This is a genomic window from Mycobacterium interjectum (genome assembly GCF_900078675.2).
Classification (GTDB): domain Bacteria; phylum Actinomycetota; class Actinomycetes; order Mycobacteriales; family Mycobacteriaceae; genus Mycobacterium; species Mycobacterium interjectum.
On the sequence record NZ_LT546237.1, the window covers coordinates 1600373 to 1656756 of the forward strand.

Genomic DNA, 56384 nt, shown 5'->3' on the forward strand with positions numbered 1-56384 from the left:
ATTGCGCAGCTCGATCGGCGGGTGCATGACCTCGAGACCCGCCTGTCGCGCGAGGCCCTGGATTTCCTCGTTCATCATCACAAAGCAACACTTGCCACCGGGACCTTTACCCCCGATGAAGTCGAGCGTTTCTGGATCGGACAGCAGGTGGCTGCACACCTCGTCCATCGAGTCAAAATCGCGGCGGTCGCGGCGGCGGGGCACGAACACGCGCGAGTGGGTGCCCTCGAACGAGTCAAAGTAGGTCAGGTAGAAGAAGTTTCGAATCCAGCGGTCGACGCCTAGCAGGTTGAACGGGGTAGGCGAGATGAAGTACAGCGGCACCTTGTTCGTGTGAAAGAACGCGCGTATGTCCGACAGGCCGTTCAGGCGGCGCGGCTCGGATCCGCCGGTGGGCGTACTCATGCTGGCCGCGCTGACGTCGGCGCTGTGGTTGGTGCGACGGTGATCCGATCACGCAGCTGCATTGCACAATTGTGCGCCCCGCCCATGGCCGATGTCTGTGTGGGGATGAAAATTCCCCGCTGGATCCGCGCGTCGCCAGGGTCTGCGACGGGGCGCGTGAGAGCACCGGGCCGAAGGCGTCCGGAATGTCGTCGAGTGGACCGGCCACCCGGATATTGCGGAGCGCGTGCAATCGCGATACAAGGCACCGCGCGCAATCACCTGTAATATCGGTCGCTGATCTTGGTGCTGCTTTGCATTGGATTCGCGGCAGTATTCTCAGGACGGTCGAGGAGGCGTCTCTAGAGGTGGCTTCGCTGCCCGAGTCCAGAAGTTTCGCGGTGTTTCGCCGTCTTGCTGGTGAATGGTGGAATTCGCCCGTCGACTACGCCGCACAGGTGCAGTACTTCGCCAAGCGGTCCATGGCTGAGGCTATCCGAGTACTGATCGGGGTGGGTAATGGTCTGACGGTCGTGACTTCCCTGGCGATTCTTCTTCCCTGGGCCGGACCGGACCGTCTCGTATCTCGGATAGTCGTGGCATCGTTTGCCGTCGTCGTGATGTTTTGGGTGATCCGGTGGTGTTTTCGACCATGGCCCTCACTGCCAATGTCGCGCGCGTTCGTCATCTCGTGCGACATCGGGATCGCGACATTGGCGTTGTACGAACCAACTTGGCTCTCGGGTCTGTACGGGTTCAACGCGTTTACGCAACTCTCGGTGTATCTGCTGTTCTTCGACGGACCGAGATTCCTTGCACTGCACACCCTCTGGATCTTCGCATCGACGGCCGTGTTTGCCATGCGGGCAGCTGCAGAGGCACACTTTGACGGCGTAGTCTTCGCCGTCAGCATCCTGGTCGCGACGACACCGGTCCTCGCCGCACCCGTAGGGATTCAGTTCGGGATCCGGACGCTGCGCAACGACGCCAACGAGTCGGTCACCGATCCGCTGACCGGTCTACTCAACCGGCGGGGCCTGCATCTTCACTTCGCCGAGTTGTTGAGCGATCGTCATCCCTCGGGCAGGTACCTAGCCTTGATGGTCGCTGACCTCGACCGCTTTAAAGACATCAACGACACCTTCGGCCACCCGATCGGCGATGACGTATTGATCCGCACCGCGCGGCGGATCGAATCCGCGGTGCGCGCCAACGCATTAGTAGCCCGAATCGGCGGAGAAGAATTTGTCGTCATCGATGTCACGGAGCCTGACCACACACAACGAACTGCCGAACGAGTCAGGTGCGCGATCGCCGCGTCGGCAGATCATGCTCCAGTCACCGCCAGCATCGGCGTCACTCATGTCGAGCTCGCCATCTTCACCGCGCCCGAGGCTGACCCGATGGCCCTCCTCGACACCAGCCTCAGTCGAGCCGACCAGGCGATGCTCGATGCGAAACGCAAGGGCGGCAATACCACAGTCCACGTCACGCCCATTGATCAAGACCTTGAGTCGTCGGACCGCTACGCGGCACAAAGGCGGACGCCCGATCAATGAGGGGATGGCCGGCGGATCAGGACGCGATGAACGCGAGCAGATCCGGGTTGAGAACATCCGCGTGCGTGGTCAGCATGCCGTGCGGGTAGCCGGCATAGGTCTTCAACGCGCCGTTCTGCAGTAGGTCGAGAGCTCGGGGCACCGAGCTGGTGAACGGAACGATCTGATCGTCATCGCCGTGCATCACCAGGACCGGAACGGTGATCGCGCGCAGATCCTCGGTGTAGTCCTGCAGCCAGGAATCCACCGTCTCATAGTGCGCGTGGGCGCTGCCGGACATGCCCTGTCGCCACCAGTTCGCGATGACCGCCTCGGACGGCTCCACCCCAGATCGGTTGAATCCGTAGAAGGGGCCCTCCGCCACCGCGCGGAAGAATTCCGATCGATTTCCCAAGACACCCGCCCGCACCGCGTCAAACCACTCCTGGGGCTGACCACCGGGATTGTCCTCGCTCTGCGCCATGTTCGGTGTCGGGGAAGACACCAGTACCGCCTTAGCGACCCGCTCCTGGTGGCGCGCCACATAGCGCGCCACCTCAGGGCCACCGGTGGAGTGCCCAATATGGACGGCCTCGCGCAGGTCGAGCTGCTCGGTCAGCGCGGCCAGGTCGGCCACCCAGTGGTCCACGTCATTGCCGGTCCCCACCTGATCGGATCGGCCATGCCCGCGGCGGTCGTGAGCGATCACCCGATAACCGTGGTGCAGGAAGAACATCATCTGCGCGTCCCAGTCGTCGGCTGTCAGTGGCCAGCCGTGACTGAAGACGATCGGCTGGCCAGAGCCCCAGTCCTTGTAGAAGATCTCGACACCGTCCGACGTGGTGATGGTAGGCACCGTCGTTCCTCCCGCAGTCGCCTCTCACGGGCGCTCCCCGCGATCGACTGACAGTCAACCGCAATCCGCAAGTTTTTCCTGCGACCGGCCCGACTCATGAAACCCTGACGACGCAAAGGCTACTCGTGGATGGCGGTGGCGGCCTGGGTCGCCTGCAGGATCGGGGCCGGGGGCTCAAATAGATCTCAAGGGAGGACGGGCGGGTTATCGAAGGTGACCCGCCAGAGACACTCGTTTTCGACGACGACTGAAGAATGAGTCCATTGTTCCGCTTCATCCCGCTTCCTCCGAGGTGGGATCATTTGCTGATGGTCCAGGAAGAGCCCGAGCAATACATCGCCGAGGTTGAACATCAACAAGCGGGGCAGCAGCCTGTTACGGATCTCCCACCGGCAGGCCCAGACCGCACCGCTGAGTCGCGCCGTTTCGTGGCAACCAGCACGCGAATGCAGACGTGGCTCTTCATCTGCACTTTCGGGTTCTTTGCAGCGTTGGTGGCGGTGTTCGCGGTGATGTTCGTGTTTCCTTCTGCGTTTATCACCGGCTGGGTGGTCCTCGGTCTCATAACGGTCGGGCTAATCCTGTTTGGTGTCGTGGCCGTTCGGAGGTGGGGCTGGAGCAGAAAGATTCCCGTTTGCATCACGAGCGATGGCCTGACTGTCGAAGGCAGGCCGGGTGAGGTCTTTCCTTTCGACGATGCACAGCTGGGCCTGTTCAGTTTCGGGCAGGAGGCCACGATGTCGGGTACGGCGCTTCACCTGCGCTGCGGCTCCCGCCGCTTTGTTCTCGGCGGGCGAGATCATCGCCTCGGCACCGCAACGCCGCTCCAAGCGCCGCCCACCGGGCGCGTCGACGGGTGGTTGCAGGCCGCAGAGTTCGATGTGGTGCTGTCCATGGTCGCCCGCCGCTCTGGGTTGGAGGTACGCGGTCCTGCACCGGGTGAACCGCTTCGCTGTCTGCTGTACCCGCCTCCCAAAACATTGGGGCCATTCGCACCGTTCACATCCGGGCGCAGACACCAACCCCCGCAACCACGCCTGGCCATCGAAGGGCTTGCTGACGCGATCCGGGTGGTCGACCCGAACACCAACGCGGTCATCGCCTCGGCTTCGCGCACGCAGGTAACCGCGACGCCCGCGAATTACCGGCACGTCGATCCTGAGCAGTCGTACAACGTACCGGTCCTGGTCGTGCACGTTCCTGGTATGCAACCACTGATCATTCAATGTCATCGCGACTGGCGCGGCGACGTGCCTAAGCAGAAGACGAAACCCGAATTTAGGGTCTCAGCCGCTGATTCGCGGGCGCTCGTCGAGGAATTCGGGTTGGCCGCGAACTTGAAACCCTAGCCGGCGACAAGGTCGAATTCGTTGCCTTCGGGATCGGTGAAGCTGATCCATCGGCAGTTGTTGTCGCTCGGTGACCGCACTTGTTTGGCTCCCAACTTGGTGGGCGATCGGCTTCGGTGTGGACGTCGGCGGCTTTGAGGTCGAGGTGGACGCGGGTTTTAACCGTCTTTCCCTCAGGAACGCGGTGGAACATCAGTAGCGGTCCCGTGGGCGGGGCCATCGTCAGCGGTGATGGAAGCGAACTGGTCGGTGGCTCCTTCGGTGACGTTGCGCTGCAACGCTTTTGCCCAGAATGCGGCGAGTTGGCGGGGATCGTGGGCGTCTAAGCTGATGCCGAGGAGGTCAATGCTCATCGTCGTTCCTTCTTTGGGCGTGGGTCGCGTTGGTGGGAGCGCCCAATTATCTGTGGAGTCGATTGTTCGTTGCTGTGGAGTGCTGTGGTGAGGAACGCGGTGACTGCGGCGCGAGCCTCCGCCGCGATGGATGGGTCGTGATCCATCTGCGCGCTGAGGATGGCGCCGTCGTAGATGAGGTGCAGTTGGCGTCCCAGTGTCCGGGGATCGGCGGCACCGGTGTCTGCGGCGAGGCTGGTGAACAGTTCCCGTAGCTCGGCGCGGTAGGCGTCGACGGCGTGTTCGATCATTCCGCCGGGCGGCGCCTCGGCGCTAGCCGAGATGAACGCGCAACCACGGAAGGTGGGCTGGGCCAGGATTTCGGCTTGGGCGTCGAAGACCGCATACACCCGCGCAACCGGGTCACTGTGCTGTTGCATCGCGGCCCGCAGACGGGCGATAGTGCGCGCGTGCCGTCCATCGAGATAGGCCTGCACCAATTCGTCCTTGCTGCCGAACGCGTTGTACAGCGACGCCTTGGCCACTCCAGCGTGTTCGATAACACGGTCGATGCCCACGGTATGGACGCCTTCGTCATAAAACAATTCGTCGGCGGCATCGAGCAGCCGTTGGCGAGCCGAGCGCCTCGGCGCTGGTGCACTCGTGCCGGTGGTCGCCCGTGTCGCGGTGGCCATCAGCTCTCCCCGGGCACTTGGTCGACATCCGTTGCGCCGTCGTACTGTTCGACCGGTTCGAGCAGCATCACCGGAATGTCGCGATCGCCGGCCTTGGCGCGGTATTCGGGGAAGTGCGGCCAGAAGCGTTCGGCGACCTCCCACCATTGCGCTTTCTCGGCACCGTGGGCTTCCCGGCCCCGCAGGTGATGGACGGTGGCGCCGTCCTGCAACGTCACCTGTGGGTGGGCAATGAGATTGCGGTACCACGCCGGATGAGTGGGGGCGCCGGCGGCCGAGGCGACGGCAACGTAGGTGTCGCCCTGCTTGATGCGCATGACCGGGTTTTTCCGGACGCTGCCGGTTTTGGCGCCGATCGTGGTCAAGATGACCACCGGTCGGCCCTCCAGGGTGCCACCCTCGACTCCGCCGGTGGCTTCGTAGAGTGCGACCTGCTCACGTACGCGATCACTGGGGCTGGGCACATAGCTGCTGGCCATGTTCTACACCGCCGTCCGGCCGCCGTCGACGGGGATGACCGCGCCGGTGATGTAGCTGGCCTTGTCGGAGGCGAGGAAGGCAACGACCTCGGAAATCTCCTCAGGTTGCGCGCCCCGATTCAGTAGCGTGGTGCCGGCCAGATTCTCGATCAGGTCGCGCTTGGACTCGGCGGTGAACACCGGCCCAGGCGCCACCGTGTTCACCCGCACTCCCGACGGGCTGAACTCGGCTGCCCACGCCCGTGACATCGCGGTCAGCGCCGCTTTGGTCGCCCCGTAGGCGGCTCCGCCGGCCAAGCCGACGTGCCCGGCCATGCTGTCAATGCTGACGATGCTGCCGTGCCCACGCTTGGCCATCCCCGGCGCCAGTGCAGCGACCAGCTGGTAGGCCGCGCGCACGTTGCTGTCGAACAAGTGATCAAAGGTCTCGGTGGCCAGCTCCGCGCTGGGACCGAACCAGGAGATCCCACCGTTGTTGACCAGCACCTCAACCTCACCAACCTCGGCCGCCAACGCCGTCACTGCGTCGGCGTCGGCTAAGTCCGCCGCGACGAACCGCGCCCGACCGCCGTTGGCGGCGATCTCATCGACCGTGGCCGCGCCGCGTCCGGCGTCGCGGCCATGCACGATCACCTCGAAACCGTCACGCGCCAAGTTCAATGCGACTGCCCGGCCGATGCCCGAGGTCGCCCCGGTCACCAAGGCCACCGGCTGCCGACTGTTCGATTGTTCCGTCACGATGACTCCCGACTGAGTAGACCTGTCTGTCTAATTTTGCGGACGCCAGTTCAAACAGAAGCCCTCGCCCGATCATTCCCGACACAGCCGAGACACGATCTGAGCACGCTCGTTGCTCTAGATGCGGGACTCCACGACTCCGCGACTGCACGGCCGCGGGCGGTCACGAAAAGTCAGTCCGTGCTCGATTGAGGACTCTCCTGTGGACCAATTCACGGTTCCAGTCGCCCGTCTGATGCTTTCCGGATTGCGAGGGCACCGCGATGAGGAACTCGCCGGACGCACGGGAGACAAAACGCCCGTGGTCACGTGCTTGCAGTGCCTACCGTGACAGCGGAGCGCGGCTCTGAGCTGGTCAGCGCCGCGGCCACGTCTGAATTAAGTTGGTTTAGCGGTGCCAGTGTGTTCGTTGTCGAGGTGTCAATCGAATCTGCAGGCGTGAGTGGTCGAGCGCCAAGGGCAGCGGATTGTGTGGGTTGAGTTTGACACCGGTAGCCGCCGGGCTGCGTTCGCTAAGTAATGCTGTCAGTACGACGGCGCCGAGTTGCAGCGCAAGGCCGGCTCCGGGACATCCTTGCGGGCCGTGACTGAAGAAGTTGAATGACCAACAGGATTCGGCGGATCCTTCGGTCCAGGCGGTCGGATTGAAGTGGTCGGCCTCGGGGAGCCGGCTGGTGTCGCGGTGGTTGAAGGTGTTGACGATCATGACTTGTGTTCCTTCGGGAACTGTCGCGCCATCCCATTCAGTGGCCCGAGTTAGGATTCGCGCCAGTACGGGTGTGCTGGGCCATAGGCGCATCGCTTCGGATAGGCAGCCGACGAGGTAGTCGTGGCTATTTTGTTCGTCAATTTCGTTCTGCGCCTTCGCAAGAATGGCAGGGTGAGTGGCAAGCAGCGCCAGGCAGCGCCAGAGGTTGATGGCCAGGGTGTCACCCATCGCGAACATCCAGTGAATGACCTGATGGGTCGGATGGGTTACGTCGCTGGTGGGGGCCGCGACGAATTGCCCGACCAGACTGTTGGCTTCTGCGGCTTGTATGTAGCGGTCCAGTGCGGCCAGGAATGTGTTGAAGAGCTGGGGATCTCCCTTGCCTGGTGGGTTGGCTTTGGTCATGAGCGTCGCCAGTTGTGCCGAGATTTGTTCGTCGTCGGTGGCTTTGTCGCCGAGGATGATCCGTCGCGAAATGCGTTGTATTGCAGTGTGAAACCGTGGCCAGTCAAGGTTGTCGGGGATAGACAGGGCTTCCTCGTGAGCGACGGTGTCGCATCGGTTCGCGATGGCGCCGCTGCCCGTGGCGTGTGCTAGGACGGCGTCGGTGAATTGGCGTCGGTCGGACCAATGGCTGCCTCGGGATATGGTCAGGGCGTGCGGCTGGAATTTGTTCATCCCTGAGAGCTTGGGTTCGGGGTCGGATGCGAATGGCTCTGGCGCGTGGGAGAGAACGAAGCGGATCTGGTCGGGGCCAAAGACGAGCAGTGTGTGCTTGCCTGCCACGTTCACCCAAATAGGTCCGTCGCCGTAGCGACGATGCAGTGCGGTTAGGAGTCGGTGGGCGCGGCGGGCGACACCGATTCGGTCGAGCGCAGCGGTCACGGTGGGCCGGCGGCTGAACAGGCCTTCGGCCAGATTGGGCAACGCCACCAGCGTTGTGAAGCGCAAGCTCTCGGCTGTGGAGGTGTGCGGGAAGGCGATTGTGCGGCTCATCGAGGTTTCCTACTGGAGATGATGGCGGCGGTCGTCGTCGTGCCGTGGTGCGTTGACGGTGGCGTGGATGTGGCTGAGCAGTGTATGTCGTGCAGGCTTGGCTTCAGGGACTGGTAGCAGTGGGTAGACGTGAATTGCTCCGGGGTCCTCGTGGTAGGTGATGCGGTCGTTGCCGATACAGTCGCGGAGTTGACGGCAGTCGGCGAGGAAGATGTCGCGGTCGCCGACGTAGAGGTCGATCGGTGGAAGGTTGTGCAGTTCACCGTGGATGGGGCTGACTCGGTTGTCGTCCGCCGGTAGGTGTCTGGCCCACACACGGCCGCACTCGCGCAGCCCGGGAACCGCGAGCCATGGATCGCGTTTTGCGATGGTGGCGATGGCGGGATTGGTGAGTGCGATGTCGAGCCAGGGACTGATCAGGGTCAGTCCAAGGGGCGGGGTGGCTCCGGCGATGATCACCGTTTGGGTAGCTGCCAGGGCCAGTCCCGCTCCGGAGGAGTCGCCAGCGATGTAGATAGGGCCTTGTTGTGCCGCTCTGCCCATCACTGTCCCCAGCAAGTCGATCGCTTCTTCGGCGCAGTGTTGTGGCGCGAGACCATAGAGAGGCACGTGTACGGGGCGCCGGGTCGCGTCGGCGATCGCGCAGACGAGTTTCCAGTGCGCGCGCTCGATTTGGTTGACGTAGGCACCGCCGTGGACGTAGACAACCGACGACCGGTCGGCAGCAATGGTCTCGCTGCCGCTGGATTGCACTGTGTAGCAGTCGAACCCGTCGATAGTGTCGCGGGTCAGCTGGTAACGAGCTGACTTGGCCAGTTGCGAGGGTGGTCCGCCGGCACTCTTGGGCCGACTGAGGTAGGCGCGCGCGCTCTGGGGTGTTGCGTAGGTGCGGGGTCGACGTACGAGGCGCCCGTAGGTAGCGATGGCGTGCATCTGCCACGACATCCGTCCGCCCTATTGCAGTTGCGGTGTCATCGGGCGACCGCAATTTTGAAGACAGCGCTGCTGATCGTTCCGAATGCATTGTGGCCGCCGATGAATAGGCGTTTGGTGTCGTAGCCGGCGACGTCTTTCATGTTCTGCCCGCCGAAGCGGGCCACGGCGGCGCCGTCGGGCAGCACGACCTCTACGCCGAGCAACCCGTGGCGCACCGCTCGGCGTTCGTCGCCCGTTGCGTAGGCGAGCAGTTCGCCGACGGTGCGTTCGGTTTTCTCGGTTGGGATGGCGGGGCATGTCACGCCTTCCTCGTCGAGTTTCTTCGATAGCTCGTCGACGGTGACTGCGGCGCCGACCACCAAGTTCAAGTTGCCGGTGTTCACCTCGACCGTGGTGTCGCCACCATCGGCTTGCGCAGCGCAACGTGGACGGCGGTTGAGCGCAGCGCGCACCGCGGCCTCGAAAGCGGGCAGCCCGGGTTCCTCCGGTGACACTTCGGGCAGCATGATGCCCGGATTGAAGCGCTGCGCGGGATCGAAGACCTGCTTGAGGACACGCTGGGCCGCGATCTCCACCGGGGTGAAGCGTTTGGTCATGAATTGGATCTTCTCGGTACCGACACCGTGCTCGCCGGTGATGGTGCCACCCAACTGCAATGCCGCTTCGATGATCTGGTTATTCGCGGCCTCCAGCGCAGCGGCGGCGTCGGGGTTCTCCTTGTCGTAGAACGTGGTCGGGTGCAGGTCACCGTCGCCGGCGTGTCCGGTCACAGCGATAAACAGCAGTGCGTCGGAGTGTCGCTTGGCGGCATCCTGAATTGCCTGCTGCATCTCCGGGATGTGCTGGCGGGGAACGGTGACGTCGCCGATGAAAAACCCCTTGCCGCTGCGGACGACGGCGTCCGGGGCGTGCAGGCGCCCGTACCACAGTTTGGCGCGGGCGTCATCGTCGTCGGCGCGGCGCACCTCGACGGCGCGTTGCCGCAGCACTGCCTCCACGATCTCGGCGTCGCGGTCGACCTCGTCGGCGGTGCCGTCGACGTCGATGAGCACGATCGCATCGGCATCGGCTGGATAGCCCGTGTCGGTGAACTGCTGCAGTCCGGCGATACCGACGCGGTCGAGCCATTCGACCGCCGCGGGCACAGTCCCCGTCTGAATGATCGCGGAGATGGTTTCGGCCGCCTCACGGGCTGTGTTGAAGCTGCCCATCAGGCTGCGGGTGACCGGCGGGATGGGCCGCAGCGCCACGGTAGCCTCGGTCAGGATGGACAGGGTGCCTTCTGACCCGATGAGCACGCCCAGCAGGTCAGGTCCGTCGTCATCGGCACTGAATTGCACTACCGAGCCGTCGGCGAGCACCGCCTCCACGGCCACCACGTGGTTGTATGTGACGCCGTATTTGAGAGCGTGTGGGCCACCGGCGTTTTCGATGATATTGCCGCCGACCGTCGCCAGGTGTGCCGACACGGGGTCCGGTGAGAACACCAGCTTGTGCGGGGCTAACCGCTCCTGCAGATCGGAATTGATGACGCCGGGCTGGACGCGGGCGGTGCGAGCTGCCGGGTCGATGTCGAGAACCCGATTCATCTTCGTCAGGTCGATTATCACGCGGTCCGAACCGGCCATGACTCCGGCACTGCAGTTCGACGCTCCGCCGCGGGTGACCAACGCGACATCGTGTTCAGCCGCGACTTTCACGATTGCGACGACCTCGTCGCGAGTGTGCGGGCGTAGCACCAGAGCGGGTTGTTGACCGAAACCCCAATAGTCTTTTGCATTTTCGGCCAGGGTGGTGGCGTCAGTGGCCACTGCGTCGGGGCCGCTCAGGACCGCGGCAAACGCCGATACGATCGTGTCATCCATTGGCATCCTCCTAGCTGCCGAATCCGCCCGTGACGGGTGTGGTGCGCGCGTTGATCAGGGTGGGTCGGTCGCGGTCGGCGATGCCCGCCTTGACCAACTCGAATACCTCATCGGAGCTGTGTGCTTCGTGGGCGTCGACGCCATAGCTGGCCGCGGTTCTCACGATGTCGAGGCCGGGGATGTCCAGCCCGGGGACGTTCGGGGTCTTTTCCCAGACGCCGAATTCTTTGACCACGCCGTACTCGGCGTTGGAAGCCACGACAACGGTTACCGGGACCCTGTATCGCGCCGCGCTCCACAGCGCGGTGATCGCGTAGTGCATCGAGCCGTCGCCCATGAGCGCGACCACGGGCCGATCCGGTGCCGCGATTTGGGCGCCAACCGATGCGGGTAGGCCCCACCCGAGTCCGCCGCCGGCCGCGGACAGATGCGACAGCGGTTTGCCCGGACGGATGCTTTCGGTCATGGGGATCTCGTTGCTGCCGGCTTCGCTGACCCACAGCGTGTCATCGGGTGCGGCGTGGCCGACGGCCGTCCACAGGTCCGCGGGCTTCAGCGGCACCTGCGCCGACACCCGTTCGGGGACGCCCGCGCGCGGAGTGGGGGTGGGCCGTTGGGTGGGTTTCACCGTCGTAGCCAGAGCCTGGGCCGCTTTGCGGACGTCGGCGACGATCGCATCCCCGACGGGGGCGCGGGCGGCCTCGTCGGGATCGTTGGTGATTTGGATCAAGCTTGCGCCCTCGGGTAGGTAAGGCCCGGGCACCAATGGGTAGTAGCGGAACACCGCAGTCCCGATCGTGAGGATGAGGTCGTGGCCGGCGAGAATCTGCGAGATCCAGCCCGCGCCCGGTGGCAGCGCGCCGTGATAGAGCCGGTGATTCTCCGGGAATCCGCTCCAGCCGGTCAATGGGGCGGTGAACACCGGCGATTCGGTGCGCTCGGCCAGTTCGATCACCGCGTCGTACGCGTCGTAGCGGTCGATGTCGCCGCCGACGACGATCGCCGGTGATGTGGCGGCGTCTAATCGTGCAGCGACCTGCTCGGCCAACTCGGTCGGGAAACCCGTCGCGTGGGTCACGGTGCGGTCGCGCACCACCTTGATATCGGCGAGCTGTTCGTCGGTCAGTTCGATAGGCATGTCGTCCATCGGGAGCGAGACGAATACCGGTCCCATCGGCGGGGTGGTCGCCAGGTGGATCGCGCGGGCAAGCACGGCGGGGGATTCGCTCGCGATCGCCGGCTCGGCGGCCCATTTCACGAAAGGCTTGGGCGTGGTGGTGGGTTCGTGATTAGTCAGCAGGCAGTACTGGTTTTGCATGTTGCGGCGCTGGTTGCCTGCCGTGATGATCAGGGGCGTCTTGTTGACGTAGGCGTTGTAGATCTGGCCTTGCGCGTTACCCATTCCGGGCGCGGTGTGCAGGTTAACCACGGCGGGGCGCCGGGTGACTTGTGCGTAGGCGTCGGCCATCCCGACCGGGATCATCTCCTGCAGGCCGAGGAAGTATCGGAAGTCGTCGGGAAAGTCTTGCAGCAGGGCCAATTCGGAAGAACCGGGGTTGCCGAACCAGGTGGTCAGATTGTGTGATCGGAACAGGTCAAGGATGGCGTCGCGCACTGTGGACACTGGTGGTCATCGCTTTCATGGGAAGTTACCGAAGGGGTCAGTCGAGTTCCCCGCGCACGGGGTTGAGCGCCCAGTTCAAGGCGAAGTCGGCGACTTCTTCCCATCCTGGTGCGCCGCAGGTGAAGTGGTCTCGCTGGGGGAACAGCTTGTAGGCGGTGATCGCGGTCGAGTGTTCGACGTTTTTCCTGTAGTTCTCGTGCTGCACCGCCGGCGGCAGGATGTGGTCGCGTCCGCCGGCGATGAACAGCAGCGGCGCGCGATCGTCGTTGGCGAAGTTGTATGTGGTGGCAGCGTTGTGAGCGAAATTGGCCAGTCCGCCCTGGAACAGGATCCGCCCCGGAACCGGGACGGCGTAACGGTCATAGGCGATCATAGATTCAGATTCGCCGAGCGTGTTGGTGAACGCGTAATGAAATTGTGCGGCCGTGATGGGCACCGCGCGGTGCACATTGGCGGGATTTTTCAGTACCGGGAACGTAGCCCGGATTTCTGAGAATGGCAGTGCTTTGATGCCCTTGACGGCAGCACCATCGATGGACACCCCGGCTTGCCCGTAGCCGGCGTCCAGGAGCAGCTGCACAAAGGTGCCCCCGAACGAGTGGCCCATCAATATCGGCGGTTCGGCAAGTCCATCGATGAGCTCGGCAAGGTGATCGAAGACCTCCCGCACCCCAAGTTGCGCCAAGGGTGTGGCGTCTTTGCGCAGAGCTGCGACACCGGCCGCGCCCGGGGCGACACCGGGGTAGCCCGGTGTCAAGACGTCATAACCACGGGCGCGGTAACGCGCCACCCAGTCCTCCCAAGCCAACGGCGTCATCCACAGCCCGTGGATGAGAACGATCGTCTGCTCAGAAGCGGCTTTCATGGCAGCAAGCATGCGGAATCGAGGCGGGCGCCGGCAATGAACCGCAGCCTAAAACGACCCCGGCGAACGTTGTGCCAGGGCACAATATCGCGCGGCGCTTTAAGATCCGGTACGTGCCGCAGCAACGAACACGGACAGTTCTCACCGATCGCGTCCGCGCACAGTCGGAGGCGATCGTGGCCAAGGTCCTCACTGTGCTGAGCAGTGAAGTTCCTGACTACGTCCTCACCCGTGACGATAGAGGCAACACAGTTCAGGACAATATCGCCAGTTACCTCGCCGAGATGCTGGAGTGGATCGACCTCGGCGCCGAGCCCGGCCACCAGAGTTTCGACTCCGCTATTCGTCACCGCGCCAGCCAGGGCCTGACACTATCCAGCTTGCTGCACGCCTACAGGCTTGGCGCGGCAACCATTTGGGACGAGCTGGCACGGCTGGCGGACACAGACGAAATCGAAAAAGAGGCGCTGATCGCGGCAACGCCATCCATCTTTGCCTGGATGAACACCAATTCGCTTCGCGCTCACTCGGTTTTCCGTGAGATCGAGATCCGGGATGCGCGGCGCAACGAACAGGTACGAGCCGCGCGGCTGGATACGATTCTGTTCAACGACTCCAGCATCGGAGCGGCGTTCTGGGACGCCGTCGCCGCACTCGGTCTCCCACGGGCGGGCCAACTGACGGTCATCGCGGCCACCAGCGCCAAGCAAACATCGATGGGGGACTCGCCTCCCGACATCGAGACGCTCATCTCTGCGCACCCCGCTGTTCAAGACTCGTGGTTCCGCCTCACGTCTCATTCGCAATTAGGGGTCGTATCGCTTCGACGGGATCGCGCCGAAGCGCTGGACAGCATCGCCGGCACCATCTGCTCGGACATCCCGATCATGATCGGTCTCAGCAGCCCCTTCACCGAAATCGCTGACTGTTCGAAGGCCCGCGCCCAAGCGCAAGTCGCCATGTCAGCCTCCTCGAGCGGTCGCCCGACTACTCGCTACAACCGCGATGTCATAGCGGTGTTGCTCGCCAGTTCGCCAGACGCCGCCGCATCCATAGTGACGACCACACTGGGACCAGTCCTCGAGTTGCCAGCCGAACGCTGCGAACCACTACTCACTACGGTCTACACATGGCTACGGCTCGGCCAGTCCGTCTCGGCCACCGCCGACGAACTGCACTGTCACCGCAACACCGTCAACTACCGATTGCGTCGATTCGCCGAACTCACCGGACGACCACTGGCCGACAATTTGTGGCTGGCGCAAGTCGCACTTGCGCTCGAGGCCCCACGCACTCAGAAGTGAGCCACCAAGCCGATCAACCACAGTCAAGCCCGTTGAAGCGCGGCCTTCCAATTGGGCGGTGCGCCAGTCGAGGGCTACCCCTCACCGGGGCAGGTATCGGCGTAGATCGCGCTATGAAAGACGTTGGCGCACAGCATGATAATCGGAGTACTTTGCCGGTAAAGCCGCACGTTCGATTTCCGCACTTTCACCGAGACTGGTGTCGAACAGCCGCCAGACCACCGGGCGGCAGTCTCGTCGGGCTCGATCCAGCTGGTGTAGTCGCCGCCCCTCCGGTTTACCCGTTTTTCGACGCTGCGAGATCTGCGGCATCACTCACCGGGCTCACGTGGACTCGTTGCTGTGTCGCGGTCGTGTGGGCCTTCCACAGGTTGGCGGCCCACGACCGCGAGAAGGCGCAACTTGTCCATGCTCGATGTCCCAGCGGGCGGTGTGAGGATTACTAACTGCTGGCCGTCCATGGTTGCAAGCACTTCGCAGTCCAAAGGGATGGGACCGACTTGTGTGAGGAAGGTTTTGCGCTGGCTGCGCCGTACGGCCACGTCGTGACGCCTCCACAACTCGCCGAATTCGGGGCTTTGCTCAAGCAGGCCATCAACCAGTTCGCGCATATCGGGATCGTTGGGCCGGCGCCCCCACGCCGCCCGCAGATCCGCGACCCGGATGCGGGTGTGGTGAGTGTGTTCATCTTGCGGGATCGTGTCACGCGAGCGTGGGTCGGTGAACCAGCGCCAGCACATGCTGGCGTTAAGCCCGGCATCGCCGTTGGCCACCTCGCCCATCAACAGCTTAGCCAAATCGTTTTGGGCGAGCACGATCTCGGTATCTGAGCATACGAAGGCCGCCGCGTCGCGCAATTGATCGAGCAGGAACAGCAGGGCCGGCCGCACATGCAGGGTCTGCCATGGGCGGTCGGGGACAGCGTGACCGGCCAGTCGGTAGAGGTGGTCGGTTTCGTCCTCGGTCAAGCGCAATGCGCGGACGAGTGAGCGAACTATCTGCGGGGACGGCTGCGTGCTGCGGGCCTGCTCGAGGCGGCTGTAGTAGTCGACCGACATGCCGGCCAACTGGGCCACTTCTTCCCGCCGTAAGCCCGGCGTGCGGCGGCGCACGCCCGGCGACAAGCCCACTTCTGCGGGACTGATCACCTCGCGTCGGCGCCGCAGGAACGCCGCCAGCGCGTCACGATCCATTCGTCCATTGTCGTCACTGCATCCTCGCTTAGCCAGGGACTCCCGGTCCTCGGTTGAACGCGTCCTAGTTGGTCCGGCCGATTCGACGCAGACTGACCGCATGCGGACGAAGAACCCGGGATACCTCGCCGGCGCGGCTCAATGTAACGGCCATGTACGCCGTGTACGACAGGGGCGGCGGCTGGCGCTGATTTGAGGGGTTTGCCGACCGACCGGGAGGGCGCGACCTAAGGCCGTCATTCTCGATCTCAACGGGCGACGTGAACGGCGGCGTGCCGCAAAATCGTCAGTTGGCCGAAGCCACCGCACAACAACAAGATACGACGAGCCAGATATGACTAACGAGGAGAATCACACATGCGGTACCGCACACTCGGCCGGACCGGCATCAGGGTCAGTCCGTACGCGTTGGGCGCCATGATGTTCGGCGCGATGGGCAACCCCGACCACGAAGAGTCGATCCGCATTGTCCATCAGGCCCTGGATGCCGGGATCAACATCATCGACACCGCTCCGGCGTATTCTGACGGCGAGTCCGAAGAGATCGTCGGCAAGGCGCTCAAGGGTCGACGTGACAACGTGGTTCTGGCGACCAAAGTCCGTCGTGTGATGGCAGATACGTCTGTCCAGTGCGGGAATTCCAGGCGTTGGATCACGGAATCGGTCGACAAGTCGCTGCGCCGCTTGCAGACCGATTACATCGACCTCTACCAAATCCACCGGCCCGACCCCGACACCGACATCGAGGAGACGCTGTCGGTGCTATCGGATCTAGTACGCAACGGCAAGATCCGCGCCATCGGCTCCTCGACAATGCCCGCGTCAGACATGGTCGAGGCCCAGTGGGTCGCCGACAGGCGCGGACTGCAACGGTTTCGGTGCGAACAGCCCCCGTACTCGATCCTCAACCGCGGCATCGAGACTGAGGTTCTGCCGGTGGCGCAGCGCTACGGGATGGGCATCTTGGTATGGAGCCCACTGGCACAGGGGCTGCTCACCGGCCGTGCCCGCAAGGGCGGGCAGACCGACCTGCGCCGCGCAGCATTCTTCAAGCATCTCAGTGACGAACGCCGGCTTGACACTGTCGAACAGTTGACCATGCTGGCCGAGGAATCCGGGCTGGGGCTGCGCCACATGGCGATCGCGTTCGCCATCGCTCACCCCGGTGTGAGCAGCGCCATCATCGGCCCACGCACCATGGACCACCTCGAGGACCTACTCGCGGGCGCCGACGTCACCCTTGCCGACGACATCCTCGATCGGATCGACGACATCGTTGCCCCCGGTACTGACATCGGCACCCTCGACATGGCCTACCGACCCCCAGCGCTGCTAGAGCCGACCCTGCGCCGGCGGCCCCGCTCATCCGCGGCGTCCTAATCGAGATCGATCAACCGGCGCACACCAGTCTGGGGTGGAAGAAAAACTTACGCAAAGTGTTGCTCGCGCAGGGCCGGTTTTCGGGCTGCCTTGGGACCTGACTCCAGGCCACTGTTAGGCGGATTCGTCAGGCGGGCATTGTTTGGTCGCCGACTTTGTCGATGATTTCTTGTTCGGATTCGGTGGGAACGCGTGTGCTGACGAGGAATCGGTTGAACATGTTGTACCAGCAGATGACGGCGATGTAGCGGCGGGTGACGTCGTCACCGAAGCGTTCTTTGAGTGCGGCAAGCGTGGTGTCTTGTAGGCCTGCGTTGTTGGTGATCTGGTCGGTGGCGAGCATGACGACGGTGGCGTCGTCGTCGAGTCCGGTGACCGGTCCGTCGTTTTGGATGCCTTGTTTCTCTGCATCGGACGCGCGCAGGTTGTCGAGCATTCGGAGGTTGGGCCCCCAGGGGTTGACTCCGCCGAGCAGTTTGGCGATGCGCAGGCAGATGAATTCGCGAATTTTGGGATCGACGCCGTCGACTCGAAAGACGGCGCGGGCGAGTTCGATCATGGGCCGGCCGATGCCGCCGGTGCCGAGCATCATGCGCCCGTCTTTATAGTTGCGCGCGAAGTCGTGTAAGTAGGCTACGGTCTCCGGCCCGAGTTCGTCGTCGGTGGGAAGTGGGATCGATTCGGTGAACGGGTATGCGTCCAGATGTGGCATCTCACTGTTCCTTTCGGCGGTTGGTGGGGCGGTATAGCCAGGGGCGCAGCTGTTGATCGCGGGCGCGGTAGGCTTCGATGTCTTTGCGGTGGCGCAGATTGTCGTCGATGTCGTCCAGTCCGTCGAGAAGCAGCTCGCGGGACCGTTCGTCAATGGGGAACGAGTGCCAGGGCCCTGCAGTCGCGCGTACGCGGCTGTGTTCGAGGTCGATCTCTGCTTGTGGTGGTTCGGCGGCGTCGATGTGTAGTTCGGCGACCAGGCGGGCGTGTTCTTGTGGTGGGAGGGCTAGCGGCAAAATGGTGTTGCGGTAGCAGTTGGCGGCGAAGATGGAACCGAAGCTGGGGGCGATGATGGCTTTGATGCCGAATCCGCGTAGCGCCCAGACGGCGGATTCTCGGGAGCTGCCGCAGCCGAAGTTTGCACCGGTGAGAAGTATGGTAGCGGTCCGGTAATCCGCCTGGTTCAGGATGAAATCGGGCTGTTGGTATCCGTTCTCGTCATAGCGCCAGTTGCCGAACAGGATTGATTCGTAGCCGGTTTTGCCTAGTCCGGCCACCTGCAGACGTGAGGGGGCGATGACGTCGGTGTCAATGTTGTCACGCAGCAGTGGCGCGACCACGCCGGCGACGTGTCTCAGTGATCGGTCGGTCATGTCAGGGTCCTGGGATCGGTGATGTGTCCGGTGAGTGCGGACGCGGCGACGGTGGCGGGGCTGGCCAGGTGTGTGCGTACGCCGGGACCCTGGCGGCCTTCGAAGTTTCTGTTGGTGGAGCTGATCACGCGCGCGCCGGTCGGGAAGCCCTCGCCGCCGCCGAAGAAGCAGAAACCGCAGCCTGATTCGCGCCATTGAAAGCCGGCGTCGATGAAGATGCGGTCGATGCCCTCGGCCTCGGCGGCGAGCTTGACCGCGGTCGACCCGGGGATGCAGATGGCGGTGACTCCGTCGGCGACGTGGCGCCCGGCCAGCAGTGCTGCCGCAGCTCGCAGATCCGAAAGTCTTGCGTTGGTGCATGATCCGACGAACGCGGCGTCGATGGGTACAGTGGTCATCGGTGTGCCGGGCGTCAGGCCAATGTAGTCGAGTGCCTTAGCGGCTCCGGCGGGATCGGGCAGTGTGTCGGGATGCGGTACCGATGCGTCGATGCCGACGCAGTGTTGGGGACTGGTGCCCCAGGTGATCTGAGGCGTCAAGGCGGTGACGTCGATGTCGACGGTGCGGTCAAAACGTGCCCCGTCGTCGGTGCCCAACGCCAACCATTGCCGGGCGGCGCGCTGCCAGTCGGGAGCGGTGAGTGCTCGTGGTCGGGTCTTGAGGTATTCCAGGGTGATGGCGTCGGGGGAGACGATGCCGGTGAACCCGCCGGCCTCGACGGCCATGTTGCACAGCGTCATTCGGCCTTCGATGGGCATCGATTTGATGGTCGGCCCGGTGTACTCGATGGCGTAGCCGGTGGCGCCGGCGGCGCCAATGGTCGCGATGAGCGCCAGGATCAGGTCTTTGGCGTAGACGCCATCGCCGAGTGATCCGGTGCAGCGGGCCTGCAGGGTCTTGGGCCGTTTGACGGCCAGCGTCTGGGAGGCCAGGGCGGTCTCGCAGGTGCTCACGCCCACGCCCCAGGCCAATGCGCCGAGCCCTCCGTTGGTGCCGGTGTGGCTGTCGGCGCACACCATCGTCATGCCGGGCAGGACCAGTCCCTGCTCAGGGAAGGTGACGTGACAAATTCCCTGGCGGTCGTCATCGAGGTCGAAGATCGGTATGCCTGCCGCGGCGGCGGTGGCTCGGAATCCCTCGATGAATTTCTGGTTGTCGGGCAGGGGACTGGCGTCGGTGCGTCCGGACCGGGTGTCCACCGAATGGTCGAGGGTGCCGAATACGGTGTGCGGGTCGAAGACCTGTCGGTGATCGTCGTGCAGGCTGGTCAGGGCGAACGCGCCGCTCTTCTCGTGCAGGAAGATCCGGTCGATGTAGAGCAGCGCGGTGTCGGCATCGAGTTGGGATACCACGTGGGCGTCCCAGATCTTGTCGAAGACCGTGCGCGCTTTCGGTGCCATCACTGCCTCCCACCGTCGGGCAAGAGACCGGCGAGGTAGCGCTGCTCGAGTTCGGCGACCAGCGGCGTGCCGACGAGTTCGTGTATGTCGGCGAAGCTGGCCGTGCGCAAACCCAAATTCCAGGTCCCGTCGTCTTCACGAATCTGCTTGAGCGCGTCGGTGATCCCCGTGATTGCGGCGGCAAACAGGGCGCCGGGCAGACTGACCCGGGCCACGCCGAGCGCCTGCAGTTCGGTGAACGTCAGATGGGTCGGGGACTTGCCGCCTTCGCTGATGTTGATCCCGACCGGCCCGTCGATACCTGCGACGGCGGCGACGAGTTCTTCCCGCGCGTGCAATCCCTCCACGAACACCAGCGTCGCGCCGGCATCCAGGTAGGCGTTGCCGCGCTTGATCACACCGTCAATGCCCTCCACGGCCAATGAGTCGGTACGGGCGGTGATGACGAAGTCCGGGTTGTGCCGGGCATCGGCGGCGGCGCGAATCTTCGCCACGGCCTCGTCTAGGTCGATGACGTGTTTGCCGTCGAGGTGGCCACACCGTTTCGGCATGACCTGGTCTTCTAAGTTGACCCCCGCGAGGCCGTGGCGTTCGAAGGTCTGCACCGTGAAGAACGTGTTGACCGCGTTGCCGAACCCGGTATCGGCGTCACCCACCACCGGAATGTCGACCGATCGGGCGATCACGCCGCACGCGCCGGCCATCTCGGCCAACGAGGCGATGGAGTAGTCCGGGACGCCGTAGTGCACCGCGGCGATCCCCAGGCCACTGCACTGCAGCGCGCTAAACCCGGCTTGCTGGGCCAGCTTGGCGCTGATCGCGTCGTACACGCCGGGCATCACGACCAGATCGGGTCCGAGGAACAGTTCTTTGAGTCGGGACGGCTTGTCGTCAATGGAAGTCATCTCCATCACCTCCTATCTAACATCTATAGCTATAAAACATAGCTGTCAACACCCTGCCGCGATGCGGCGTTGATTCACCGGAGGTGGGGTTAGGGTTGTTCGAGATGGAACACGAGGAGGCGTCGCGGCTGCGGCGCCAGCTGATGACACTGCAGCGCCGGATTCGCCGGGAGATGAGAACCGGTCCGGTGGCGCTGTCAGATGCCCTGGTGCTGGGCGCAATCGAGCGCCGTGGGGGAGCGGTGTCTCCGGGACAGATCGCCGAGGACCTGGTCATGACGACGTCCAACGTCGCCGCGGCGCTGCGAGCACTCGAGGCGGCGGGGCTGATCAGTCGTCAGCGCGACGCCAACGATGCCCGACGGGTGCGTATCGAGCTCACCGACGACGGCCGCCGTCTGGTCGTCAACGATCGGCGCCGGCGCGACGATTGGCTGTGTGCCACCATCAACACCTCCCTGACCCCTCGCGAACAGAAAGTCCTGCGGCAGGCCGGTGAGTTGATGGGCCGCCTGGCCTACGAGGGCCTCGACCATCGCGATGAGCTCGACCCCGGTGACGCGGCTGCAGGCTGAGCCGCGCCCTACGACAGACACACCCGACTTCCCGACTACGCACGCGGTCGTCTCGGCACTATCCACCGCCACCGCGGCGACTACCCGTTGCCCGACGAGCTCGTAGCTCACGGCCACACCAATCCAGAAGCGCTCTACAGCGTCTACTTCGAGGCCAGCGATCTATGGGGCGAGGACGCCGGTAATCACCGCGTCTACCTCGACCTCTACGAAACCTGCAGCCCATGGAAGGCGAGATGCGGTGAGCCGCAACCATAGCGCTCACACCGATGCACAGCGCGCACACATCACCGCGCGGGTCGCCGTGCTCGAACAGCGGTTGATCGAGCGCGGCGCCATCACCGGCGAACAACTCGACGACATCCTTGACACATTCACCCACCGCTTAGGCGCCCATCACGGCGCCCGCTACGTTGCCCGAGCCTGGACCGACCCAAAGTTCAAACGCGAGCAACTGACCGAAGACCAACTCGCTGCACTGGTCACCCGAGACTGCTTGATCGGCACCACACAGCCCGTTGGGCCATCGCCTCGGCCGAGCTCGCATGCCTCGGCTGCGTCTGCCCCCCGGCGGGGGAGCGGCGCGTGACAGCCGGCCCCTGACATAGACCTCGATCAGTGTCGCGATTTGGAGCCGGTCGTTCGCGGCCGCGGTGAAGACACGCTCGCGGTCCAATCGCACGAGAAAGACTCCAGGCCGAACTCGGGCCGGCGTCGCTACGCTGCTGTGTTATGCAGGAGACGCGCCTCGACACCGCCCGCATCCGGGCGGCTCGTCGGGCGATCGACCCGATTTTTCTCGACACGCCGCTGTACCGCTGCGAGGCGCTGGAACCCGACCTCGGCTGCGCGGTGAGCATCAAGCTCGAAACGGCGAACCCGGTCCGTAGCTTCAAGGCTCGCGGCACCGAGGTAGTCGCGAGCCAGCTCGCCGCCAAGGGCTCGCCCGCCGTGGTGTGTGGCAGCGCGGGCAACCTCGGCCAAGCCCTGGCTTGGTCTGGTCGCGCCAGGGGTCTCGAGGTCACGGTCGTGGCATCCCGGTTTGCACCTGCGATCAAGCTCGATCGCATCCGCGCACTGGGCGCGAGATTGGCGCTAGTGGACGGCGATAACGAGATGGCCCGTGCCCGCGCGGCAGCCATCGCGCGGCATGAAGGCATCGGGCTGCTCGATGACAGCTTGGACATCGAAACCTGTGAGGGCGCGGCGACCATTGGCCTGGAACTGGTGGAGGCCGGGTCGTCGTTCGACGCTGTGCTGATCGCTCTCGGGGGCGGAGCGCTGGCTACCGGTGTCGGGCATGTAATGAAGGCCCTCGCGCCCGACGTTGAGGTGATCTGTGTTCAGCCGGCCGGCGCACCGGCGATGACACGTTCGTGGCGTGAGCGCCGCGTTGTCACCACCGACTCGACTGACACCATCGCAGACGCTGTCGCCGGCCGGTGTCCAATTCCGGAGGTCCTCAACGACCTCCTCCTGGTCGGCGACGACGCCGTGTTGGTCCAGGAAGCATCGATCATCGCCGGTATGCGGGTACTTCTGGAAGACGCTGGCCTCGTTGTCGAACCGTCGGCCGCGCTCGGAATCGCGGCGATCCTCGAAGACCGTGACCGCTTCGCTGACCGCCACGTAGTCACCATCGTGTGCGGCAGCAACGTCGACGTAGACGCCTATCACCGCTGGGTCGATGCTGCTCCCATCCGCAGGCCTTGATGGCCACGATGGTACCCATTCCAATCGAAACTTAGCGCCCTGTTACTCCAGATGCGATTGATCGAAACTTCCACTGCGACGGCCAATCCTGGCCGGGCGCGCCCACGGGCCGGGGCGGGAAGGCGAGGGGCGACGCTGATTCATCAGATGAAAACGGCGCTTTGCATATTCGATCCCACCGTATCCACCGAATAACCAAGGTTACTACTGGTAACCCTTCATATTCGATCTGTGCATATTCCTGTTATGCGTGAATCGGGTGTCTATGCACCCTCGGTGCGCTCCGGTGCGAGGTAGTCGGCGCCTCCGATGTAGATGGTGTCTTGTGGGTGTGTGGGGCCTGTGGCGGCGGCGGCGATTGCGGCTGCGAATTCGTCGAGGGTGGGTAGTGGCCGTGTGCGCGACGGGCGTCGACAGCGGCGGGGTCGCTGCGGTGGAGAAGTCGCACGATGATGGTTCCGTCGATCATGTCGCCGGAGACGACGGTCAGCGAGACGCCGCGAGAGGTCAACTCGGGTCGCATGGCGCGGAGTCCGTCTTCACCGGCGCGTTTGCTCTCGGCGATCGGAATGTATTGCTCCGGTACTGGTTTGAGGCCGTGGAAGTGGGCCTGGTGGCTGGTGACGAAGATGACGCGGCCGCCTTGGGGGATGAGCGGTAGGGCCCGGTGAAGCAGTTGAATGGGTCCGTCGCGGTTGATGCGCATCGGGGAGTCGGGGGCGGCGCCGCGTTCGAGTCCGCCTGAGGCGTTGAGAATGGGGGTATCGAGCCGGCCGAATTTGTCCCCGATATCGCGAATGACTTCGGCGCACGGCGTCGGGTCGCAGATGTCGAGGTGTGCCGTCGATGCTGATCCGCCCGCTGTGATGATGTTGGCGACGACGTCGTTGGCGCGGCGCTGTTTTTCGCGGTAGGTCACGACAATGTGGCTGTCTGCTGATGCGAGGTGGCGTGCCGTTGCGGCACCCGCACCTCGGGATGCCCCGGTGATCAGGACGACCCGCGGGTTCATCGACATCGGGCTATCGCCGCGGTATCGCCGGCTCGAGTCGTAATCATGAGCTTTGAGTGTTTGTCTCTCGTGAGGCTGCCGCGTGTGCGTTCTGTGGTTTGGATTTTCGGTGTCGGAGTGGGCGTCGGAGGTTGGCGATCGCGATGCGCGGTATGAGGGCGGGATCTTGCAGGCGCGTGGGTGGATCGACGAGTTGGCAACTCGGAACAGTCGTTCGGTGACGGTGGTGTCGGTGGCGGCGGCGCGTAATGCGGCGTTCGTGATCCACTGGCTGATGCGTCGATGCAAGGGCCGGCGGGCGTCGGCCCCGAGTGCGGTGTGGTCGTTGTGTGTATTCATTGACCAGGCCGTACGGATGTGCGGCACCGTGGCTGTGAAAAAGCGTTGCGGCAGGTCAGTCGTGCCCTCTCGCAGGCAGTCCTGCAGTGTGAGTGCTTGGACCGCGGCCATCGTCATCCCTTGTCCCCAAATGGGATCGAGCGTGCATAGCGCGTCACCGATGACGATGACGCCGGCAGGCAGCTGTGTCATCTGGTCATAGCGTCTCCAGACCGCGGCTGTGTCGCGGAAGATCGTGATGTCGCCGGTGGGTGTCGCCGCCCGCAGTCCTGTCATGACGGTCGTGGGAAGGATTTGTTCGGCTGCGTTGATAAGTTGTGTGTAGTCGGTCGGGGGAGGTGCGTGCCTGGTGGCTTCGCCGATCGCCAGGATCCAGGTGTTGTGCTCATACGCCAGCAGCAGCAGACGGGTCGAGCGTTTTCCTTGGTCGAGCATTGACACCATCTGCGGGGTGATTTGCCCTGCGGGGATGTCTAGTAGCTGGCCAGAGTAGGCCCAATTCGCCTGTTCCCGCCGCTCTGGCGGTACGCCAAAGCTATTGCGTTGCAACAGGGCTGGTGTCTGTGTCGCGCGGCCGGTGGCGTCGACGACGAGGTCCGCGGTCAGGATGGTCGGGTCTGTGTTGTCGCAGTTGGTCACGCGCAGGCCGGTGACGGCACCGTCGGAGGTGGTCAGATCGATCGCCTCGTGCCCGTCGAGAAAGGTGATGTTGCTGATCGCTTCGATGCGGCGGCGGATGTGAAATTCGATAAAGGGGCGGCTGGCCTGGTAGTAGATCAGCGCCTGGGGGTCCACCAGGCTGCCTGTGCTGCGCAAATGATGTGGACCCACCTGGGTGTACATCCGCGATGGGTCGTTGACTACAGCGCCGGCTGCGGCGAGTTCGCTCAGGATGCCAGGTAGTAGCTCCACGGCAATTACCCGCCCGCGGTCTGACTTAATGCCAGCGCAGCGGCAAACTCGACAGCCGGACCGCATCCTCGAGGATAACTGGCGGCACGGACTCAGCATCTAACGCGAACGGGGGGATAGTGCGTAACCATTCGCTGACCAACACAATCAACGCTGTTTTCGCCAGACTGACGGCCACACAGCGGTGCGGGCCCCCGCCGAACGCCCAGTAGTCCGCCCGCGACCCGTGGCCGTCCGCCATGTCCTCTTGGATGGCCGCCCCTACGCACAGCACGACCCGGGCCCCTGCCGGTATCTCGACACCCGCCACGGTGACGTTCTGAGCGGCCCTGCGGATAATCACCGGGGCCGGCGGATCGCGGCGCAGCACGTCTTCGACGAATCCCTCAATCCCTGCGGGGTTTTCGCGGAGCGAAGCGCACAGCCGCGGGTCGCGGGCAAGGTCAAGAAACACGAAACCCACCGCGCTCCTAAACGGCGTAATGCCCGCAGCGATCAGCATCTCAACTACCGCGCACGCGTCAGCTTCGTCGAACCCGTCGTCACCGGCAACCAACCCGGACATAACACCCGCAATATCAGGGCTGACGCGGCGCTGCGCGAAAGCCCCCGCCAAATAGGCGAGCATCTCAAATTTTTGCACCAAATCCTCGAAACGGACACCTTTGACAGCGGCCAGAGGCGCCCGCTGGATCGCCCAAAGCGCTTTCTCCCAGCGCAGCAACCTATCCCCGTCTTGCGGCGGCAACCCCAACACTGTGAGCAGAACCTGAGCCGCGAATGGCTCCGCAACATCGGCGATCACCTCACAACTACCCTGCGGGGCGACCGCTTCGACCACCGCCGCGGCCTGATCTTGCAACGCGGGTTGCATCTGTTTCACCGCGGGCGAATTCAATAACGGCTGCAAGATTGCGCGCCAACGCGCATGGTCCGGCCGATCCAAAACGGCGTTAAGCGAAAACACTTCCGGGTTACGCAGCGCTGCGAGCACGTCATCCGCCCGTGTGAGGCAATAGCCATTCATAACCACGCTGTCGTCGATAAACACGACCGGCCCGCGCTCGCGCAGCGCGTCCCAAAGCTCGCTGCGATCCCCTGTGAAGAAATCAGGCAGCAACCTGTCACCGATCGGTGAGAGGTGAGCTATCCCGGGCCGCACCTGCGCGGGCACACTCACACATCGCCGAAGTACTCGCGGATCTGATCGAACTCGTCCAACAGGTACAGCCCCTCCCGCGCCAGCGGATATTCGCCGCTCGGCGGCCCTGATTTACGCCCCCACCATACCCGACGCCGCGGGAACATCGGTCCTGGATCCACGCGAGTCGCCCTGAGGCGCGCATCCCCAATAGTCGGTTGACTTGACATAATGTCGCTTATCGGTACAGAACATTGCGAGTTGCATCAGATGAAAGCGCTCGCATCCTTTGACGATTGGCCCATCTGCGCACCTCTCGGCGCTGTTCCGACGTCTTCAGTTTCCCGAACGAACCGCTGCGGCAGTTGCGCCGACGGCCGAGGCTGGCGGATGTTTCAATCACTTAGATCATGACTCGGGTGTTAGGTGAAATCATGAGCGAGCCCGACCGCCCGGCGCCATAGTCGGCAGCCCACCAGCTGCCCCGCCCCGGGCTGCGCCAATACGTCACTGTGACGAATTGGGTTGGGGTAGCCGGGCTTTTGAAACTGCGGGTCGGTCGATCATCAGCACGATCTCGGACGGTTGCCGACATGGCTGATGTCCGTTCTCAGCAATGTTGGGGCATTCTCATTGAATCTGGGCAGCAGATCGAGGCGGCATATGCGGGCCTGGTCGGCAATGACCCCGCGTACCGTGCACCACGCCTCGCCCCCCGGGGTGAACGCGTATGAATGCTCGATGCGAAGGATTTGCGCGCGTTTGTCGCGGGACTATCCGCGCCGAACTATTGCTCTAACTCACCGCGTGCCGGGCACTTTCGCGACCGTTCATCGTGCAATCGCACACCGACCTCCCCGCCGAAACGAAACGGCTGCACCGCTAGTTCCGTCACGTGATGATTTGGTCGGCCTTCCGGGCTGCGTGCCCGCCGCGCTTGCTACGGCCGCGACAAGTCCAAGTGGGCTGGTGCGAAGCAACGCACCAGCCCACTGTCACGAGTGTGAGTGTTAGACGGCAGAGACTCCCATTGCCTGGGGCCCCTTGGCTCCTTGCCCAACCTCGAATTGAACACGCTGGTTCTCCTCGAGCGAGCGGTAGCCGCTCCCCTGGATCTCGGAGTAGTGGACGAAGAGGTCCTTCGCGCCGTCGTCAGGGGTGATGAAGCCGAAGCCCTTTTCCCCGTTGAACCATTTCACAGTTCCCTGTGGCATTTACTTTCTTCTCTCATCTAAATGTGGGATGTACCTAAAACATCCGCACGACCAAATTAGCACGACCGGCCATTAAGCAAAACCGTTGTGCCGCTGTCACAATTAACGCTGCGCAGCGCCCGACCGGCGACCACGCCTGCGGCCGGCGGTACCCGAGCGGCGGGGTTGCGACGGATGCGACGTCGGCGCCTTCTTCGGTGCGGGAGCCCGATACGGAGCCGGTTCACCGGCCACCGCGTGCACGGCGGCCGAGTCGACGGTGACCTCCTGGGGAGTGACACGGATGCCTGCGCGGCGCATCAGCGCATGTGTGTCCTTGCGCTGCTCGGGCAGGACAACGGTGACGACGTCACCCGCGTTGCCCGCCCGGGCGGTTCGCCCGGACCGGTGCAGGTAAGCCTTGTGCTCGGCGGGCGGATCGATGTGCACCACTAACTCGATTCCGTCGACATGCACGCCGCGGGCGGCGATGTCGGTGGCCACCAACACGCGTGCCTCGCCCGTGCTGAAGGCGGCGAGGTTCCGGTCGCGTGCCGGCTGAGAGAGGTTGCCGTGCAAATCGACTGCCGGAACACCGGATTCGGTGAGCTGCTTGGCGAGCTTGCGCGCTTGATGTTTGGTGCGCATGAACAGGATTCGGCGGCCGCTGCCGGAGGCGAGCCGGTGTACCAGCTCCTTCTTGGCCTGCACCCCGGAGACGTGAAAGACGTGGTGGGTCATCTCGGACACCGGCGAGTTGGAGCCGTCGACAGAGTGCAGCACCGCGTTGCGCAGGAATCGGTTGACGAGCTTGTCGACGCCGTTGTCGAGGGTTGCGGAGAACAGCAGCCGCTGGCCGCCGCTCGGTGTGGCCGCCAGGATGCGCGTCACGCCGGGCAGGAAGCCGAGATCGGCCATGTGATCGGCTTCGTCGATCACCGTCACCTCGATCGAGTCCAGGCTGATCAACCGTTGCTTCATCAGGTCTTCGAGCCGACCGGGGCACGCCACGACGATGTCGACGCCAGCCTTCAGCGCCGCCACCTGCTTGCCTTGCGGTACGCCACCGAAGATCGTGGTCACGCGGAGGTTGTTGGCGGCGGCCAACGGTTCCAGGACCGCCGTTATCTGGCTGGCCAACTCCCGCGTCGGAGCCAAAACCAGGCCCGACGGTCGCGACGGACGGCGGGGATGCCCGGCGAGCCTGCTGACCATAGGGATCGAGAAGGCGAGCGTCTTGCCGCTGCCCGTCTTGCCGCGGCCGAGTACGTCGCGGCCGGCGAGTGTGTCGGGAAGCGTTTCGATTTGGATGGGGAATGGGTGGGTGATCCCCCGCGTGGTCAGCACTTCGATGAGCGCTTCAGCCACGCCGAGATCGGCAAATGTCTTGCCAGTGGTCACTTTGATGTCTTTCAGCATCGGTTGTGCCGAATGGGCGGCGAAATGCGCGCGATCTGTCAGCACAGGGTGGCGAGATTGCCGGTGGGCAAAATCGATCGCCGCGATACGAACTGTGCCGGGTTCAGTGCGCCAGCCACTGGATCGGGGCGGGCGCCGGAAGGAGGAAGAAGCGTTTCACGACGTGTTGGCCATCGAGTAAGACAGCCAACGTTGTCCTTAGCATAGCAGCACCGCGATCTTGTTCCCGCCAACCCGCCGCAGGCTCTGCGCTGATGCGGGTCAAAGTCGCGCTTTTATCCTCATATTCGGCGTTAATAGACGTATACATCTGTTTCTGCGGTTCACTGTCGTGAGGGCTCCTTGGGACAACCGCGGTCGCGGCCGCGCCGGACAGCACGCCCGCTGCTGCCCGGCACCGGACAAACCGGCTAGCTAGCCCGTCGCCACCACCGAACCGGAATTCCACGGCGCCAGCCGTTCGGACGACGCCGGCGTGTCGGGGAGATCATCGCTGACGTCCCAGGAAGCGGCCAGGCGCCCGACGCCCAGTGCGACCGCGCAATGCACACCGAGTTCCACCAGCTGGTCTTCGCCGAAGTGCTCGCGCAGCTCGTCGTAAACCTTCTCATCGATGGCGAGATGATTGGTGGCGAAGAGCTCGGCGAAGCGCAGGGCGGATCGCTCGGCGGCCGAGAGGTTTTCGGCGTCGGCCGGCCGTTCCAGCGAGCAGACGGCGTCGTCGTCGAGGCCGTCGTCGATGGCGCTTTGGTAGCGCACCGCGATGCAGCTTCGGCACTGGTTGAAAAACGCGATGCGCAGCCGCACCAGCTCGAGCAGCCGGGGCGGCAGCGTCCCGTCGGCACGCAGCGCCGCGGTCAACGAGCCCAGCGCCTCGGCGACCGCGGGGAGGCGACCCATAATCGCGGCCACACCGAGGTTGATCCGATCCCCTTGGCCGAGATCTTGTGTCGGCACCGCGGCGAACGCTTCGGAAGGCGCGATACGTGTCAATTCATCGTCCCCTGTGTCCAGCCGGTTTCGGGATGAAAACCATTCACTGGACACTACGACACTTCATTGCTCTGATAGAAGGACTCTTGCACGCGGCAGAGCCCGAAGAGCGAGGACCACATTGATGCGTCCACGCAAGGTAGGTGTTCTCCCACTTGTGGTCATCTTGTCATTCGTCACACCGCCCGGCCAGGGGTTTGCGACGCCCGACAGCGGGGTGAATTCACAGACGCTGAACCAATCCTCGCAAGATGGAAGAGATTTCATCATCCGCGAAAGCACCATCGCCCCGGGCGGCAGCACGGGCTGGCACTTCCACGACGGCACCTTGGTCGGCGCGATCAAGCAAGGGACACTCACCCACTACGCCGCAAACTGCTCGGTCGACGGCGTCTACAACCCGGGTGACACGATCGACGAACCTGCAGGGCCCGAGCACGTGCACCTTGGCCGCAACCTCGGCGCGACCCCGCTGGTCTTGGAGATCATCTACGTCGTCCCGTCGGGTAAACCCTTGGCCGAGGATGCGGCAAACCCTGGCTGCCCCTTCTCCTGACAGGCAGACGCGACCTAGCCGCCGAACGGTGTTCCGTCGAAGCGCTCGCGAGTCGCGAACTCCGGAACCGGGCGTCGTCGCAGTTTCGTCACCTGACCCACCGGCTTGCCCAGCGGCACGACCGCGGCGATGGCGTACGGGTCGGGCACGCCGAGCAGCTCCTTGACCCGCGGCTCCTCGGCCACGGCCATCGTGGTCAACACCCCGCCGTAGCCTTCGTTACGCGCGGCCAGCAAGACGTTCCAGACGAACGGGTACACCGAGGCCCCGGGCACCACACCCACCCGATCGAGGTCCTGATCGGTGGCGGCGACGACCGCGAGGTCCAGGCAGATCACCAGCACCACCGGCGCCCGGCGAATCGGAGCCGACATCTGCGCGGGCGGCTCCACTGAATCGGTCGTCGACGCGTCGACGCCGCTCGGCCGCAACGGGTTCCACGGCGACTCGCCGCTTGCGAGCTGCGCGGTGTAGCGGCGGGCGGCAGGCAGTCCGAGGTCGGCCAGGGCCGACCGGGTCTGCGCGTCGCGGAGGACGATGACGCGCACGCCCTGCCGATTGCCGCCGGTCGGCGCGAACCGGGCGTTGTCGAGAATGCGCCCCAGCACGTCATCGGGAAGCGGGTCGTCGGCGAATTCGCGGACGGCCGGCGTGGATCGCATGACGTCGTAGAGCTCCATCGCACCATCGTGCCGCAGGCGGTCAGGCGGCGTCGTGGAAGATCAAGCCGAGTGTGCACCGGTCCCCGGAGCGGACCACCGAGACCCCGTGCCGCACGGGGGCGGCCGACCAACCCCGTGTCGGAGGAATCGGCCGTTCCCTGGTGGTGAAGACGTAGCCGTGCCCCTGCGGCAGCGTGGTCGCGGTGCCGCGTGACTGCGCCCGCGGCCGCTGCTCGACGAGCAGGAATTCGCCGCCGGTGTGCGCCACGCCCGGCTCGTTGAGGTTGATCACGACCTGCAACGGAAAGACGAGGTCCCCGTAGAGGTCTCGATGCAGCGCATTCCAATCACCCGGCCCGTATTTGAGCAGCAGGGCCGTGGGTTTGGTTTGGCCGGCGCCATGGCATACGTCCAGCCATTCGTCGAGCGTGTCGGGCCAAGGCGGCTCCCGGCGCAGCTTGGTCCACCAGTCGCGGGCGATCGGCAGGAGCCGGGGGTAGAGCGCCTGCTTCAGCTCTTCGATCGGCCGCGGGTAGGGCCGCTTGAAGTAGCGGTATTCGCCCTGCCCATAGCGGTGGCGCGTCATGTCGATGGTGGCGCGAAACAGGCCGTCGTCCGGGTAGATATCAAGCAACGCCGCACACTCGCCGGGAGTGATCAGCTGCGGAAGCAGTGCGCCGCCAACGTCATTCATGTCGGCCGCGACCGCCTCCCAGTCCGCGGCGTTCACCCGCCGGTCCCATTTCGAGGGCATCAGAACAATCTGCCTGCCACCGCGGGTATCGGCGCCTCCAGGTCGAGCAGGAATCGTTTGCGCTTCAGGCCGCCCGCATAACCGGTGAGTGCGCCGTTCTTTCCGAGCACGCGGTGACACGGAACGACGATGCTGAGCGGGTTGCGGCCCACCGCTTGGCCGACGTCGTAGGCTGTGGCGCCCCCGCCCAGTCGCGCGGCAAGCTCGCCATAGTTGGCGGTCTCGCCATACCCCATGTCGAGCAACAGTTCCCAGATCCGCCGCCGATGCGAATTCCCGGCCAGGGCGATCGGCAGATCGAACCGAGTGCGCTTTCCGCTGAGGTATTCGCGCAGCTGCTCGGCCGCCCGATCGAACAGGACGTCGGCGCCCGCCTCGACGCAGCGGCCCAGGGCATTAGCCGTCGGCGGATGCCAGTGGTGCCGGAAATACACACCCGTCATCGCGTCGCCGTGGGCGGCCAGTGTGAGCTCACCGAGTGGGCTGTCTGTCACCGCGTGTCGTGTCTGCATCGTTGCACCTCCTTTCACGGTAAACGATGGGCTGCGTGAAAGCGTGAGCTCATCAGATCCCCGCCGGCACTAGATTCGTTGAATCCGCTTTCTCACGTTCGCCAATGCGCCGACGTCTACGGAATAGAAATCGCTGATGTCAGGAGGAACCCGAATGCCTACCGGGCCCCGTTGATGGGAGTCGAGCGGCACGTCAAGCCACCGTTCGAGGCCGTGGTGGCTTGCCACGGCGCCACGGTGTTGCGGGTCGTGCGTGCGGTGGTCGGTCACGCCGACGCCGACGACGCCTGGTCGGACACGTTCCTGGCCGCGCTGAAGGCGTACCCGCAGCTGCCGGCCGACGCCAACATCGAGGCGTGGCTGGTGACCATCGCGCACCGCAAGGCCATCGACATCACTCGCGCGGCGTCACGGCGGGCCGTCCCGCTCGCCGATCCCCCCGACTCCCTCGCCCGCGAACGGGCCGACACCCACGATCTCGACCTCGACGCCGCGGTGGGTGCGCTGCCCCCCAAACAGCGCCAGGCGGTGGCCTATCACTATCTGGCCGGCCTGCCCTATTCGGAAGTCGCCGTGATTCTCGGCGGCAGCGTTACCGCCGCCCGGCGAGCCGCCGCCGATGGGATCGCCACCCTCCGACGCACCTATCCCCGTCTCGACACCGCAAGGAACCACGAATGACCACACCCGATCTGACCAAGCACTACCCCGTCGACCGCGAACACCTTCGGCGCCTACACGCCCGGCTCGAAACGGACGCCCAGGCCGGCGATCTCCTCGACATCGCCTACCGCACAGTGGATTCCGCGGTGGGAACGCTGCTGTTGGCGGCCACCCCCCGAGGCCTGTTGCGTGTGGCGTTCGCCAACGAAGACCGCGCCGGCGTGCTGCAGGACCTCTCGGAGCGCATCAGCCCGCGGGTACTCGAGTCGCCCGCCCGGCTGGATTCTGTTGCGCGGCAACTCGACGAGTATCTCAGCGGCCGTCGCCGCCGCTTCGACGTCGCGCTGGACTGGTCGCTGTCCCAAGGTTTTCGGCGCACGGTCCTCGAACACCTCAGCACCGACGTCGGCTACGGCGACACCGCAAGCTATGCCACCCTGGCCGGGCTGTCGGGCTCCCCCAAGGCGGTCCGCGCCGCCGGCACGGCGTGCGCGACCAACCCGATTCCCATTTTCGTGCCGTGCCACCGGGTGATCCGTTCCGACGGAACGATGGGCGCCTACCGCGGCGGTACCGCCGCGAAGCGCGTCCTGCTGGATCTCGAGCGGCACGCGCGAGAGTGCAACTAGCGACACGTTTCTCGAGGAGCGACGTCGGCAGTCGCACTTTCGCGGGCCATCAGGCCGGCGCCGACCAGTGCACCACCTTCATCGTGGTCATCTCGTCAAGGAGCTCGGGACCGAAGCCGAACCCGGCGCCGCTGGCGCGGCGCGGCTGGGACGCGCCCCCGGGGGCGCCGCCGAACACATTGTTGATCTTGACGGTGCCCACCGGCAGGGCGTGCCACGCCTCCTGCGCATGCGACATGTCGCCGGTCAGCACGGTCGCGGCGAGACCGTAACGGTCGTCGGCCGCCTCGAACAGGGCGCCGGCGAAGTCGGGAACCATTCGCACCGCCGCGATCGGGCCGAACGTTTCCTCGCTCATCACCAGCATGTCCGGCGTGCAGTCGGTCAGCACCGTGGGCGGATAGAACGCCCCCGGCCCCGGTCCCGGTTCGCCGCCGGCCAAGACGTGGGCGCCGCGCCGGACCGCGTCGTCGACGTGCGCGTGCACGTGATCGCGATGGCGCTCGTCGACCAACGGCCCGATCCGATCGGCCCACGACGCCGCCTCGTCGGCCAGCACGCCGACGAACGCGTCGGCGATCGGCTGGACGACATAGATTCGCTCCACCGACGCGCAGAGCTGCCCCGCGTTGGCGAAGGCGCCCAGTGCGGCCTGGCCGGCCGCCCAGCCGGGGTCGACGTCGGCGTCGACGATCAACGCGTCGTTGCCGCCGTTCACCAGCAGCGCCTTCGCGCCGCGTTCGGCGCAGGCGCGGGCGATTTCGCGGCCGGCCGCGCTGCTGCCGACGTGCGCGACCACGTCGACCNTTGGACCCCGGTCTGCGTGCGGCGGCCCGATTCTTGCCCCGCGGCTACGCCCTGCACCGGGGCTACAAGATCCAGCGCCGGCTGATGAACCTGATGGGCAACGCGGGCCGGATCCGCCACGTCCCGGTGGCCGCGGTCAACGAGCACGTCACCGTGCGCCTGCATCGTCCGGCCGGCCTTCCGGTCCGCGCGCCGGCGATGTTGTGGATCCACGGCGGCGGCACGATCATGGGTCACGCGGCACAGGACGACAAATTCCTGCGAAACCTGTCGCATCTCACCGGCGTCGCGGTGGCCGCGGTGGACCACCGGCTGGCCCCCGAGCACCCCTACCCGATCCCGGTCGAGGATTGTTACGCGGCGCTGCGGTGGCTGGCGCACCAACCGTGGGTCGACCCGGATCGCGTCGCTGTCGGCGGGGCCAGCGCCGGCGGTCATTTCGCGGCGGCCGTGGCGCAGCGGGCTCACGATCGCCGGGACGTCAGCCTTGCGTTTCAGCTGCTGGTGTACCCGATGCTCGACGACCGCACCGGCGCCAACCGCAGCGGTCACAAGCGGCTCATGTGGACCGAAACCGACAACCAGCAGGCGTGGCGGTGGTACCTGAACGGCGCGGATCCCGCCGAGGCCGCGCCGGCGCGCCGGGAAGACCTCTCCGGCCTGCCGCCGGCCTGGATCGGGGTCGGGACGTTGGATCTGTTCTATCAGGAGTGTCTGGACTACGGGCGACGGCTGCGCGAGGCGGGGGTTCGCGTGCACGAGGAGATCGTGCCGGGAGCGTTTCACGCGTTCGACCAGATCGCGGACAAGGCGCCGATTTCGGTTAAGTTCTTCGCCAGCCAGTGCGATCACCTGCGCGACGCCCTCGCCCCGCCGAGCCCGTGAGCCGGGCGGCGCACCCACGCCGTCCGCGACGTGTTGACTGCAAAGTTTGCGGTCTGTGCAACTATTAGTGGCATGGGCAATCCCCTCGGTCTGCGCGAGCGGCGTCGTCGCCAGACCAGCGCCGACGTTCGCGACGCCGCAGTGCGCTTGGCGCTCGAACGCGGCTTCGACAAGGTGACCGTCGAAGAGATCTGTGTCGAAGCCGGGATTTCGACGCGCACGTTCTTCAATTACTTCCCGAACAAAGAGTCCGCGATCGCCTACGGCCCGTCGGACCTCCCCGTGGAGCTCGCCGCGGAATTCGTCGCGGCCGGGCCGGCGCCCTATTCGGTGGTCCTCGCGGAGCTGATCACCCTCGCGGCGCACCATCTGCGCGACATGCCACCGCTGCGCGAACAGGCCGCCGGCATGCTCGAACTCTGCAAGACCAGCCCCGCGGTGTTGGCGGCGTTCCTCGCCGAGCTCGAACGGTTTCAGAACCAGCTGACCGACATCGTTGCCCGTCGCCAAGCGATGCGGCCCGACGACGAGATACCCGCGCTGATCGCGGCGCTGGCGTTGACGGCCGTGCGTTCGGGCATCGAGCGCTGGGCCAGCGCCGATCCACAGGATTTCGACGACACGCCGATGCCCTACGTCGAGCGCGCCGCCGCCCTGGTCAACAGCATCTTCGTGAAGTGACCGCCGGATAGTTAGCTAGATCACCTTCGTTTGCATGGTCTGCAAATTATGCAGGCGGTGTATTATGCTGTGGTGGCATCAGACGGGGGTTCGCGATGCAGGGACAGACTTCCCAGGGCCCGACAACCCAAACCGACCACGCCGGATGAGCTCCGTTGTGGCGCAACCTAATACGGTGATCACCTCGAAGGCGACGCACCAACGTTGATTTGACGACGAGAGGAATCCACGCAGGTGCAGCTATCCAAGGTCGTGCGCAACGCGTGGTTGCCGCTGTTGATCGTGGCGGTGGTGGTGATCGGCGGGTTCACCGTGGCGCGGGTCAAGTCGTTCTTCACGGCCAACGACACCGGCGTCCTGACGAGCCCACGGCAGGAGGATTCCAAGCCGTTCAAGCCCAAGGTCGTCAAATACGAGATCTTCGGCTCGGCCAGCCACGCCAACGTCAACTACCTGGATCTGTCCGCCGACCCGAAGCGGGTCGACGACGCGCCGCTGCCGTGGACCTTGGTCCTGTCCACGACCGCCCCGTCGGTCTTCCCGAACCTCTCGGCGCAAAGCGACGGTGACCGCCTCGGTTGTCGCATCACCATCGACGACGAAGTCAAGGACGAGAAGATCACCAACGGCGTGCACGCCCTGACCTTTTGCTTGGTGAAATCCGCATGAGCGCAAGCGCTGAACACCCGACCGACACCCTGCCCAGCACCGGACACGCCGTGCGCCCGGCTATCCCGCGACTCATCCGACGCTTCGCCGTGCCCATCATCCTGGGCTGGATCGGGATCATCGCGGTGCTCAACACGATCGTCCCGCAGCTGGACGAGGTCGGGAAGATGCGCTCGGTCTCGATGAGCCCGGACGATGCGCAATCGGTCGTCGCGACCAAGCACATGGGCGAGGTGTTCCACGAATACAAGTCCAACAGCTCGGTCATGATCGTTCTGGAGGGCCAAAATCCGTTAGGCGCCGACGCCCACGCCTATTACGACCAGATGGTCAAAAAGCTCGACGCCGACACCAAACACGTCGAGCACGTCCAGGACATGTGGAGCGATCCACTCAGTGGGGCCGGTGTCCAGAGCAACGACGGCAAGGCCGCGTACGTCCAGGTCTACCTGGCCGGCAACCAGGGCGAGGCCCTGGCCAACGAGTCGGTCGAGGCCGTCCAGGACATCGTCAAGAGCCTGCCCCCGCCGAGCGGGGTCAAGGCCTATGTCACCGGACCCGCCGCGGTGCAGGCGGATCAGCACATCGCCGGCGATCGCAGCCTGCAGGTGATCACCACCGTCACGTTCATCGTGATCATCGCGATGCTGCTGATGGTCTACCGGTCCATCGTCACGGTCCTGCTCACGTTGGTGATGGTGGTGCTCGAACTGTCCGCCGCCCGCGGCATGGTGGCCTTCCTCGGCTACTACAACATCATCGGGCTCTCCACCTTCGCCACGAACCTGTTGGTAACGCTGGCGATCGCGGCCGCCACCGACTACGCGATCTTCCTGATCGGGCGATATCAGGAAGCCCGATCGATCGGTGAATCGCGAGAAGACGCGTATTACACGATGTTTGGCGGCACCGCGCACGTGGTGGCCGGGTCGGGCCTGACCATCGCGGGCGCGACGTTCTGCCTGCACTTCACTAACCTGCCCTACTTCCAGACGCTGGGCATCCCGTTGGCCATCGGCATGGTGGTCGTGGTCGCGGCGGCCTTGACGCTGGGCCCCGCGGTCATCTCGGTGGCGTCTCGCTTCCGCCAGACACTCGAACCCAGGCGGGCGCAGCGGATCCGCGGCTGGCGCAAGATCGGCGCCGTCGTCGTCCGGTGGCCCGGTCCCGTCCTGATCGTGACGATCGCGGTCGCGCTCGTCGGCCTGCTCACCCTGCCCGGGTACCGGACCAACTACAACGACCGCAAATACCTGCCCGCCGATCTGCCGGCGAACGCAGGCTACGCGGCCGCCGACCGGCACTTCTCCAAGGCGCGGATGAACCCCGAGCTCCTCATGATCGAAAGTGACCACGACCTGCGCAATTCCGCCGACTTCCTGGTCATCGACAAGATCGCCAAGTCGATCTTCCGGGTGCCCGGCATCTCACGCGTGCAGGCGATCACCCGGCCGCAGGGTACGCCGATCGAGCACACTTCGATCCCGTTTCAGATCAGCATGCAGGGCGTCTCCCAGCAGATGAACCAGAAGTATCAAGCGGATCAGATGGCCGACATGCTGCACCAGGCCGACATGATGCAGACCACCATCGACAGCATGGTCAAGATGCAGAGCATCACCGCGCAGATGGCCGACAGCATGCACGTCATGGTGAGAAAAATGCACGAGATGACCATCGACATCGCCGAATTGCGCGACCACATGGCGGATTTCGAGGACTTCTTCCGACCGCTCCGCAGCTATTTCTACTGGGAAAAGCACTGCTACGACATCCCGGTCTGTTTTTCGCTTCGCTCGGTCTTCGACGCCCTCGACGGCATCGACACGATGACCGATGACATCCAGAGCCTGCTGCCCGTGATGGATCACCTCGACACCCTGATGCCCCAGATGGTGGCGCTGATGCCCTCCATGATCGAGAACATGAAGGCCATGAAAACGACGATGCTGACCATGTATTCGACCCAGAAGGGTCTGCAGGATCAGCAGAACGAGGCCCAGAAGAACTCCAACGCCATGGGCAAGGCGTTCGACGCATCCAAGAACGACGACTCGTTCTACCTGCCGCCGGAGACCTTCAACAACGCGGAGTTCAAGAAGGGCATGAAGAATTTCCTGCCGCCCGACGGGCACGCGGTGCGCTTCATCATCAGCCACGACGGCGATCCCATGACGCCGGAGGGCATTTCGCACATCGATGCGATCAAGAAGGCCACTTACGAAGCGCTCAAGGGCACGCCGCTGGAAGGCTCCAAGATCTACCTCGGCGGCACCGCGGCCACGTTCAAGGACATGCAGGACGGCAGCAACTATGACCTGCTGATCGCCGGAATCGCCTCGCTGTGCCTGATTTTCATCATCATGCTGATCATCACGCGAAGTGTGGTGGCCTCAGCGGTGATCGTGGGCACCGTCTTACTTTCACTCGGGGCATCCTTCGGGCTCTCGGTGCTCATCTGGCAACACCTGGTCGGCATCGAGCTGCACTGGATGGTGCTGGCGATGTCGGTCATCATCCTGCTGGCCGTCGGCGCCGACTACAACCTGCTGCTGGTGTCCCGGTTCAAGGAGGAGATCCACGCCGGCCTGAACACCGGCATCATCCGGGCCATGGGCGGGACCGGATCGGTGGTCACCTCGGCGGGGCTGGTGTTCGCCTTCACGATGATGACGATGGCGGTCAGTGAGCTCACGGTCATCGGCCAGGTCGGCACCACCATCGGCCTCGGCTTGCTCTTCGACACTTTGATCGTGCGGTCGCTGATGACCCCGTCGATTGCCGCGTTGCTGGGCAAGTGGTTCTGGTGGCCCCAACGGGTGCGCCAACGGCCGGTGCCTTCGCCCTGGCCCACGCCGGCAAAGGAGCGCGAAACGTTCGCGGTGGCGCCCTGACGGCGCCGAGCCTGCGCACAGCGCGTGCCAGGGCCTAATGTTCCAGCGCTGGACGCAGTTTCGATGTGGGGTTGGGGCTAGGTGACCCACTCAGGCTGCTGGCTGGCGTCGACCGCGGAGAAGTCCTTGTGCGCGAGGCCGGCGGTGGTGCCACCGTCCACGACGAACTCGGAGCCGGTCGAATAACTCGATTCGTCGCTGGCCAGGTACACCACGAGGTTGGAGACCTCCCTGGGCTGGGCGATCCGGCCCAACGCGGTGTGGAAGATGTCCTCGGGGACCCACTCGGTCATCGGCGTCTTGATGAGCCCGGGATGGATCGAGTTGACGCGGATCCCACTCGGCCCCAACTCCAGCGCAGCCGACTTCGTCAGGCCCCGGACCGCGAATTTTGTTGCCGTGTAACCGTGGCAGGCGATGGTGCCGGCCATGCCCTCGATCGAGGAGATGTTGATGATCGACCCTCGTCCCGCTTCCTTCATCGGTTTCACCACGGCGCGGATTCCGAGAAACACTCCGGTCAGGTTGACGTCAAGGATCTTGTGCCACTCGGAGAGTTCGTAGTCCTCGATGGTGCCGATGTTCAGGATGCCGGCGTTGTTCACCAGCACGTCGATCCCGCCGAACTCGCCCAACGCGGTGGCCACCGCAGATTCCCATTGCTCGGGTTTCGTCACGTCCAGGTGCACATAACGGGCGGCCTCACCGACCTCGGCCGCGACCGCCTTGCCCTCGTCGTCGAGGATGTCGCCGAACACCACCTTGGCCCCCGCGGTGACCAGCGTTCGCACGTGCGAGGCGCCCATCCCCCGCGCACCGCCGCTGATGAGCGCGACCTTTCCCGCCAAGCGTTCTGCCACTGGTCTTCTCCTGTCGTGCCCATGGGTTTGTTGCACCATACATATGCACACAGGTGTACGACCAGGGTTTCGCCGACGGGACGGCCGAGTCCGGGCGGCGCACGAGGCGCCCTTGTGTCGGCGGCGGGGGGACGCCGTTACTTCTTCTTTGGAGCGCTGGACGGATGGTGTTGCGGGCAGTAATCCGCGGTGGCCGCGGCGACGAACATCTGGGCCTGGGTCGGCTGCAGCCGGTGCGCCCCCGTGATTTGGTCCACCTCGTCCCTCTCGGTATAGCCCGCGTCGAGGTCGCTGCACATCGCGTGCGCCGCCTTCACGCTAAACGCCGGAGTACCGAGGTTGACGCCGTGGGAACTGAGGAAGTTGGTGAAGTCCTGGTCCGTCTGGTCCGCCCGCGCGACGCCCGCCGGCACCAGCATCACCGCCAACAGAGCGCCGAACGTGCACGCGGTTAATCTCTTCGTCATCTCACGCCGCTTCATCGTTGTCCCCCAATCGCTTTCAAGGCTTTACATCGATCCGGATCGACACTTGAGCCGCACATCAAACCCGCTATGGTTGCCACTGTTGATGGTTTTGACTGTCGATAGTATCCGATGTCAATGATTTTGCCGGGTGAGCTGTGCTTTCGTCAACCGCACGCCGCCGCCCCGCTCCCGAAGAGCTGAAATTTAACCCGCCGTTAGCATGTAATTCCGGTGGCTTCCGGTTCCGCCCGAAGACGGCCGGCGGCTTGGGAGAGCGCCAAACCGCGGTCGATCAGCGGGCGTCCACGACCTCGAAAATCGCCGCGGCGGAGGTGATCGCCTTGTCCGCGTTTCCCTCGTCGTGCAGCAGCATGCGCACGCCGACGCGGCCGCGCACGCCGCCGTGCACCGTGCCTTCGACGCGGAAGGGACCCACCTTGCCGCGGGACATGAACATGACGTGCCAGCTGACCACCTGGACCTTCCTGGTTCCGGCAAGGTCGGCGGCCAGGTCGATCGCGGCGGTCTCGAGGACGACGTGTTGGGGTCCGATGTGCAGCGCGGCGTCCGGCGAGGCGAGTTCGGCGCTCAGCGCCGGCAGCACCCAGTGGCCGTCGTCGCGCTTGGCCGCACCGAAGGCTTGCCACAGCGGCGGCAGGTCGGGCGAGTCCTCGATCACCAGCTCACTGCCCGAAACATCCATCTTGCCAAGGCCTTCCGGAGGGACACCGATGACCGCTCCCTGCCCCTCGTTGAAGGCGATCACGCGGTCGGGATCGTCGGCATCCACGATCTTGCACCGGCCGTAGCCCATGGTCCGGCCCTGGTGCACGATGCCGGACCCGACGATCTCGATTCTCGTGACGTCATAGCCGGGGTCGACGATCTGTACCGACGCGATGACCGGATTGGGGACCGCGACCATGTCGGTCTGACATCCCTCCGGCGACGAGATGGCCAGCGGCGCGACCATCAGGCCGCCCGCCTCATTGCGCATGTCGCGGCGGATGGTGACGGTGTCGTCGGATTCGCCCATGTTCATCGACGAGTGGTTACGCCCGATGTAGCGGTAGCTGAGCAGACCCGTCCAGCGCCGGAACAACTCGTCGCGATAGGCGTCGGTGTCGTTGGCGAGCTCGCGGATGTCACGGAGTTGGTCGCTCACTTCTGGACTCCCTCTGCCGCTCTGCCCCGGCGGACCTGGTTGAACGGCACGCCGCGGTCGGCGGCGTACTCGCGGGGAAAGTTCAGGACACGCTCGCCGATCACGTTGCGCGCCATCTCCGTCGTGCCGCCCCCGATGCTGGCGATCTGGCGGCCCAGGTAACGCGTGCCGACGTCGAGCAGCCCCGCGTCGTCCTGCACTACGGCCGCCGAGCCGGCGATGGCGTGGGCGGTGTCGTTCTCGACGTCGTGCACCTCGGCCATGTCGAGCCTGATGATCGAGCCCGCGGCCGGGGGCAGCGTTCCGGCGACCACGGCGTGGAAGACGTGCTCGCTCAGCTGAGCGTGCACCGCCCGGTGCACCAGCGCCCGGCCGACCATCTCCCGGACGCGTTCGCTGTCGCCCTGCTTCGAGCGGTCGACCAGCGACATCAGGTCTATCGAAATGTCTTCGGCCTCAGCGATTCCCGGGCCGCTGGTGTATTCCGAACCGTCGCCCATGGTGCGCCGCTCGTGGTAGAGCTGTCGCGAGGCGACCTGCCACCCGTTGCCGGGCTCCCCGACAACGGCGTCGTCGCCCACGTCGACGTCGTCGAAGAACTCCTCGCAGAATTCGACCGAACCGTTGACCTGACGGATCCGGTTGATCGTCACCCCGGGGTGTCGAAGGGGTACCAGAAACATCGTCAGGCCGTTGTGTTTGGGTGCGTCCCAGTCGGTTCGGGCAAGGCACAGGCCATAGTCGGCGGCGAACGCCCACGTGCTCCACGTCTTGGCGCCGTTGATGATCCAGTGTCCGTCCCGGCGATCGGCACGGGTGATGACGCCCGCGAGATCCGAACCGCCGCTGGGCTCCGACAGCAGCTGGACCAGGACTTCGTCGCCGCGCAGCGCCGCCCGGATGTGGCTGCGCTTCTGCTCCTCGCTGCCCATGTCGAGGATCGTCGCGCAGCAGATGGCGAAGGACGGGATGTTCAGGAGCAGCGGCGTCTCGTAGGCCAGGGCCTCCGCGTCGAACGCTTTTTTGTACTCGTAGCCCAGCCCCAGCCCGCCGTACTCCCGCGGAAAGCAGATGCCGGCGAATCCTCCGTCGTACAACTTGCGTTGCAGTTCGCGCGCGCGCCGCCACGACGCCAGTTCGTCGCGCTCCAGGACCATCGCGTCGTCGGAATCGAGCCGCGGCAGGTTCGCGGCCAACCAGGCTTTGGCTCGGCTGCGGAATTCCTCGACCGACTCGGCGCTCACCGAATTCGCCTGCGCGTCATCGCCGATGGCCTCCTCGAGCTTGTGCTGAGCGACTGTACAGCACCGCTTAATGAGTGTACAGGTCGCCTAGGACGCGTTCAGCTTCACCGCCGCGCGGATGAGGGCCGTCAGTGCCTTGTCATCGATCGTGTCGCCCGCATGGAAGTCGATGGCTCGCCGCGTGTTGCCGCCGAGGCTCGAGTTGAACAGCCCCGACGGGTCGTCCAGCGACGCGCCCTTGGCAAAGGTCATCTTGACCACGTTTTTGTACGTCTCCCCGGTGCAGATCATCCCGTCGTGATACCAGACCGGGACACCGCGCCATTTCCACTCCTCGACCACGTCGGGATCGGCCTGCTTGATCAATCTTCTGATGTGAGCGAGCGTTTCGCCGCGCCAATCACCCAGCTCCTTGATGCGGGCGTCGATCAGCCGCGAAGGAGAGTCCGTCATGGTGTCGGTGCCTTCCCGATGGTTGCCGTCAGGGGATGGTGAGCGCGATCTTGCCGACGTGCTGGCCGGCCCGCATCACCGCCAGCGCGTCTTCTAGCCTCGCCCAGTCGAAGACGTGGCTGATATGGGGTTTGATGCCCGCGCCCGACATCAACTCGCACAACTCCCGGTGCGCGCGCACGCTGCCCACCGTGATCCCGACGATGCGCAGATTGTTGAGCATCACTTCGGCGACCGAGACGGGCGCCGCGTCGAATCCGGTCAGCACGCCGATCACGGCGACCGTGCCGCCCACCCTCGCCGAATGCACCGACTGCGCCAGGGTGGCGGGCCCACCGAGGTCGACGATCAGGTCGGCGCCTCGCCCCCCGGTCAGCCGCTTGACCTCGGTCTCCCAGTTCGGTGTCGCGCGATAATTGACGAGATACGTTGCGCCCAGGCCGGATCCGACCTTCAGCTTGTCGTCGGACGACGACGTCAGAATCACGGTGGCGCCCAGCTGCGTGGCGAGCTGGACCGTGAACAGCGATACCCCGCCGGTTCCCTGGGTGACCACGACGTCGCCTTCGCCGACGTGGGCTTCCCGCAGGGCACTGTAGGCCGTCACGCCCGCGCAGGGCACCGTCGCGGCTTCGACGTCGCTGAGGTGCGCGGGCGTGGGCACCAGTCCCGTGGCGTCGGCGACGCGGTACTGCTGCAGCCAGCCGTCTTCGGTGTCGCCGGGCAGCTCGCGCTTGGACTCCGGTGTCGGCGGCCCGTCGAGCCAACCGGGGTGAAACGCCCCCATCACCCGGTCCCCCAGCTGCGGCCAGTCGACCCCGGGTCCGACCGCCACCACTTCCCCGGCGCCGTCGCTCATCGGCACGCGTGGCCACGGCCCGGGGAGCAGCCCCATCAGGTTGACGTTGTCGTGGTAGTTGAGGCTCGATGCCCGCACCCTGACCAGCACCTGCCCTCGACCGGGTTCGCCGACCGGCCTGTCGATGGTCTCCAGGGGCGCGCCGGGGCTATTCATCACCATCGCTTGCTGGCGATCCGGAATGCTCATGCGAGACCCGCCTCCTTCCCTGCGGACTTCCGCGGCCCGCCGGTTGAGGTGCGAGCAGACGCAGAATTGCATATATCGAGGCCGGATCGTGCGATTCTGCGTCTGCTCGCCGTGACAGGTTACAGTTTCGGCGTGAAACGTCACGCTTGGCGGAACCGCCGGTCGACCCGAATCGAGCCGCGATGACGGAGCAGACCACCGACGCCGGCGTCGCCGCGCTGCTGGCGATCGAGGCGATCAAGCAGCTCAAGGCCCGCTACTGTCGGTACCTCGACGCCAAGGACTGGGCGGCGTGGCGGTCCCTTTTTGCCGATGATTTCCTGAGCGACACATCCGAGGCCGGCGGCAAGCTGATTCGCGGCGCCGACGATTTCGTGGCGTTCACCCGGAGGGGCATCGGACGCCCCGCGCAGGCGACCGCCCATCAGGTGCACGCGCCCGAGATCGAACTGACGTCGGCGACGACGGCGCGCGGCGTGTGGGCCCTGCAAGACGTGGTCCGCTTCGGTCCGGGGGTGACCCTGGTCGGGTACGGCCACTACCACGAGACCTACGAGAGCGTCGCCGGGCAATGGCTCATCAAGAGCTCCAAGCTGACCCGGCTGCGCGAGGACATCGTCACCCCGGTGTTCTCGGTTTACATTTCAGACCGGATCCGGCGGGTGGCTGGCAAGCTCGCCGGGCGGATGATCGAACGGTAGGCATCGATGACTGTTGACACCATTCTGATCACCGGCGCTTTCGGCCAGGTCGGCAGGCGATGCACGCAGCTCCTGCTGGAGCGGGGACGCACCGTCGTGGCGATGGATCTGCGCACCGAGAAAACCGTTGCGGCCCAAGCCGAATTGGGCGCGGGTGAACACGCCGGCGCGCTGGTTGCGGCCTACGTCGACCTGTTGGACGCCGAGGCGGTGCGCGATCTGGTCGCGACCCATCGGCCCGGGGCGATCATCCACCTCGCCGCCATCGTGTCACCGCCGTCCTACCGCAACCCCGGGCTGGCGCGACGCGTCAATGTGGGTGGTACGGAAAACCTGCTGGCGGCGGCCGCGACGCTGCCCCATCCCCCGCTGTTCCTGATGGCCTCCAGCGCCGCGGTCTACGGCTCGCGCAACCCCCACCGCCACCCGGAGCGCATCACCCCGGACACGCCGGTGCAGCCGATCGATCAGTATGGCCAGGACAAGGTCCTCGCCGAGGCGGCAATCCGGGCGAGTGGTCTGCCGTATGCGCTGTACCGCCTGGGTGGGATCATCTCGCCGGATACCCAGGCCGACATCAACGGCGACCACCTGGCCCTGATGCGCTCGATGCCCGGCGACAACCGCATGCACGCGGTGGATGCGCGCGACGCGGCGCTGGCGTTCGCCAACGGCGTGGATCGTGCAGCGACGATCGCGGGCAGGGTCCTGCTCATCGGCGGCAACGAAACGTATGTGATGTTGCAGCGCGACCTCGAGGACGACCTGATGACGGCTGCCGGCCTGGGCCCGCTCGGGCCGTCGGCGAGCCTGCCCGGTGACCCCGGCGACGACCGCGGGTGGAGCTTCACCGGCTGGTACGACACCACCGAAGCGCAGGCGCTGCTCGACTTCCAAGAGCACGATTGGCGCCAGACCCTGGCCTGGATCGCCGAATCGCAGGGCCGCCAGCGCATCGTGTTGCGGGCCCTTGGCCCGTTGTTGCGGCCGCTCGTGCGCGCCGCACTCCGGCTGCAGCGCCGGGCCGAGCGCCGCGGCCCGTACGCCGACCCGTGGGCGCTGATCGAGAAGAAGTACGGCTCCGGGGCGCTGGCCGCGACCGACTGACGCGCCTAGCTTTCCGACGCGAAGAAGACCGCCACATTCGCGCGTCGACGACGCAGTAGTAGACGACGTCACACCCGTCCATGGCGGCGCGCAGGGCGTCGTCGTCAAAGACGTCCCCGTAGCAGCGCTCGACGGCCAGGTCGTCGATTCCCTTGGTGGAACTGCTGCGGCGCAACATGACTCGGACGTCGGCGCCCGTCGCGACGAGCTGGCGCGTGACGTGGGATCCCAGGAAACCGCTGGCGCCGATCACCAGCTTCTTGCGGGCACCCACTAGCGGTCGATCCATCCCATTTGCGCGGCGGCGTGGTGGCCGCCGACGGGCGGGGTGAGCCGGTCGAGTCTCGCCAGCTGGTCGGGGCCGAGTTCGAGGGCGTCGGCGGCGACGTTTTCCTCGAGCCTCGACACCCGCTTGGTCCCCGGAATCGGCACGATGTCAGTCCCTTTCGCCAGCAGCCAGGCCAGTGCGACCTGGGCCGGGGTGGCGCCCGCGTCGGCGGCGATGTCACGCACCTCGTCCGCGCACCTGAGATTGTGCTCGAAGTTCTCGTCGAAGAAGCGGGGGTTGGTCTTTCGGTAGTCGGTGTCGGGAAGCTCGCCGGTGGAGCGGATCGCGCCGGTGAGGAAGCCACGGCCCAGCGGCGAGTAGGCGACGAATCCGATCCCCAGCTCCCGCAACACGTCGAGGACCCCGTCCTCGGGGTCTCGGGTCCACAGTGAGTATTCGGACTGCACGGCGGCGATGGGGTGCACGGCGTGGGCGCGGCGAATGGTGTTGACGCCGACTTCGGAAAGGCCTATGTGCCGGATCTTTCCGGCGGCGACGAGCTCGGCCAGCGCCCCGATCGTGTCTTCGATCGGTGTGCCTCGGTCGAGGCGGTGTTGGTAGTAGAGGTCGACGTGGTCGGTCGCCAGCCTCTGCAGGGACCCGTCGAGGGCAACGCGGATGTTGGCGGGGCTGCTGTCGAGCCCGGCACGGCCGGTGTGGGAGATGAGGCCGAACTTGGTCGCCAGCACCACCTGATCTCGCCGGCCCGCCAAGGCGCGGGCGAGGAGTTCTTCGTTGACGTAGGGACCGTAGACCTCGGCGGTGTCGATCAGCGTGACCCCGAGGTCGATGGCGCGGTGGACGGTGCGGATCGCTTCGGCGTCGTCGGTGCCTGCGCCGGCATAGGCGACGGACATGCCCATCGCGCCCAGACCGAGGCGTCCGACTTCAAGTTCGGCGAGATGAGCCGGTTTCATGGGCCCATTGTGCGCTGACCAACCACGACCCGTTGGACGGGTACCGTTGCGCTCGTGCCCGACACCGCGCGACCGGTCCGCAATCTGGCCGTCGACTTCTATCGCGCGTCGGGCGTGGTCCTCATCGTGCTGGGTCATTGGCTGGCCGGCTCGGTGACCTACCACGACGGATCTTTCGGTCGCCAGAACCCGCTCGTCGACCTGCCGTGGACCCAGTGGCTGACCTGGCCGTTTCAGGCGGTGCCGACGTTCTTTCTGGTCGCCGGATATGCCAGCGCGTTGTCCTGGAAGCATCGGCACGAGACCGACGGTGTGTCCCGCCAGACCTGGCTCCGGCATCGATTGGCCCGGGTACTGGGACCGACCGCCGTGTATGTCGCGCTGGTGTCGATCGTCGTGGTGGTGCTGGGTGTCGCGCACGTGGCCGGTTCGGTGCTGGAATACGCGGGCTGGGCGGTGGCCATGCACCTGTGGTTCCTGGCCGTCTACCTGATCGTGGTGTCATTGACACCGATTGCGATTGCCGCGCAACGGCGTTGGGGTCTCCTGGTGCCGGCGGCGCTGGTGATGGGAGCCGTGGCGGTGGACGTGCTCGCGATCGGCCTCCACCTGCACCGCCTCGGCTGGTGCAACTACCTGCTGTGCTGGGGGACGTTCTACCAGCTCGGAATCGCCTGGCGCGCTGGCCTGTTGCCCGGCCGAAGGACCGCACTGCTCGCGGTGTGCTCGGCGATCGCGCTGGCGCTGCTGATCGGGCTGGGCCCCTACCCCGTCAGCATGATCGGGGTTCCCGGGCAGACCATCGACAACACGACGCCGCCCAACGCGGCGCTGCTGGCCTTTGGATGCGCGCAGGCCGGATTGGTCATGACGCTCGCGCCGGCGCTGAACCGCGCGCTGCGATCAGGTCCGTTCAAGCGGGCGCTGGCCGTCGTGAACGACAACGTGATGGCGCTCTATCTCTGGCACATGATTCCGGTCGTGATCGTCGCGATCGTCGCCTATCCGGCGGGTCTGCTGCCTCAACCGCCGGAGGGCACGGGGGCGTGGTGGCTGGCCCGGTTGGAGTGGGTGCTGGTCCTGAGCGTGGTGACCGCGATCGAGCTGGGGTTGCTGTGGTGGCGGCGACGCTTCTTCGCCGCCGCGCTGCCCATGCGCGGCGTACCCCTCACGGATCGTTGGGGTGAAGTCTGCATGCTGGCCGGGGTCGCGCTGGCCGCCGCAGGTCTGCACTTCTTCGCCTACCTGGGCTTTGCGCCGGACGGGCGTTTCCCCTGGCTGATTGCGGCGCTGTTCGCCCTGGGCGTGCTGCTGGCCGCGCTTCGCCCCAGCAAGGTCGGCCGGCGGTCGCCCGACCCGGCACGCGCGGCCGGGTGAATTCTTTGAGTCTTCGCTGAAATCCGTTTGCCGACCGACCTACGGCCCCCTGGACAGGGGCCGTAATGCCCTGGTCGGGAGCGATATATGGGAGGAGACTTCCGGTAGGTTCGGCGCCATTTCCAGCGTCCGGGCCAGACGGAGACAACGTCGCCAAGGGAGTACACCGATGTTAAACAGCCTAACGCTCCACAACAACGCGGTCGCCCAGCAGCGTGCGCAGGACACCGAGCTCCTCAAGGACTCGGGTGTGCACAAGCTTGTCGTCACAGATCGCGACGGCAACTGTTTGGCTTTCGTATTGGCCTGGGACAGCTTCGAATACGACGCCGAGACCGACACGTATGTGTGTGTTGCGGACGGCGATGGCCGGGAACTGATGACCGTGTACGCCGCCGGCGACGTCAAGTCCGCGCCCGGCGCGAACATGTACGTGATAACCGCACCGGACGGTGCACAGGCCGCGGGGCATCTCAGGCCCTGTTGACCTCCCGGGCACACCGGCAGCTTTGATCTTGAGCGTTCCTCACATCCCGGCCTCCTGGGGCCGTTTCGCGTAGCGAGCTAAGCTCGCGCGATCCTCCACGATCCGCCACGCGCGCAGCATTCCGTGGCCGCTGATGCCGCATGACCATTTTCGGCGAACCGCGGGTTATGATAGACCGTTCGTACGGTTAGTCCACGCCGAAGGGTTCAAGTTCAAGATGCCCAGATCGCCTGGAAGACGCGGCGAAATTCTCGACGCTTTTGTCCGCTATGTCGCCGAACGTGGTTACGACAGAACGAATATCGGCGATATCGCAGACGAGCTCGGCATGTCCAAGGGCACCATCGTTCATCACTTCGGAACCAAAGCGCAGATGTTGCGCGAGCTCGAAGAAACACACCTGACCCGCCAGCGCGACGTGCTGCGGATGGTATGGGACCGACTGGCCGCGCCGCACGAGCGCATCGCCGCGATCATCTACGCCTCCGCACTGCTGCAGGTCACCGAACGCGACGCGACGGTGGCAAGCCAGCGCGAGGTGGTGCAGTTGTCGGATGACCCGGCCATGCAGCAAGTGCGCAAATTGCGTCATCAATTGCAAACGCTGGCGATTGACGAGATCCGGAACGGCATAGAGATCGGCGTCTTCCGAACGGTGGACGTCGAACTGGCGGCGCTGCAGCTGTGGGGATCGCTGGAGTGGATGTGGGTGTGGTTCCACCCCGCCGATTCGCGGACACCCGAACAAGTCGGGGCCGCCTTCGTCGACGTGTTTCTCGGCGGGCTGCTGCTCGACCGGTTGGGGCTCAGCAGGTGGGCGAACCCCGCCGCGGACGTCGTTGCGGTGGTGCGCGAAAGCCTTGCCGCGGCGGGTGCTACCACAGGTTGACCGTCTAGCGACGGAATATCGTGCGCCGGACGGCAATTGCCGTCATGCGAGCGCGCCCCGGCTTCAGGGAGTGCGGCCGGCATTTCGAGGGCGAATCTTCGCGGGCCGCCGCTGATCAGGTTTGTTGACTGACCGTACGGTCTAATGCCATAGTTGCTGGGTGGGGCGAGCAGACGCGACATGCAGCATGGTGGCAGCGACCGCCGTCCGGCGCCGGGAGCGAAGTAATGCGCTGCAACGCGCCTCACGCCCATGGTCGTCGCGCCGTAGGTCACCGCAATCCGCGCGAAGCTTGAAACATCTTCTGCGGCATCGCGGTTCGCTTAGCGCGACGTGGGCTCCCATCCCCCGTCGAGATTGCCGGCGCCCATGACTACCTCCAACGCGATTGGCAGCAAAGCACTCCAACGGATGCGGCCGGGGACCGAAGTGGCCGGCGGGTTCTTCCGCATGTGCGTGCTGACCGGTAAAGCCCTGCGACAGCCGTTCGAATGGCGTGAATTCATCTGGACCGGCTGGTTCCTCATGCGGGTATCGCTGCTGCCCACCATCGCGGTGTCCATCCCGGAAACCGTGCTGCTCATCTTCACGCTCAACCTGCTGCTGGCCGAGATCGGCGCCGCCGACGTCTCCGGTGCCGGCGCCGCCATCGGCGCGGTCACCCAGCTCGGCCCGATCGTGACGGTGCTCGTGGTTGCCGGCGCCGGCGGCACCGCGATCTGCGCCGACCTCGGCGCGCGCACCATCCGCGAGGAAATCGACGCGCTCGAGGTGCTCGGCATCGACCCGATCCACCGGCTGGTGGTCCCCCGCGTCGTCGCCTCGACGATCGTCGCGGTCCTGCTCAACGGCCTCGTGGTCGCCGTCGGACTGGGGGGTGGCTACCTGTTCAGCGTGTACCTGCAGAACGTCTCGAGCGGTGCGTATCTGTCCACGTTGACGGCGCTGACGGGCCTTCCCGAGGTGGTGATCGCGTTCATCAAAGCCGCGACGTTCGGGCTGATCGCCGGACTGGTCGGCTGCTACCGCGGGCTGATCGTGCATGGCGGGTCCAAAGGTCTCGGCACCGCCGTCAACGAGACGGTGGTGCTCTGCTTCATCGCGCTGTTCGCGGTCAATGCGGCGCTGACCACCATCGGTGTCCGGTTCGGGACGGGGCGCTGACATGGCCGCGACCACAGTGGCGACGCCGGCGCGTTTCCACTTTCCGCGAGCCACCCTCGTCCGATACGGGGAGGCCCCGGTCCGGGGACTGGTCGAACTCGGGCAGATGGTCTGGTTCGCGCTGACCGCGGTCGGGCAGATCCCCTTCGCCCTGCACCGCTACCGCAAAGAGCTGCTGCGGATGGTCGCCCAGATGGGGATGGGTAGCGGCGCGATGGCCGTGGTCGGCGGCACCGCCGCCATCGTCGGCTTCATCACCCTGTCCGCGGGTTCACTGGTCGCCATCCAGGGCTACGCGACGCTGGGCAACATCGGCGTCGAGGCGTTCACCGGATTTCTGGCCGCGCTGGTCAACGTCCGGTTCGTGGCGCCCGTTGCCGCCGGTCAGGCGCTGGCCGCCACGGTCGGGGCCGGCGCCACCGCCGAACTGGGCGCCATGCGCATCAGCGAGGAGATCGACGCGCTGGAGGTGATGAGCATCCGGTCGGTCGCCTACCTGGCGTCCACCCGGGTGGTGGCGGGACTCATCGTCATCATCCCGCTCTACGGGCTGGCGATCACCCTGGCCTTCGTGTCCCAACAGGTCACCACGGTTTTCTTCTACGGGCAGTCCGCCGGCACGTACAACCACTACTTCCACACGTTCCTGCGCCTCAACGACGTGGGCTGGTCATTCGCGGAGGTGATCCTGGTCGCGGTGGTCGTGATGACCACCCACTGCTACTACGGCTACAACGCCAGCGGCGGGCCGGTCGGCGTCGGCGAAGCGGTGGGCCGGTCGATGCGGCTGTCGCTGATCACGATCGTCGTCGTGGTGGTGCTGACCGCGATGGCGGTCTACGGAAAAAGCCCGAACTTCAACCTCACCGTGTAACCGCCATGACGTCCCCGGCCCCGAAACCCAAGGAGAACCCGCCACGTAACCCGCCGTACAAGACGGCCGCCGTGGTGTTCTTGGTGGTCGCCGCGGTGGTGTTGGCGTTGGTGTGGCTGCAGTTCCGGGGCCGGTTCACGCCGAAGACGCCCTTGACGATGATTGCTCCACGGTCGGGTTTGGTGATGGATCCGGGGTCGAAGGTCACCTACAACGGGGTGGAAGTCGGTCGGGTGGCCCAGATTTCGGAGATCCAGCGCGATGGCACACCTGCGGCCCAGTTCGTCTTGGATGTCAATCCCAAGTACATCAACCTGATTCCGGCCAATGTGGATGCCAATATCAGGGCGACCACGGTGTTCGGGAACAAGTATGTGTCGTTGACCTCGCCGAAAAATCCGACGCCACAACGCATCACACCGCAGCACGTGATCGACGCGAGGTCGGTGACGACGGAGTTCAACACCTTGTTCGGGACGATCACCTCGATCGCGGAGAAGGTGGACCCGGTCAAGCTGAACTTGACGCTGGCCGCGGCCGCGCAGGCACTGACCGGTTTGGGCGACAAGTTCGGGCAGTCGATCGTCAACGCCAACGCCATCCTCGACGACGTCAATCCGCAGATGCCGCAGATCCGGCACGACATTCGACAAATCGCCGCCCTCGCCGACACCGACACCAACGCCGCGCCGGACCTGTTGGATGCCCTCAACAACGCCGTGATCACGGCGCGCACGCTGCACCGGCAAGAAGGCGACCTGGACGCCGCGTTGTTGGCCGCGGCCGGGTTGGGTAACACCGGGGAAGACATCTTCCGGCGTGGCGGGCCGTACCTGCAGCGGGGGCTCGCCGATCTGGTGCCGACCGCCCGGCTGTTCGACACGTACAGCCCCGAAATCTTCTGCACCATCCGTAATTACTACGACGAAGAACCCGCGGCCTATGCGACGACGGGCGGCGGTAACGGCTACGCGCTGAGGACCATGACCGAGCTGACGTCGGGATTGGGCGGCATCCTGACGCTGCCTGGGCTGGCCGGCACCGTGCTCACCCAGGGCCTGTTAGGGCTTGCCGGACTGGTGGGCGGGGCGCCGAATCCCTATGTGTTTCCGGACAATCTGCCGCGCGTGAACGCGCGGGGCGGGCCGGGCGGCGCGCCGGGTTGCTGGCAGGCCGTCACCCACGACCTGTGGCCCGCGCCCGAACTCGTGGTGGACACCGGCGCCAGCCTCGCGCCGTACAACCACCTGGACACCGGCTCGCCGTACGCCATCGAATACGTGTGGGGCCGCCAAGTCGGGGACAACACGATCAACCCATGAAAATCACCGGGTCCGCCATCAAGCTCGGCATCGTCTCGCTGGTGCTGCTGCTCATCACCGTGTCGATCGTCGTGGTGTTCGCTCAGATGCGCTTCAACAGCACCAACAGCTATTCCGCCGAGTTCAACAATGCCAGCGGGCTAAAAGACGGCCAGTTCGTCCGCGCCTCCGGGGTGGAGGTCGGCAAGGTCAAAGCGGTGCAACTGGTCGACGGGGGCCGGAAGGCGGTGGTGAAGTTCGACGTCGACCGCTCGATAACGCTCTATCAGTCGACGACCGCGCAGATCCGCTATCTCAACCTGTTCGCCGATCGCTACCTGGAGCTCAAACGCGGCGAGGGCGAAGGCGCCGATCGGGTCCTGCCCCCCGGTGGCTTCATCCCGATGTCTCGCACTTCACCGGCGCTGGATCTCGACGCCCTGATCGGTGGTTTCAAGCCACTGTTCCGGGCCCTCGATCCGGAAAAGGTCAACACCATCGCGTCGGCGCTCATCACCGTGTTTCAGGGCCAGGGCGGCACCATCAACGACATCCTCGACCAGACCGCGCAATTGACCGCGCACATCGCCGAACGCGACCAGGCGATCGGCGAGGTGGTCAAGAACTTGAACGTCGTGCTGGACACCACGGTTCGGCATCGCAAGGAGTTCGACCAGACCGTCGACAACTTCGAGAAACTGATCACCGGACTGCAAAACCACGCCGACCCGCTGGCCGCCGGCACCGCGCACCTCAGCAATGCCGCCGGAACGGTGGCCGACCTGCTGGGCGACAACCGCGCCCTGCTGCACAAGGCGATCGACTACCTGCAGGCCCTGCAGCAGCCGCTCGTCGACCAGAAGGATCAACTCGGCGATCTGATCCACAAGACGCCGACCGCGCTCAACCTGATCGGGCGCAGCATAGGGCTCTACGGAGACTGGGTGAACTTCTACCTCTGCGACCTCACGATCAAGTGGAACGGGCTGCAGGCCGGCGGCCCGGTGCGCACGGTCCGGATCTGGCAGCAGCCCACCGGTAGGTGCACGCCGCAATGAGAACCCTGACGGAATTCAACCGCGCTCATGTCGGGCTGATGGGCATCACCGTGCTGGTGCTGGCGGTCGCCGTCGGCCAAAGCTTCACCAGCGTCCCGATGTTGTTTGCCAGTCCGAGCTACTACGGGCAGTTCACCGACACCGGCCAGCTGAACAAGGGCGACAAGGTGCGCATCTCCGGCGTGAACGTCGGCAAGGTGGAGGGGCTCGACATCGACGGCGACCACGTCCTCATCAAGTTTTCCATCGGTGGCAACACCATTGGCACCGAAAGTCGGCTCGCCATCAAGACCGATACCATCCTGGGCAAGAAGGTGCTCGAGATCGAGCCGCGCGGCACCCACACGTTGCCGGCGCGGGGCGTTTTGCCGCTGGGCCAAAGCACCACCCCTTATCAGCTCTACGACGCGAACTTCGACATCACCAAAGCCGCCGCCGGCTGGGACATCGACACCGTCAAGCGGTCGCTGAACGTCTTGTCGCAGACCGTCGACCAGACCTACCCGCACCTGAGCGCCACCCTCGACGGCCTGGCCAAATTCTCCGACACCATCGGCAAACGCGACGAACAGATCAAACACCTGCTCGCCCAGGCCCATCAGGTTGCCAGCGTGCTCGGTGACCGCAGCGAACAGATCAACCGGCTGTTGGTCAACGCGAAGACGCTGCTGGCGGCATTCAACGAACGCGGACGCGCCATTTCCGCTCTGCTGCAGAATGTTTCCGCCTTCTCGGCCCAGGTACAGGGATTCATCAACGACAACCCGAACCTCAATCCGGTGCTCGAGCAATTACGCGCCATCAGCGACGTGCTGGTGGCACGCAAAGACGACCTGGCTCAAACCCTCACGTACGTCAGCCAATTCGCCGCCTCGCTCGGTGAATCCGTCGCGTCGGGACCCTACTTCAAGATTGTCCTTTCCAACCTGCTGCCGTACTGGATCCTGCAGCCGTTCGTCGACGCCGCCTTCAAGAAGCGCGGCATCGACCCCGAGGACTTCTGGCGCAGCGCCGGGCTGCCCG

The 56384-nt window shown here is 65.1% G+C and carries 56 protein-coding genes and 4 pseudogenes (1 of these 60 cut by a window edge); 25 read left to right on the forward strand and 35 right to left on the reverse strand.

Annotation, left to right across the window (positions count from 1 at the left end):
• Positions 1 to 405 (reverse strand): annotated as a pseudogene (locus tag BN4348_RS41985) (biotin carboxylase); the annotation flags it as partial.
• Between the two features lie 347 nt (positions 406 to 752).
• Here BN4348_RS41985 and BN4348_RS41990 point away from each other — a divergent pair.
• Positions 753 to 1943 (forward strand): GGDEF domain-containing protein, encoded by a 1191-nt coding sequence (locus tag BN4348_RS41990; RefSeq protein ID WP_235852722.1) that lies wholly within the window; start codon positions 753 to 755, stop codon positions 1941 to 1943.
• Positions 1944 to 1959: 16 nt separating this feature from the next.
• Here BN4348_RS41990 and BN4348_RS41995 read toward each other — a convergent pair whose 3' ends face one another.
• Positions 1960 to 2778 (reverse strand): alpha/beta fold hydrolase, encoded by an 819-nt coding sequence (locus tag BN4348_RS41995; RefSeq protein ID WP_066912977.1) that lies wholly within the window; start codon positions 2776 to 2778, stop codon positions 1960 to 1962.
• Between the two features lie 308 nt (positions 2779 to 3086).
• On the opposite strand from BN4348_RS41995, the gene BN4348_RS42000 reads away from it, so the two are divergent.
• Positions 3087 to 4127 carry a hypothetical protein gene (locus BN4348_RS42000; RefSeq protein WP_142308698.1) on the forward strand — a complete coding sequence of 347 codons (1041 nt, stop codon included), beginning with the start codon at positions 3087 to 3089 and terminating at the stop codon, positions 4125 to 4127.
• Here the strand turns inward: BN4348_RS42000 and BN4348_RS61410 are convergent.
• The 10 genes from BN4348_RS61410 to BN4348_RS42045 form a co-directional block, all read right to left on the reverse strand.
• Positions 4057 to 4347, reverse strand: coding sequence for a VOC family protein (locus BN4348_RS61410; protein ID WP_328589009.1), 291 nt, complete (start codon positions 4345 to 4347; stop codon positions 4057 to 4059). The two genes, BN4348_RS42000 and BN4348_RS61410, sit on opposite strands and share 71 nt — an antisense overlap.
• Complete coding sequence (locus BN4348_RS61415) at positions 4301 to 4480, reverse strand: VOC family protein (RefSeq protein WP_096866139.1); 180 nt, start codon at positions 4478 to 4480, stop codon at positions 4301 to 4303. Before BN4348_RS61415 ends, BN4348_RS61410 begins: the two co-directional genes overlap by 47 nt.
• Positions 4477 to 5154 carry a TetR/AcrR family transcriptional regulator gene (locus BN4348_RS42010; RefSeq protein ID WP_084454161.1) on the reverse strand — a complete coding sequence of 226 codons (678 nt, stop codon included), beginning with the start codon at positions 5152 to 5154 and terminating at the stop codon, positions 4477 to 4479. Before BN4348_RS42010 ends, BN4348_RS61415 begins: the two co-directional genes overlap by 4 nt.
• A complete protein-coding gene (locus tag BN4348_RS42015) occupies positions 5154 to 5633 on the reverse strand; it encodes a nitroreductase family deazaflavin-dependent oxidoreductase (protein ID WP_066912982.1) in 480 nt (159 codons plus the stop codon). The genes BN4348_RS42010 and BN4348_RS42015 overlap by 1 nt, the downstream gene beginning before the upstream one ends.
• Positions 5634 to 5636: 3 nt before the next feature.
• Positions 5637 to 6371: an SDR family NAD(P)-dependent oxidoreductase gene (locus BN4348_RS42020; RefSeq protein ID WP_066912984.1), complete on the reverse strand. Its 735-nt coding sequence runs from the start codon at positions 6369 to 6371 to the stop codon at positions 5637 to 5639.
• A 388-nt stretch (positions 6372 to 6759) separates the two neighbouring features.
• On the reverse strand, positions 6760 to 8076 hold the full coding sequence (locus BN4348_RS42025; RefSeq protein WP_066912986.1) for a cytochrome P450: 1317 nt from the start codon (positions 8074 to 8076) through the stop codon (positions 6760 to 6762).
• A gap of 9 nt (positions 8077 to 8085) precedes the next feature.
• Positions 8086 to 9021, reverse strand: a complete 936-nt coding sequence (locus BN4348_RS42030; protein ID WP_084454162.1) for an alpha/beta hydrolase fold domain-containing protein — start codon at positions 9019 to 9021, stop codon at positions 8086 to 8088.
• Positions 9022 to 9047: 26 nt separating this feature from the next.
• Positions 9048 to 10877: an FAD-binding oxidoreductase gene (locus BN4348_RS42035; protein ID WP_235852724.1), complete on the reverse strand. Its 1830-nt coding sequence runs from the start codon at positions 10875 to 10877 to the stop codon at positions 9048 to 9050.
• Between the two features lie 10 nt (positions 10878 to 10887).
• Positions 10888 to 12501 carry a benzoylformate decarboxylase gene (mdlC, locus tag BN4348_RS42040; protein WP_084454163.1) on the reverse strand — a complete coding sequence of 538 codons (1614 nt, stop codon included), beginning with the start codon at positions 12499 to 12501 and terminating at the stop codon, positions 10888 to 10890.
• 37 nt (positions 12502 to 12538) lie between these two features.
• Complete coding sequence (locus BN4348_RS42045; RefSeq protein ID WP_235852725.1) at positions 12539 to 13378, reverse strand: alpha/beta hydrolase; 840 nt, start codon at positions 13376 to 13378, stop codon at positions 12539 to 12541.
• A gap of 101 nt (positions 13379 to 13479) precedes the next feature.
• On the opposite strand from BN4348_RS42045, the gene BN4348_RS42050 reads away from it, so the two are divergent.
• A complete protein-coding gene (locus BN4348_RS42050; RefSeq protein WP_142308699.1) occupies positions 13480 to 14670 on the forward strand; it encodes a PucR family transcriptional regulator in 1191 nt (396 codons plus the stop codon).
• A 311-nt stretch (positions 14671 to 14981) separates the two neighbouring features.
• On the opposite strand, the gene BN4348_RS42055 is transcribed toward BN4348_RS42050, so the two are convergent.
• A complete protein-coding gene (locus BN4348_RS42055) occupies positions 14982 to 15863 on the reverse strand; it encodes a helix-turn-helix transcriptional regulator (protein ID WP_066912996.1) in 882 nt (293 codons plus the stop codon).
• A gap of 357 nt (positions 15864 to 16220) precedes the next feature.
• On the opposite strand from BN4348_RS42055, the gene BN4348_RS42060 reads away from it, so the two are divergent.
• Complete coding sequence (locus tag BN4348_RS42060; RefSeq protein WP_066912998.1) at positions 16221 to 17243, forward strand: aldo/keto reductase; 1023 nt, start codon at positions 16221 to 16223, stop codon at positions 17241 to 17243.
• Between the two features lie 127 nt (positions 17244 to 17370).
• Here the strand turns inward: BN4348_RS42060 and BN4348_RS42065 are convergent, their stop codons facing one another.
• The 4 genes from BN4348_RS42065 to BN4348_RS42080 are packed head-to-tail and all read right to left on the reverse strand — an operon-like array spanning position 17371 to position 20912.
• A complete protein-coding gene (locus BN4348_RS42065) occupies positions 17371 to 17955 on the reverse strand; it encodes a carboxymuconolactone decarboxylase family protein (protein ID WP_066913000.1) in 585 nt (194 codons plus the stop codon).
• A 1-nt stretch (position 17956) separates the two neighbouring features.
• Positions 17957 to 18607, reverse strand: coding sequence for a 3-isopropylmalate dehydratase small subunit (gene leuD / locus BN4348_RS42070; protein ID WP_066913002.1), 651 nt, complete (start codon positions 18605 to 18607; stop codon positions 17957 to 17959).
• On the reverse strand, positions 18604 to 20007 hold the full coding sequence (locus BN4348_RS42075; protein ID WP_066913004.1) for a 3-isopropylmalate dehydratase large subunit: 1404 nt from the start codon (positions 20005 to 20007) through the stop codon (positions 18604 to 18606). Before BN4348_RS42075 ends, leuD begins: the two co-directional genes overlap by 4 nt.
• The gene (locus BN4348_RS42080; RefSeq protein ID WP_235852726.1) at positions 20007 to 20912 is read right to left on the reverse strand and encodes an isocitrate lyase/PEP mutase family protein; all 906 of its coding nucleotides are present in this window, start codon (positions 20910 to 20912) and stop codon (positions 20007 to 20009) included. The genes BN4348_RS42075 and BN4348_RS42080 overlap by 1 nt, the downstream gene beginning before the upstream one ends.
• Positions 20913 to 21016: 104 nt before the next feature.
• Here BN4348_RS42080 and BN4348_RS42085 point away from each other — a divergent pair, with 104 nt between their 5' ends.
• The 4 genes and pseudogenes from BN4348_RS42085 to BN4348_RS42095 all read left to right on the forward strand — a co-directional run bounded on the left by BN4348_RS42085 (position 21017) and on the right by BN4348_RS42095 (position 23200).
• Positions 21017 to 21487: a MarR family winged helix-turn-helix transcriptional regulator gene (locus BN4348_RS42085; protein ID WP_142308701.1), complete on the forward strand. Its 471-nt coding sequence runs from the start codon at positions 21017 to 21019 to the stop codon at positions 21485 to 21487.
• Between the two features lie 24 nt (positions 21488 to 21511).
• Positions 21512 to 21745, forward strand: a pseudogene (locus BN4348_RS62795) (SH3-like domain-containing protein); the annotation flags it as partial.
• Positions 21729 to 22076 (forward strand): nitrile hydratase subunit alpha, encoded by a 348-nt coding sequence (locus BN4348_RS62800; protein ID WP_066913010.1) that lies wholly within the window; start codon positions 21729 to 21731, stop codon positions 22074 to 22076. The pseudogene BN4348_RS62795 and the gene BN4348_RS62800, both read left to right, overlap by 17 nt.
• Before the next feature lie 143 nt (positions 22077 to 22219).
• Complete coding sequence (locus BN4348_RS42095; RefSeq protein WP_066913012.1) at positions 22220 to 23200, forward strand: threonine ammonia-lyase; 981 nt, start codon at positions 22220 to 22222, stop codon at positions 23198 to 23200.
• 244 nt (positions 23201 to 23444) lie between these two features.
• Here the strand turns inward: BN4348_RS42095 and BN4348_RS62470 are convergent, their stop codons facing one another.
• From BN4348_RS62470 to BN4348_RS42120, 6 genes are all read right to left on the reverse strand, one after another.
• Positions 23445 to 25394 carry an SDR family oxidoreductase gene (locus tag BN4348_RS62470; protein WP_066913014.1) on the reverse strand — a complete coding sequence of 650 codons (1950 nt, stop codon included), beginning with the start codon at positions 25392 to 25394 and terminating at the stop codon, positions 23445 to 23447.
• Positions 25395 to 25488: 94 nt separating this feature from the next.
• Complete coding sequence (locus BN4348_RS42105; protein WP_066913016.1) at positions 25489 to 26637, reverse strand: cytochrome P450 family protein; 1149 nt, start codon at positions 26635 to 26637, stop codon at positions 25489 to 25491.
• Between the two features lie 2 nt (positions 26638 to 26639).
• On the reverse strand, positions 26640 to 26786 hold the full coding sequence (locus BN4348_RS60015; RefSeq protein ID WP_160040437.1) for a hypothetical protein: 147 nt from the start codon (positions 26784 to 26786) through the stop codon (positions 26640 to 26642).
• A gap of 828 nt (positions 26787 to 27614) precedes the next feature.
• Positions 27615 to 27818, reverse strand: coding sequence for a cold-shock protein (locus BN4348_RS42110; RefSeq protein WP_066913018.1), 204 nt, complete (start codon positions 27816 to 27818; stop codon positions 27615 to 27617).
• 102 nt (positions 27819 to 27920) lie between these two features.
• The gene (locus BN4348_RS42115) at positions 27921 to 29198 is read right to left on the reverse strand and encodes a DEAD/DEAH box helicase (protein WP_066913118.1); all 1278 of its coding nucleotides are present in this window, start codon (positions 29196 to 29198) and stop codon (positions 27921 to 27923) included.
• 432 nt (positions 29199 to 29630) lie between these two features.
• Positions 29631 to 30173 (reverse strand): carboxymuconolactone decarboxylase family protein, encoded by a 543-nt coding sequence (locus BN4348_RS42120; RefSeq protein WP_235852727.1) that lies wholly within the window; start codon positions 30171 to 30173, stop codon positions 29631 to 29633.
• Positions 30174 to 30366: 193 nt separating this feature from the next.
• Between BN4348_RS42120 and BN4348_RS42125 the strand changes: the two genes are divergently transcribed.
• Positions 30367 to 30765, forward strand: a complete 399-nt coding sequence (locus tag BN4348_RS42125; protein WP_235852728.1) for a cupin domain-containing protein — start codon at positions 30367 to 30369, stop codon at positions 30763 to 30765.
• A gap of 14 nt (positions 30766 to 30779) precedes the next feature.
• Here BN4348_RS42125 and BN4348_RS42130 read toward each other — a convergent pair whose 3' ends face one another.
• The 3 genes from BN4348_RS42130 to BN4348_RS42140 are packed head-to-tail and all read right to left on the reverse strand — an operon-like array spanning position 30780 to position 32693.
• Positions 30780 to 31445 carry a nitroreductase family protein gene (locus tag BN4348_RS42130; protein ID WP_066913024.1) on the reverse strand — a complete coding sequence of 222 codons (666 nt, stop codon included), beginning with the start codon at positions 31443 to 31445 and terminating at the stop codon, positions 30780 to 30782.
• 22 nt (positions 31446 to 31467) lie between these two features.
• Positions 31468 to 32181 carry a 2OG-Fe(II) oxygenase gene (locus tag BN4348_RS42135; RefSeq protein ID WP_066913026.1) on the reverse strand — a complete coding sequence of 238 codons (714 nt, stop codon included), beginning with the start codon at positions 32179 to 32181 and terminating at the stop codon, positions 31468 to 31470.
• Complete coding sequence (locus tag BN4348_RS42140) at positions 32181 to 32693, reverse strand: methylated-DNA--[protein]-cysteine S-methyltransferase (RefSeq protein WP_066913028.1); 513 nt, start codon at positions 32691 to 32693, stop codon at positions 32181 to 32183. The genes BN4348_RS42135 and BN4348_RS42140 overlap by 1 nt, the downstream gene beginning before the upstream one ends.
• Before the next feature lie 174 nt (positions 32694 to 32867).
• Here BN4348_RS42140 and BN4348_RS42145 point away from each other — a divergent pair, with 174 nt between their 5' ends.
• Both BN4348_RS42145 and BN4348_RS42150 read left to right on the forward strand, forming a co-directional pair.
• On the forward strand, positions 32868 to 33374 hold the full coding sequence (locus BN4348_RS42145; RefSeq protein ID WP_066913030.1) for an RNA polymerase sigma factor: 507 nt from the start codon (positions 32868 to 32870) through the stop codon (positions 33372 to 33374).
• Positions 33371 to 33985, forward strand: coding sequence for a methylated-DNA--[protein]-cysteine S-methyltransferase (locus BN4348_RS42150; protein WP_066913032.1), 615 nt, complete (start codon positions 33371 to 33373; stop codon positions 33983 to 33985). The genes BN4348_RS42145 and BN4348_RS42150 overlap by 4 nt, the downstream gene beginning before the upstream one ends.
• A gap of 49 nt (positions 33986 to 34034) precedes the next feature.
• Here the strand turns inward: BN4348_RS42150 and BN4348_RS42155 are convergent, their stop codons facing one another.
• Positions 34035 to 34784 (reverse strand): aldehyde dehydrogenase family protein, encoded by a 750-nt coding sequence (locus BN4348_RS42155; protein WP_235852729.1) that lies wholly within the window; start codon positions 34782 to 34784, stop codon positions 34035 to 34037.
• Positions 34785 to 34792: 8 nt separating this feature from the next.
• Here BN4348_RS42155 and BN4348_RS42160 point away from each other — a divergent pair, with 8 nt between their 5' ends.
• The 4 genes from BN4348_RS42160 (at position 34793) to BN4348_RS42175 (ending at position 39921) form a co-directional block, all read left to right on the forward strand.
• Positions 34793 to 35677: an alpha/beta hydrolase gene (locus tag BN4348_RS42160; protein ID WP_066913034.1), complete on the forward strand. Its 885-nt coding sequence runs from the start codon at positions 34793 to 34795 to the stop codon at positions 35675 to 35677.
• A 72-nt stretch (positions 35678 to 35749) separates the two neighbouring features.
• Positions 35750 to 36358 (forward strand): TetR family transcriptional regulator, encoded by a 609-nt coding sequence (locus BN4348_RS42165; RefSeq protein ID WP_066913038.1) that lies wholly within the window; start codon positions 35750 to 35752, stop codon positions 36356 to 36358.
• A gap of 234 nt (positions 36359 to 36592) precedes the next feature.
• A complete protein-coding gene (locus BN4348_RS42170; RefSeq protein WP_211145714.1) occupies positions 36593 to 37027 on the forward strand; it encodes an MmpS family transport accessory protein in 435 nt (144 codons plus the stop codon).
• Positions 37024 to 39921 (forward strand): MMPL/RND family transporter, encoded by a 2898-nt coding sequence (locus tag BN4348_RS42175; protein ID WP_066913041.1) that lies wholly within the window; start codon positions 37024 to 37026, stop codon positions 39919 to 39921. The genes BN4348_RS42170 and BN4348_RS42175 overlap by 4 nt, the downstream gene beginning before the upstream one ends.
• 77 nt (positions 39922 to 39998) lie before the next feature.
• Here BN4348_RS42175 and BN4348_RS42180 read toward each other — a convergent pair whose 3' ends face one another.
• From BN4348_RS42180 to BN4348_RS42205, 6 genes are all read right to left on the reverse strand, one after another.
• Positions 39999 to 40781, reverse strand: a complete 783-nt coding sequence (locus tag BN4348_RS42180; protein ID WP_066913043.1) for a glucose 1-dehydrogenase — start codon at positions 40779 to 40781, stop codon at positions 39999 to 40001.
• A 137-nt stretch (positions 40782 to 40918) separates the two neighbouring features.
• Positions 40919 to 41248 carry a DUF732 domain-containing protein gene (locus tag BN4348_RS42185; protein ID WP_160040440.1) on the reverse strand — a complete coding sequence of 110 codons (330 nt, stop codon included), beginning with the start codon at positions 41246 to 41248 and terminating at the stop codon, positions 40919 to 40921.
• Between the two features lie 292 nt (positions 41249 to 41540).
• Positions 41541 to 42413, reverse strand: a complete 873-nt coding sequence (locus BN4348_RS42190) for a hypothetical protein (protein ID WP_066913047.1) — start codon at positions 42411 to 42413, stop codon at positions 41541 to 41543.
• Entirely contained in the window at positions 42410 to 43657 is a 1248-nt protein-coding gene (locus BN4348_RS42195; protein WP_066913049.1) for an acyl-CoA dehydrogenase family protein, read from the reverse strand. Before BN4348_RS42195 ends, BN4348_RS42190 begins: the two co-directional genes overlap by 4 nt.
• Before the next feature lie 87 nt (positions 43658 to 43744).
• Positions 43745 to 44110: a DUF1801 domain-containing protein gene (locus BN4348_RS42200; RefSeq protein ID WP_066913051.1), complete on the reverse strand. Its 366-nt coding sequence runs from the start codon at positions 44108 to 44110 to the stop codon at positions 43745 to 43747.
• A 28-nt stretch (positions 44111 to 44138) separates the two neighbouring features.
• Positions 44139 to 45158 (reverse strand): zinc-dependent alcohol dehydrogenase family protein, encoded by a 1020-nt coding sequence (locus BN4348_RS42205; protein ID WP_160040443.1) that lies wholly within the window; start codon positions 45156 to 45158, stop codon positions 44139 to 44141.
• 182 nt (positions 45159 to 45340) lie between these two features.
• On the opposite strand from BN4348_RS42205, the gene BN4348_RS42210 reads away from it, so the two are divergent.
• Both BN4348_RS42210 and BN4348_RS42215 read left to right on the forward strand, forming a co-directional pair.
• Complete coding sequence (locus BN4348_RS42210) at positions 45341 to 45859, forward strand: nuclear transport factor 2 family protein (RefSeq protein ID WP_066913055.1); 519 nt, start codon at positions 45341 to 45343, stop codon at positions 45857 to 45859.
• A gap of 6 nt (positions 45860 to 45865) precedes the next feature.
• Entirely contained in the window at positions 45866 to 46966 is a 1101-nt protein-coding gene (locus tag BN4348_RS42215) for an NAD-dependent epimerase/dehydratase family protein (RefSeq protein WP_066913057.1), read from the forward strand.
• Positions 46967 to 46997: 31 nt separating this feature from the next.
• On the opposite strand, the pseudogene BN4348_RS42220 reads toward BN4348_RS42215, so the two are convergent.
• Together BN4348_RS42220 and BN4348_RS42225 are read right to left on the reverse strand one after the other, a co-directional pair.
• A pseudogene (locus BN4348_RS42220) lies at positions 46998 to 47255 on the reverse strand (NAD(P)H-binding protein); the annotation flags it as partial.
• Positions 47240 to 48211, reverse strand: a complete 972-nt coding sequence (locus tag BN4348_RS42225; protein ID WP_066913059.1) for an aldo/keto reductase — start codon at positions 48209 to 48211, stop codon at positions 47240 to 47242. The pseudogene BN4348_RS42220 and the gene BN4348_RS42225, both read right to left, overlap by 16 nt.
• A 54-nt stretch (positions 48212 to 48265) precedes the next feature.
• On the opposite strand from BN4348_RS42225, the gene BN4348_RS42230 reads away from it, so the two are divergent.
• From BN4348_RS42230 to BN4348_RS42265, 8 genes and pseudogenes are all read left to right on the forward strand, one after another.
• Positions 48266 to 49588: an acyltransferase family protein gene (locus BN4348_RS42230; protein WP_066913061.1), complete on the forward strand. Its 1323-nt coding sequence runs from the start codon at positions 48266 to 48268 to the stop codon at positions 49586 to 49588.
• Positions 49589 to 49757: 169 nt separating this feature from the next.
• Entirely contained in the window at positions 49758 to 50075 is a 318-nt protein-coding gene (locus BN4348_RS42235) for a hypothetical protein (RefSeq protein ID WP_066913063.1), read from the forward strand.
• 133 nt (positions 50076 to 50208) lie between these two features.
• A complete protein-coding gene (locus BN4348_RS42240; protein ID WP_235852730.1) occupies positions 50209 to 50964 on the forward strand; it encodes a TetR/AcrR family transcriptional regulator in 756 nt (251 codons plus the stop codon).
• 411 nt (positions 50965 to 51375) lie between these two features.
• Positions 51376 to 52128 (forward strand): MlaE family ABC transporter permease, encoded by a 753-nt coding sequence (locus tag BN4348_RS42245; protein WP_372514065.1) that lies wholly within the window; start codon positions 51376 to 51378, stop codon positions 52126 to 52128.
• 1 nt (position 52129) lies between these two features.
• A complete protein-coding gene (locus BN4348_RS42250) occupies positions 52130 to 53002 on the forward strand; it encodes an MlaE family ABC transporter permease (RefSeq protein WP_066913069.1) in 873 nt (290 codons plus the stop codon).
• Between the two features lie 5 nt (positions 53003 to 53007).
• Positions 53008 to 54324 carry an MCE family protein gene (locus BN4348_RS42255; RefSeq protein ID WP_066913071.1) on the forward strand — a complete coding sequence of 439 codons (1317 nt, stop codon included), beginning with the start codon at positions 53008 to 53010 and terminating at the stop codon, positions 54322 to 54324.
• Positions 54321 to 55361, forward strand: coding sequence for a virulence factor Mce family protein (locus tag BN4348_RS42260; protein WP_066913073.1), 1041 nt, complete (start codon positions 54321 to 54323; stop codon positions 55359 to 55361). The genes BN4348_RS42255 and BN4348_RS42260 overlap by 4 nt, the downstream gene beginning before the upstream one ends.
• Positions 55358 to 56384: pseudogene (locus BN4348_RS42265) on the forward strand (virulence factor Mce family protein); its annotated part runs 137 nt beyond the window's last position; the annotation flags it as partial. The gene BN4348_RS42260 and the pseudogene BN4348_RS42265, both read left to right, overlap by 4 nt.

Bases quoted from the DNA above. Each gene is read 5' to 3' on its own strand.
- BN4348_RS42000 (WP_142308698.1), top strand. From the start codon at position 3,087: ATGGTCCAGGAAGAGCCCGAGCAATACATCGCCGAGGTTGAACATCAA.
- BN4348_RS61410 (WP_328589009.1), bottom strand. From the start codon at position 4,347: ATGGCCCCGCCCACGGGACCGCTACTGATGTTCCACCGCGTTCCTGAG.
- BN4348_RS61415 (WP_096866139.1), bottom strand. From the start codon at position 4,480: ATGAGCATTGACCTCCTCGGCATCAGCTTAGACGCCCACGATCCCCGC.
- BN4348_RS42010 (WP_084454161.1), bottom strand. From the start codon at position 5,154: ATGGCCACCGCGACACGGGCGACCACCGGCACGAGTGCACCAGCGCCG.
- BN4348_RS42015 (WP_066912982.1), bottom strand. From the start codon at position 5,633: ATGGCCAGCAGCTATGTGCCCAGCCCCAGTGATCGCGTACGTGAGCAG.
- BN4348_RS42025 (WP_066912986.1), bottom strand. From the start codon at position 8,076: ATGAGCCGCACAATCGCCTTCCCGCACACCTCCACAGCCGAGAGCTTG.
- BN4348_RS42030 (WP_084454162.1), bottom strand. From the start codon at position 9,021: ATGTCGTGGCAGATGCACGCCATCGCTACCTACGGGCGCCTCGTACGT.
- BN4348_RS42035 (WP_235852724.1), bottom strand. From the start codon at position 10,877: ATGGATGACACGATCGTATCGGCGTTTGCCGCGGTCCTGAGCGGCCCC.
- BN4348_RS42045 (WP_235852725.1), bottom strand. From the start codon at position 13,378: ATGCTTGCTGCCATGAAAGCCGCTTCTGAGCAGACGATCGTTCTCATC.
- BN4348_RS42055 (WP_066912996.1), bottom strand. From the start codon at position 15,863: ATGGATCGTGACGCGCTGGCGGCGTTCCTGCGGCGCCGACGCGAGGTG.
- BN4348_RS42060 (WP_066912998.1), top strand. From the start codon at position 16,221: ATGCGGTACCGCACACTCGGCCGGACCGGCATCAGGGTCAGTCCGTAC.
- BN4348_RS42065 (WP_066913000.1), bottom strand. From the start codon at position 17,955: ATGCCACATCTGGACGCATACCCGTTCACCGAATCGATCCCACTTCCC.
- leuD (WP_066913002.1), bottom strand. From the start codon at position 18,607: ATGACCGACCGATCACTGAGACACGTCGCCGGCGTGGTCGCGCCACTG.
- BN4348_RS42075 (WP_066913004.1), bottom strand. From the start codon at position 20,007: ATGGCACCGAAAGCGCGCACGGTCTTCGACAAGATCTGGGACGCCCAC.
- BN4348_RS42080 (WP_235852726.1), bottom strand. From the start codon at position 20,912: ATGACTTCCATTGACGACAAGCCGTCCCGACTCAAAGAACTGTTCCTC.
- BN4348_RS42085 (WP_142308701.1), top strand. From the start codon at position 21,017: ATGGAACACGAGGAGGCGTCGCGGCTGCGGCGCCAGCTGATGACACTG.
- BN4348_RS42095 (WP_066913012.1), top strand. From the start codon at position 22,220: ATGCAGGAGACGCGCCTCGACACCGCCCGCATCCGGGCGGCTCGTCGG.
- BN4348_RS62470 (WP_066913014.1), bottom strand. From the start codon at position 25,394: ATGTACACCCAGGTGGGTCCACATCATTTGCGCAGCACAGGCAGCCTG.
- BN4348_RS42110 (WP_066913018.1), bottom strand. From the start codon at position 27,818: ATGCCACAGGGAACTGTGAAATGGTTCAACGGGGAAAAGGGCTTCGGC.
- BN4348_RS42130 (WP_066913024.1), bottom strand. From the start codon at position 31,445: ATGGAGCTCTACGACGTCATGCGATCCACGCCGGCCGTCCGCGAATTC.
- BN4348_RS42135 (WP_066913026.1), bottom strand. From the start codon at position 32,181: ATGCCCTCGAAATGGGACCGGCGGGTGAACGCCGCGGACTGGGAGGCG.
- BN4348_RS42140 (WP_066913028.1), bottom strand. From the start codon at position 32,693: ATGCAGACACGACACGCGGTGACAGACAGCCCACTCGGTGAGCTCACA.
- BN4348_RS42145 (WP_066913030.1), top strand. From the start codon at position 32,868: ATGGGAGTCGAGCGGCACGTCAAGCCACCGTTCGAGGCCGTGGTGGCT.
- BN4348_RS42150 (WP_066913032.1), top strand. From the start codon at position 33,371: ATGACCACACCCGATCTGACCAAGCACTACCCCGTCGACCGCGAACAC.
- BN4348_RS42165 (WP_066913038.1), top strand. From the start codon at position 35,750: ATGGGCAATCCCCTCGGTCTGCGCGAGCGGCGTCGTCGCCAGACCAGC.
- BN4348_RS42175 (WP_066913041.1), top strand. From the start codon at position 37,024: ATGAGCGCAAGCGCTGAACACCCGACCGACACCCTGCCCAGCACCGGA.
- BN4348_RS42185 (WP_160040440.1), bottom strand. From the start codon at position 41,248: ATGACGAAGAGATTAACCGCGTGCACGTTCGGCGCTCTGTTGGCGGTG.
- BN4348_RS42200 (WP_066913051.1), bottom strand. From the start codon at position 44,110: ATGACGGACTCTCCTTCGCGGCTGATCGACGCCCGCATCAAGGAGCTG.
- BN4348_RS42205 (WP_160040443.1), bottom strand. From the start codon at position 45,158: ATGAGCATTCCGGATCGCCAGCAAGCGATGGTGATGAATAGCCCCGGC.
- BN4348_RS42210 (WP_066913055.1), top strand. From the start codon at position 45,341: ATGACGGAGCAGACCACCGACGCCGGCGTCGCCGCGCTGCTGGCGATC.
- BN4348_RS42215 (WP_066913057.1), top strand. From the start codon at position 45,866: ATGACTGTTGACACCATTCTGATCACCGGCGCTTTCGGCCAGGTCGGC.
- BN4348_RS42225 (WP_066913059.1), bottom strand. From the start codon at position 48,211: ATGAAACCGGCTCATCTCGCCGAACTTGAAGTCGGACGCCTCGGTCTG.
- BN4348_RS42235 (WP_066913063.1), top strand. From the start codon at position 49,758: ATGTTAAACAGCCTAACGCTCCACAACAACGCGGTCGCCCAGCAGCGT.
- BN4348_RS42240 (WP_235852730.1), top strand. From the start codon at position 50,209: ATGCCGCATGACCATTTTCGGCGAACCGCGGGTTATGATAGACCGTTC.
- BN4348_RS42245 (WP_372514065.1), top strand. From the start codon at position 51,376: ATGCGGCCGGGGACCGAAGTGGCCGGCGGGTTCTTCCGCATGTGCGTG.
- BN4348_RS42250 (WP_066913069.1), top strand. From the start codon at position 52,130: ATGGCCGCGACCACAGTGGCGACGCCGGCGCGTTTCCACTTTCCGCGA.
- BN4348_RS42255 (WP_066913071.1), top strand. From the start codon at position 53,008: ATGACGTCCCCGGCCCCGAAACCCAAGGAGAACCCGCCACGTAACCCG.
- BN4348_RS42260 (WP_066913073.1), top strand. From the start codon at position 54,321: ATGAAAATCACCGGGTCCGCCATCAAGCTCGGCATCGTCTCGCTGGTG.